The organism is Pseudomonas fluorescens (genome assembly GCF_000967965.1).
GTDB lineage: Bacteria > Pseudomonadota > Gammaproteobacteria > Pseudomonadales > Pseudomonadaceae > Aquipseudomonas > Aquipseudomonas grandcourensis.
Genome location: NZ_LACC01000013.1, coordinates 112,348 through 169,220 on the forward strand (window position 1 = coordinate 112,348; position 56,873 = coordinate 169,220).

At 60.6% G+C, this 56,873-nt stretch carries 54 protein-coding genes (2 of these 54 only partly in view); 37 read left to right on the top strand and 17 right to left on the bottom strand.

Annotated features, from left to right (window positions below; genetic code table 11):
• Positions 1–167, bottom strand: the 5' portion of a protein-coding gene (norR, locus tag VC35_RS11745) for a nitric oxide reductase transcriptional regulator NorR (protein ID WP_046040163.1). Its footprint begins 1,384 nt before the window's first position; the window shows 167 of its 1,551 coding nt (coding positions 1–167); it begins with the start codon at positions 165–167; its stop codon lies off the left edge, out of view.
• A gap of 156 nt (positions 168–323) precedes the next feature.
• Here norR and hmpA point away from each other — a divergent pair, with 156 nt between their 5' ends.
• Both hmpA and VC35_RS11755 read left to right on the top strand, forming a co-directional pair.
• The gene (gene hmpA, locus VC35_RS11750) at positions 324–1,505 is read left to right on the top strand and encodes an NO-inducible flavohemoprotein (RefSeq protein ID WP_046040165.1); all 1,182 of its coding nucleotides are present in this window, start codon (positions 324–326) and stop codon (positions 1,503–1,505) included.
• A gap of 273 nt (positions 1,506–1,778) precedes the next feature.
• Positions 1,779–2,288, top strand: coding sequence for a disulfide bond formation protein B (locus VC35_RS11755; RefSeq protein ID WP_046040167.1), 510 nt, complete (start codon positions 1,779–1,781; stop codon positions 2,286–2,288).
• Between the two features lie 551 nt (positions 2,289–2,839).
• Here VC35_RS11755 and VC35_RS11760 read toward each other — a convergent pair.
• On the bottom strand, positions 2,840–3,100 hold the full coding sequence (locus VC35_RS11760; protein WP_046040168.1) for a hypothetical protein: 261 nt from the start codon (positions 3,098–3,100) through the stop codon (positions 2,840–2,842).
• 27 nt (positions 3,101–3,127) lie between these two features.
• Between VC35_RS11760 and cyoA the strand changes: the two genes are divergently transcribed.
• The 7 genes from cyoA (at position 3,128) to VC35_RS11795 (ending at position 9,563) form a co-directional block, all read left to right on the top strand.
• Positions 3,128–4,072: a ubiquinol oxidase subunit II gene (gene cyoA, locus VC35_RS11765; protein WP_046040169.1), complete on the top strand. Its 945-nt coding sequence runs from the start codon at positions 3,128–3,130 to the stop codon at positions 4,070–4,072.
• Positions 4,073–4,075: 3 nt separating this feature from the next.
• A complete protein-coding gene (gene cyoB / locus VC35_RS11770; protein ID WP_046040170.1) occupies positions 4,076–6,106 on the top strand; it encodes a cytochrome o ubiquinol oxidase subunit I in 2,031 nt (676 codons plus the stop codon).
• A gap of 3 nt (positions 6,107–6,109) precedes the next feature.
• Entirely contained in the window at positions 6,110–6,736 is a 627-nt protein-coding gene (locus VC35_RS11775) for a cytochrome o ubiquinol oxidase subunit III (RefSeq protein WP_046040171.1), read from the top strand.
• On the top strand, positions 6,737–7,072 hold the full coding sequence (cyoD, locus tag VC35_RS11780; RefSeq protein ID WP_008046747.1) for a cytochrome o ubiquinol oxidase subunit IV: 336 nt from the start codon (positions 6,737–6,739) through the stop codon (positions 7,070–7,072).
• 11 nt (positions 7,073–7,083) lie between these two features.
• Positions 7,084–7,971: a heme o synthase gene (cyoE, locus tag VC35_RS11785; protein WP_046040173.1), complete on the top strand. Its 888-nt coding sequence runs from the start codon at positions 7,084–7,086 to the stop codon at positions 7,969–7,971.
• Between the two features lie 517 nt (positions 7,972–8,488).
• Positions 8,489–9,127 carry a DUF6036 family nucleotidyltransferase gene (locus VC35_RS11790; protein WP_046040176.1) on the top strand — a complete coding sequence of 213 codons (639 nt, stop codon included), beginning with the start codon at positions 8,489–8,491 and terminating at the stop codon, positions 9,125–9,127.
• The gene (locus VC35_RS11795) at positions 9,111–9,563 is read left to right on the top strand and encodes a hypothetical protein (protein ID WP_046040178.1); all 453 of its coding nucleotides are present in this window, start codon (positions 9,111–9,113) and stop codon (positions 9,561–9,563) included. Before VC35_RS11790 ends, VC35_RS11795 begins: the two co-directional genes overlap by 17 nt.
• 100 nt (positions 9,564–9,663) lie before the next feature.
• Here VC35_RS11795 and VC35_RS11800 read toward each other — a convergent pair whose 3' ends face one another.
• Positions 9,664–9,942: a DUF3077 domain-containing protein gene (locus VC35_RS11800; protein WP_046040181.1), complete on the bottom strand. Its 279-nt coding sequence runs from the start codon at positions 9,940–9,942 to the stop codon at positions 9,664–9,666.
• Between the two features lie 499 nt (positions 9,943–10,441).
• The gene (locus VC35_RS11805; RefSeq protein ID WP_046040183.1) at positions 10,442–11,860 is read right to left on the bottom strand and encodes an aminotransferase-like domain-containing protein; all 1,419 of its coding nucleotides are present in this window, start codon (positions 11,858–11,860) and stop codon (positions 10,442–10,444) included.
• Between the two features lie 148 nt (positions 11,861–12,008).
• Here VC35_RS11805 and VC35_RS11810 point away from each other — a divergent pair, with 148 nt between their 5' ends.
• From VC35_RS11810 to VC35_RS11855, 10 genes are all read left to right on the top strand, one after another.
• Positions 12,009–13,109, top strand: coding sequence for an MFS transporter (locus VC35_RS11810; RefSeq protein WP_046040185.1), 1,101 nt, complete (start codon positions 12,009–12,011; stop codon positions 13,107–13,109).
• Positions 13,110–13,151: 42 nt separating this feature from the next.
• Entirely contained in the window at positions 13,152–14,432 is a 1,281-nt protein-coding gene (locus tag VC35_RS11815) for an ATP-grasp domain-containing protein (protein ID WP_046040188.1), read from the top strand.
• Positions 14,433–14,480: 48 nt separating this feature from the next.
• Positions 14,481–14,975 carry a RidA family protein gene (locus VC35_RS11820; protein ID WP_046040191.1) on the top strand — a complete coding sequence of 165 codons (495 nt, stop codon included), beginning with the start codon at positions 14,481–14,483 and terminating at the stop codon, positions 14,973–14,975.
• A gap of 84 nt (positions 14,976–15,059) precedes the next feature.
• Positions 15,060–15,545, top strand: coding sequence for a cupin domain-containing protein (locus VC35_RS11825; RefSeq protein ID WP_046040194.1), 486 nt, complete (start codon positions 15,060–15,062; stop codon positions 15,543–15,545).
• Between the two features lie 242 nt (positions 15,546–15,787).
• Positions 15,788–16,432: a glutathione transferase gene (yfcF, locus tag VC35_RS11830; RefSeq protein ID WP_046040196.1), complete on the top strand. Its 645-nt coding sequence runs from the start codon at positions 15,788–15,790 to the stop codon at positions 16,430–16,432.
• A 32-nt stretch (positions 16,433–16,464) separates the two neighbouring features.
• Positions 16,465–17,805, top strand: a complete 1,341-nt coding sequence (locus tag VC35_RS11835; protein WP_046040199.1) for a KamA family radical SAM protein — start codon at positions 16,465–16,467, stop codon at positions 17,803–17,805.
• A 31-nt stretch (positions 17,806–17,836) separates the two neighbouring features.
• Complete coding sequence (locus tag VC35_RS11840; protein WP_046040285.1) at positions 17,837–18,712, top strand: branched-chain amino acid aminotransferase; 876 nt, start codon at positions 17,837–17,839, stop codon at positions 18,710–18,712.
• 18 nt (positions 18,713–18,730) lie between these two features.
• Positions 18,731–19,489, top strand: a complete 759-nt coding sequence (locus tag VC35_RS11845) for a TauD/TfdA family dioxygenase (RefSeq protein ID WP_046040201.1) — start codon at positions 18,731–18,733, stop codon at positions 19,487–19,489.
• A 67-nt stretch (positions 19,490–19,556) separates the two neighbouring features.
• On the top strand, positions 19,557–20,516 hold the full coding sequence (locus VC35_RS11850; RefSeq protein WP_046040202.1) for a diiron oxygenase: 960 nt from the start codon (positions 19,557–19,559) through the stop codon (positions 20,514–20,516).
• A 14-nt stretch (positions 20,517–20,530) separates the two neighbouring features.
• Entirely contained in the window at positions 20,531–21,331 is an 801-nt protein-coding gene (locus VC35_RS11855; RefSeq protein WP_046040205.1) for an N-acyl homoserine lactonase family protein, read from the top strand.
• Between the two features lie 27 nt (positions 21,332–21,358).
• Here the strand turns inward: VC35_RS11855 and VC35_RS11860 are convergent, their stop codons facing one another.
• From VC35_RS11860 to VC35_RS11890, 7 genes are all read right to left on the bottom strand, one after another.
• Positions 21,359–22,786, bottom strand: a complete 1,428-nt coding sequence (locus VC35_RS11860) for an aminotransferase-like domain-containing protein (RefSeq protein WP_046040206.1) — start codon at positions 22,784–22,786, stop codon at positions 21,359–21,361.
• Positions 22,787–23,138: 352 nt separating this feature from the next.
• Positions 23,139–23,843 (bottom strand): hypothetical protein, encoded by a 705-nt coding sequence (locus VC35_RS11865; RefSeq protein ID WP_046040208.1) that lies wholly within the window; start codon positions 23,841–23,843, stop codon positions 23,139–23,141.
• Between the two features lie 236 nt (positions 23,844–24,079).
• On the bottom strand, positions 24,080–24,907 hold the full coding sequence (locus VC35_RS11870) for an ABC transporter permease (RefSeq protein WP_046040210.1): 828 nt from the start codon (positions 24,905–24,907) through the stop codon (positions 24,080–24,082).
• A 7-nt stretch (positions 24,908–24,914) separates the two neighbouring features.
• Positions 24,915–25,787 (bottom strand): ABC transporter permease, encoded by an 873-nt coding sequence (locus tag VC35_RS11875; protein WP_046040211.1) that lies wholly within the window; start codon positions 25,785–25,787, stop codon positions 24,915–24,917.
• A gap of 10 nt (positions 25,788–25,797) precedes the next feature.
• On the bottom strand, positions 25,798–26,910 hold the full coding sequence (locus tag VC35_RS11880) for an ABC transporter substrate-binding protein (protein ID WP_046040213.1): 1,113 nt from the start codon (positions 26,908–26,910) through the stop codon (positions 25,798–25,800).
• 89 nt (positions 26,911–26,999) lie between these two features.
• Complete coding sequence (locus VC35_RS11885; protein ID WP_080925300.1) at positions 27,000–28,091, bottom strand: ABC transporter ATP-binding protein; 1,092 nt, start codon at positions 28,089–28,091, stop codon at positions 27,000–27,002.
• Between the two features lie 265 nt (positions 28,092–28,356).
• The gene (locus VC35_RS11890; RefSeq protein ID WP_046040217.1) at positions 28,357–29,262 is read right to left on the bottom strand and encodes a LysR substrate-binding domain-containing protein; all 906 of its coding nucleotides are present in this window, start codon (positions 29,260–29,262) and stop codon (positions 28,357–28,359) included.
• Positions 29,263–29,664: 402 nt separating this feature from the next.
• On the opposite strand from VC35_RS11890, the gene VC35_RS11895 reads away from it, so the two are divergent.
• Genes VC35_RS11895 through VC35_RS11905 form a run of 3 tightly spaced genes read left to right on the top strand, consistent with a single transcriptional unit; the run spans position 29,665 to position 33,106 of the window.
• Entirely contained in the window at positions 29,665–31,413 is a 1,749-nt protein-coding gene (locus tag VC35_RS11895) for an amidohydrolase (protein ID WP_046040219.1), read from the top strand.
• Positions 31,410–32,354, top strand: coding sequence for a CobW family GTP-binding protein (locus VC35_RS11900; RefSeq protein WP_046040221.1), 945 nt, complete (start codon positions 31,410–31,412; stop codon positions 32,352–32,354). Before VC35_RS11895 ends, VC35_RS11900 begins: the two co-directional genes overlap by 4 nt.
• Positions 32,351–33,106, top strand: coding sequence for a class II aldolase/adducin family protein (locus VC35_RS11905; protein ID WP_046040222.1), 756 nt, complete (start codon positions 32,351–32,353; stop codon positions 33,104–33,106). Before VC35_RS11900 ends, VC35_RS11905 begins: the two co-directional genes overlap by 4 nt.
• Positions 33,107–33,259: 153 nt before the next feature.
• Here VC35_RS11905 and VC35_RS11910 read toward each other — a convergent pair whose 3' ends face one another.
• The gene (locus VC35_RS11910; protein WP_046040224.1) at positions 33,260–34,780 is read right to left on the bottom strand and encodes a sensor histidine kinase; all 1,521 of its coding nucleotides are present in this window, start codon (positions 34,778–34,780) and stop codon (positions 33,260–33,262) included.
• Positions 34,777–35,496, bottom strand: coding sequence for a response regulator transcription factor (locus VC35_RS11915; RefSeq protein ID WP_046040226.1), 720 nt, complete (start codon positions 35,494–35,496; stop codon positions 34,777–34,779). The genes VC35_RS11910 and VC35_RS11915 overlap by 4 nt, the downstream gene beginning before the upstream one ends.
• A 151-nt stretch (positions 35,497–35,647) precedes the next feature.
• On the opposite strand from VC35_RS11915, the gene msrB reads away from it, so the two are divergent.
• Genes msrB through msrA form a run of 3 tightly spaced genes read left to right on the top strand, consistent with a single transcriptional unit; the run spans position 35,648 to position 38,704 of the window.
• Positions 35,648–36,166 (top strand): peptide-methionine (R)-S-oxide reductase MsrB, encoded by a 519-nt coding sequence (gene msrB / locus VC35_RS11920; protein ID WP_046040228.1) that lies wholly within the window; start codon positions 35,648–35,650, stop codon positions 36,164–36,166.
• A gap of 33 nt (positions 36,167–36,199) precedes the next feature.
• Positions 36,200–37,966 (top strand): cytochrome c biogenesis protein DipZ, encoded by a 1,767-nt coding sequence (locus VC35_RS11925; protein WP_046040229.1) that lies wholly within the window; start codon positions 36,200–36,202, stop codon positions 37,964–37,966.
• 30 nt (positions 37,967–37,996) lie between these two features.
• A complete protein-coding gene (gene msrA, locus VC35_RS11930; RefSeq protein WP_046040230.1) occupies positions 37,997–38,704 on the top strand; it encodes a peptide-methionine (S)-S-oxide reductase MsrA in 708 nt (235 codons plus the stop codon).
• Between the two features lie 9 nt (positions 38,705–38,713).
• Here the strand turns inward: msrA and VC35_RS11935 are convergent, their stop codons facing one another.
• The gene (locus VC35_RS11935) at positions 38,714–39,631 is read right to left on the bottom strand and encodes a LysR family transcriptional regulator (protein WP_046040231.1); all 918 of its coding nucleotides are present in this window, start codon (positions 39,629–39,631) and stop codon (positions 38,714–38,716) included.
• 102 nt (positions 39,632–39,733) lie between these two features.
• Between VC35_RS11935 and VC35_RS11940 the strand changes: the two genes are divergently transcribed.
• Positions 39,734–40,909: an aspartate aminotransferase family protein gene (locus tag VC35_RS11940; protein WP_046040232.1), complete on the top strand. Its 1,176-nt coding sequence runs from the start codon at positions 39,734–39,736 to the stop codon at positions 40,907–40,909.
• A gap of 127 nt (positions 40,910–41,036) precedes the next feature.
• Here the strand turns inward: VC35_RS11940 and VC35_RS11945 are convergent, their stop codons facing one another.
• Entirely contained in the window at positions 41,037–41,537 is a 501-nt protein-coding gene (locus VC35_RS11945) for a P-loop NTPase family protein (protein WP_046040287.1), read from the bottom strand.
• A gap of 132 nt (positions 41,538–41,669) precedes the next feature.
• Between VC35_RS11945 and VC35_RS28365 the strand changes: the two genes are divergently transcribed.
• Positions 41,670–42,722, top strand: a complete 1,053-nt coding sequence (locus VC35_RS28365; protein ID WP_185754769.1) for a hypothetical protein — start codon at positions 41,670–41,672, stop codon at positions 42,720–42,722.
• 2 nt (positions 42,723–42,724) lie between these two features.
• Here the strand turns inward: VC35_RS28365 and VC35_RS11955 are convergent, their stop codons facing one another.
• A complete protein-coding gene (locus VC35_RS11955; protein WP_046040233.1) occupies positions 42,725–44,647 on the bottom strand; it encodes an alkaline phosphatase D family protein in 1,923 nt (640 codons plus the stop codon).
• A gap of 204 nt (positions 44,648–44,851) precedes the next feature.
• Between VC35_RS11955 and VC35_RS11960 the strand changes: the two genes are divergently transcribed.
• The 7 genes from VC35_RS11960 (at position 44,852) to VC35_RS11990 (ending at position 51,259) form a co-directional block, all read left to right on the top strand.
• Positions 44,852–45,832 carry a quinone oxidoreductase family protein gene (locus tag VC35_RS11960; protein ID WP_046040234.1) on the top strand — a complete coding sequence of 327 codons (981 nt, stop codon included), beginning with the start codon at positions 44,852–44,854 and terminating at the stop codon, positions 45,830–45,832.
• A 13-nt stretch (positions 45,833–45,845) separates the two neighbouring features.
• Positions 45,846–46,694, top strand: a complete 849-nt coding sequence (locus tag VC35_RS11965; RefSeq protein WP_007979208.1) for a TauD/TfdA dioxygenase family protein — start codon at positions 45,846–45,848, stop codon at positions 46,692–46,694.
• Positions 46,695–46,793: 99 nt separating this feature from the next.
• Positions 46,794–47,846, top strand: a complete 1,053-nt coding sequence (locus tag VC35_RS11970; protein WP_046040235.1) for a beta-keto acid cleavage family enzyme — start codon at positions 46,794–46,796, stop codon at positions 47,844–47,846.
• A gap of 92 nt (positions 47,847–47,938) precedes the next feature.
• Positions 47,939–49,270 carry an MFS transporter gene (locus VC35_RS11975; RefSeq protein ID WP_046040237.1) on the top strand — a complete coding sequence of 444 codons (1,332 nt, stop codon included), beginning with the start codon at positions 47,939–47,941 and terminating at the stop codon, positions 49,268–49,270.
• Positions 49,267–49,929, top strand: coding sequence for a DsbA family oxidoreductase (locus VC35_RS11980; RefSeq protein ID WP_046040238.1), 663 nt, complete (start codon positions 49,267–49,269; stop codon positions 49,927–49,929). The genes VC35_RS11975 and VC35_RS11980 overlap by 4 nt, the downstream gene beginning before the upstream one ends.
• The gene (locus VC35_RS11985; protein WP_046040240.1) at positions 49,926–50,252 is read left to right on the top strand and encodes a Rieske (2Fe-2S) protein; all 327 of its coding nucleotides are present in this window, start codon (positions 49,926–49,928) and stop codon (positions 50,250–50,252) included. Before VC35_RS11980 ends, VC35_RS11985 begins: the two co-directional genes overlap by 4 nt.
• Positions 50,249–51,259 carry a YeiH family protein gene (locus tag VC35_RS11990; protein ID WP_046040242.1) on the top strand — a complete coding sequence of 337 codons (1,011 nt, stop codon included), beginning with the start codon at positions 50,249–50,251 and terminating at the stop codon, positions 51,257–51,259. The genes VC35_RS11985 and VC35_RS11990 overlap by 4 nt, the downstream gene beginning before the upstream one ends.
• 139 nt (positions 51,260–51,398) lie before the next feature.
• On the opposite strand, the gene VC35_RS11995 is transcribed toward VC35_RS11990, so the two are convergent.
• Positions 51,399–52,433 carry an AraC family transcriptional regulator gene (locus VC35_RS11995; protein WP_046040243.1) on the bottom strand — a complete coding sequence of 345 codons (1,035 nt, stop codon included), beginning with the start codon at positions 52,431–52,433 and terminating at the stop codon, positions 51,399–51,401.
• A gap of 355 nt (positions 52,434–52,788) precedes the next feature.
• Here VC35_RS11995 and VC35_RS12000 point away from each other — a divergent pair, with 355 nt between their 5' ends.
• The 3 genes from VC35_RS12000 to VC35_RS12010 form a co-directional block, all read left to right on the top strand.
• Positions 52,789–53,355: an RBBP9/YdeN family alpha/beta hydrolase gene (locus tag VC35_RS12000; protein ID WP_046040290.1), complete on the top strand. Its 567-nt coding sequence runs from the start codon at positions 52,789–52,791 to the stop codon at positions 53,353–53,355.
• Between the two features lie 124 nt (positions 53,356–53,479).
• Complete coding sequence (locus VC35_RS12005) at positions 53,480–55,483, top strand: DUF1302 domain-containing protein (protein WP_046040245.1); 2,004 nt, start codon at positions 53,480–53,482, stop codon at positions 55,481–55,483.
• 41 nt (positions 55,484–55,524) lie between these two features.
• Positions 55,525–56,873 carry the 5' portion of a DUF1329 domain-containing protein gene (locus VC35_RS12010; protein ID WP_046040247.1) on the top strand. It continues 10 nt past the right edge of the window, so only the first 1,349 of its 1,359 coding nucleotides appear in the window; it begins with the start codon at positions 55,525–55,527; the stop codon falls past the right edge of the window.

The following is a 56,873-nucleotide window of genomic DNA, read 5'->3' on the forward strand; positions in this document are numbered from 1 at the left end:
AGCGGCACCAGCCATTCACCATCAAGGCGCAGCAGGGCGGCGGCGTCGCACGGGAGCAGGGCGCGCATGGCTTCCAGCAGGCGGCGATAACGTTCGCCCTCGGGCAATTCGCGGGACAGGTCGGAGACCAGGGGCAGCAGGGCAGTGAGCAGGGATTTTGCAGTCATAGTGACTCCGTGTAGTCGGTATGACTATAAGGTAGGTCGTGTCGAAATGACTATTAAGTTGTTAACTTGTTGATTTACAACGATTAAATAGTTGGCACGAAAGCTGATAAGCATAGGGTAATCCGTTAGCAATCCAAGAAGACCAGGAGTCACCTTATGCTGAGCGCTCAAGACCGTGCCATCGTCAAATCCACCGTGCCGCTGCTCGAAAGCGGTGGTGAGGCGCTGATCACGCACTTCTACCGCATGATGCTCTCCGAATACCCGGAAGTCCGCCCGCTGTTCAACCAGGCCCACCAGGCTAGTGGTGATCAGCCGCGTGCGTTGGCCAACGGCGTATTGATGTATGCGCGCCATATCGACCAGCTCGACCAGTTGGGCGACCTGGTGGCCAAAATCATCAACAAGCATGTGGCCCTGCAGATTCTGCCGGAGCACTACCCGATTGTCGGCACCTGCCTGCTGCGGGCCATCGCCGAAGTATTGGGCGAAGAGATCGCCACCCCGGAAGTGATCGCAGCCTGGGGCGCGGCCTACGGCCAACTGGCGGACATCCTGATCGGTGCCGAAACCAGCATCTACGACCAGAAGGAACAGGCACCGGGCGGCTGGCGCGGGGCGCGGGAATTCATCGTGACCGGCAAGGTCGAGGAGAGCGCCGAGATCACTTCGTTCTACTTCGAGCCCGCGGACAAAGGCCCGATCCTGGTGGCAGAACCCGGCCAGTACATCGGCATGAAACTGATCCTCGACGGTGAAGAGATCCGTCGTAACTACTCGCTGTCGGCGCTGGCAAACAAAGGCCAGTACCGTATCAGCGTCAAACGTGAGGACGGTGGCCGCGCTTCCAACTTCCTGCACGACCAGTTGCAGGTCGGCGCCAGCATCCAGTTGTTCCCGCCATCGGGCGAGTTCGTCCTGACCGCCAGCGACAAGCCACTGGTGCTGATCAGCGGTGGCGTCGGCATCACCCCGACCCTGGCGATGCTCGAAGCGGCGCTGGAGACCCAGCGGCCGGTGCATTTCATCCACTGCGCGCGCAACGGCAGCGTCCACGCTTTCCGCGACTGGATCGACGGCCTGGCCGAGCGTCACCCGCAACTCAAGCGTTTCTATTGCTACTCCGAAGACGACGGCGTGAGCCCGGCGGCGCACAAGGTCGGTTTGTTGAGCCAGCAGCAGTTGCATGCATGGCTGCCGGAGCAGCGTGACCTGGATGTTTACTTCCTGGGGCCGAAAGGTTTCATGGCGTCCATCAAGCGCCACCTCAAGGCACTGGGTGTGCCGGAGAAGCAAAGCCGTTATGAGTTCTTCGGGCCTGCTGCGGCGCTGGAGTAAGGGGGGCGCGGTGAGCCAGCCTCACCGCGTCGCCTTCATCGCGAGCAGGCTCGCTCCCACATTGGTCCGTGTCGTACGCAGATCAAATTGTGGGAGCGAGCCTGCTCGCGAATGCCACACCTCAGTCCTGAACTGAAAAAAGCCAGAAAGTTAATCCCTCCTTAACCGCCTTATCGTCTATTCCCCCCGAATCCCCCTCACATGCTCCAGACTCTCAAAGGTCCGGGCCAGCGTGTAGACTGGCGGGCAATCGAAATCTTGAAGGGAAACGCGATGAGCGATGAATCCATGCGGTTGGGGCGTGAACGGCGCTACCTGGTGTTGTTGGGCATCATTTGCCTGGCGCTGATCGGCGGTGCGCTGTACATGCAAATTGTTCTGGGCGAGGCCCCTTGCCCGCTGTGCATCCTGCAACGTTACGCGTTGCTGCTGATCGCGATCTTCGCCTTCATCGGCGCCGCCATGCGCACCCGCCGCAGCATCACAGTGTTTGAAACCCTGGTGGTGATCTGTGCAGTGGCAGGTGCAGGCGTTGCCGGGCATCACGTCTTTACGCAGTTCTATCCGGCGGTCAGCTGCGGCATCGATGTGCTGCAACCGATTGTCGATGACTTGCCGCTGGCGAAGATCTTCCCGCTGGGTTTCCAGGTCGATGGTTTCTGCTCCACGCCCTACCCGCCGATCCTCGGTCTGTCGCTGGCGCAGTGGGCGCTGGTCGCCTTCGTGCTGATCGTGGTGCTGGTGCCGTTGCTGACCTCGCGTAACCGCAAAGCGCTGCGCTGAGGTCATCTGCCGCTACGCATTGTCGGACAAAAAAGCCCCGTTCCTCGAAGAGAGGACCGGGGCTTTTTTTGGCTTGCAGAGCACATTTCAGAGGCTGGGTAAAAAGACTGTGACGGGCGGCAATCAAGGGTGCGACACATGTGCGACATGTTGTCACAGAGCGAGTGTCGCAGGGCGTTCGAGGAAGCCGGATTGGTGCATGGAAACGTAACGAAATTGGGCTGTTTTGCAGGCTTGCGGTTTTTTCCGTTGCGAGCACGAACAGGCAGTTTTAACAGGCTCTGGCGAATGGCCAGAGCCCCCGTCATATCGGGCCTTGGGCAAGGTCAGGGGCAGAGAGGAGGGACAGGATACTGTCTGAACCGTGGGTGGAAGACCTACTTATTTTGGTGTTTTTGTTGAGAATGAATTTCGATAAGATGCGCCACTTTTGCGAAAACGGTTAATGATTGTTGCCGGTTCGGATAAAAATTATTTCGGGATGAGACATGGTTTATAAAACATTACATATCTACAATCGCCCGCACTGAATTCCCGGCACTGCTCAAATCTTAACCAGGGGTGAGCAGAAACAGGGTGTCGAGAGGTCTGGTGGCTTCATGCGATTCCCAGGTGTCGGAGCCTCCAACTACCCGCACCAAATGGAATTGGTCTGTAACAAGGCCTTTGACCACGTATTCGAATAAGAACTCACCGCAGGCCCGGGATTTGTCGTACAGCGTCTGACGCGCGACGGGCATGCCCTTATTCAATCCAAGAAAAATGCCAACCCTTGGCAGGGTGAAGTGTTGGCGATCAAAACCCAACTGCATTGCGCAAGCTGCTTTAGAGGTCGTGAGATGAGTAAAAACAGGTACCCCAGACTACTAGGCTTATTGCCGCTGATCGGCACGTTGTTGCTGTCAGGCTGCAACATGACCTTGCTCAATCCCAAGGGCCAGGTTGGTCTGGACGAGCGAAACCTGATCATCACCGCAACGCTGCTGATGCTGTTGGTCGTGGTTCCGGTCATCGTGATGACCTTCCTGTTCGCCTGGAAATACCGCGCGTCCAACACCAACGCCACCTACACCCCGAAATGGAACCACTCCACCAAGATCGAGATCGCGGTGTGGGCTGTTCCGGTGCTGATCATCATTGCCCTGGGTTACGTCACCTACAAGTCGACCCACGCCCTTGACCCGTACAAGCCGCTGGAATCCGACGTCAAGCCTGTGACCATCGAAGTGGTCGCGCTGGACTGGAAGTGGCTGTTCATCTACCCGGAACAAGGCATCGCCACGGTCAACAAGATCGTGTTCCCGGCGCACACCCCGATCAACTTCAAGATCACTTCCGACGCCGTGATGAACTCGTTCTTCATCCCTGCGCTGGGTGGCCAGATCTACGCGATGGCGGGCATGCAGACCAAGCTGCACCTGATCGCCAACGAGAACGCTGAAATGGACGGTATCTCCGCCAACTACAGCGGCGCGGGTTTCACCGGTATGAAATTCAAAGCGATCGCAACTTCCCAGGAAGATTTCGACGCCTGGGTAAGTGAAGTCAAAAAGGCACCTAAACAGCTTGAACAAGCTGAATACGCAGCCCTTTCCAAGCAGAGCCAGAACAACCCAGTCGAGCTCTACTCCTCGGTGACGCCGAACCTGTTCCAGACCATCGTCGACAAGTACGAAGGCATGAAACCAGGCCCTAAGGTCAAGCACGAGAAAGAAGAGAAAGAAGTGGCCCAGATGGAAGGGATGGACTCGAGTTCGCATTCAGCTGCCGGGGCAGAGGAGTAAACGATGTTTGGTAAATTAAGTTGGGAAGCGATCCCGTTCCACGAACCGATCGTGATGATAACCATCTCCATGATCGCGCTCGGTGGTCTGTCGCTGTTCGCTGCAATCACCTACTTCAAGAAGTGGACCTACCTGTGGACCGAGTGGCTGACGTCGGTCGACCACAAGAAAATCGGCGTGATGTACATCATCGTCGCCATGGTCATGCTGCTGCGCGGTTTTGCCGACGCCATCATGATGCGTACCCAGCTGGCCATGGCCACCGAGGGTTCGCCTGGCTACCTGCCACCTGAACACTATGACCAGATCTTCACCGCCCACGGTGTGATCATGATCATCTTCATGGCGATGCCATTCTTCACCGGCCTGATGAACCTTGCAGTGCCGCTGCAGATCGGCGCGCGTGACGTTGCCTACCCGTTCCTGAACTCCCTGAGCTTCTGGCTGCTGGTTTCCGGCGTGGTGCTGATCAACCTGTCCCTGGGCGTCGGCGAATTCGCCAAGACCGGCTGGGTTGCCTATCCGCCGCTGTCGGGCCTGCAATACAGCCCTGGCGTGGGGATGGACTACTACATCTGGGCGCTACAGCTATCGGGTCTGGGGACAACGCTGACGGGGGTCAACTTCCTGGCCACCGTGCTGAAAATGCGTACCCCTGGCATGAAACTGATGGACATGCCGATCTTCACCTGGACTTGCACCTGGGCCAACGTCCTGATCGTGGCTTCGTTCCCGATCCTGACCGCTACCCTGGCACTGCTGACGCTTGACCGTTACATGGATTTCCACATTTTCACCAATGAACTTGGTGGTAATCCGATGATGTACGTGAACCTGTTCTGGGCATGGGGTCACCCTGAGGTGTACATCCTGATCCTGCCAGCGTTCGGTATCTTCTCCGAAGTCATCTCGACCTTCACCGGCAAGAAACTGTTCGGCCACCACTCGATGGTCTACGCATCGGGCGCGATCTCGATCCTGGGCTTCATGGTTTGGCTGCACCACTTCTTCACCATGGGTTCGGGTGCCAGCGTCAACGCCTTCTTCGGTCTGGCGACGATGCTGATTTCCATCCCGACGGGTGTGAAGCTGTTCAACTGGCTGTTCACCATCTACCAGGGCCGTCTGCGCTTCACCAGCCAGGTGATGTGGACCCTGGGCTTCATGGTGACCTTCGCCATCGGCGGCATGACCGGCGTACTGTTGGCCATTCCGGGTGCCGACTTCGTTCTGCACAACAGCCTGTTCGTGATCGCGCACTTCCATAACGTGATCATCGGCGGTGCGGTATTCGGTTACATCGCCGGTTTCGGTTTCTACTTCCCTAAAGCGTTCGGCTTCAAGCTGCACGAAGGCTGGGGCAAGGCAGCATTCTGGTTCTGGATCAGCGGCTTCTTCGTCGCGTTCATGCCGCTCTACGCTCTGGGCTTCATGGGCATGACCCGTCGCCTGAACGCCACCACCAACCCTGAGTGGGTGCCGTACCTGTACGTCGCCATGTTCGGTGCGGTGATGATCGCCGTGGGTATCGCTTGCCAGTTGATCCAGCTGTACGTCAGCGTGCGTGACCGCAACAAGCCGGAAAACATCTGCGAACACGGCGACCCGTGGAATGCACACACCCTGGAATGGTCGACCTCGTCGCCACCACCGTTCTACAACTTCGCCGTGCTGCCGAAAGCCGATGGCGTCGACCCGTTCAGCGAAGCCAAGGAAAACGGTACCGCATACAAGGCTCCGGCCAGGTACGAACCGATCCACATGCCAAACAACACCGCGACCGGTGTGGTCATGGGTGCTCTGTTGACCGTGTTCGGCTTCGCGATGATCTGGCACATCTGGTGGCTGGCAATCGCTGGTCTGGCCGGCACCGTGATCTACTTCGTGATCCACGCGGCCCGTGATGATCAAGGCTATATGGTGCCGGTCGACGTGATCGAGCGCATCGAAGCCGAGCAGCACAAGCGTCTGGTAGCGGCAGGGAAGATCCCGGCCACCGCCACCCGTGTTGAAACCTCGTTGGAACAGGCTTAAACCATGTCGAACTTAGTGACCAATGCTGGACACACCCATGTCGATGGACATGGGCATGATGACCATCACCACGACTCGGGCGAGATGACCGTATTCGGTTTCTGGCTCTACCTGATGACCGACTGCATTCTGTTTGCGTCGATCTTCGCGGCGTACGCGGTACTGGTTAACAACGTAGCGGGTGGCCCGTCGGGCCACGACATCTTCGAACTGCCATACGTACTGGGCGAAACCGCTCTGCTGCTGTTCAGTTCGATCACCTACGGCTTCGCCATGCTGGCGTTCTTCCGTGGCAACAAGAAGCAGGTCCTGGGCTGGCTGGCCATGACCTTCGTGTTCGGTGCCGGCTTCATCGGCATGGAGATCAACGAGTTCCACATGTTGATCTCCGAGGGCTACGGCCCTAGCCGTTCCGGCTTCCTGTCCGGGTTCTTCACCTTGGTCGGCACCCACGGTCTGCACGTGACCAGCGGTCTGATCTGGATGGCGATCATGATGTATCAGGTGCAGAAAAACGGCCTGACGGCGACCAACAAGACCCGTCTGAGCTGCCTGAGCCTGTTCTGGCACTTCCTGGACGTCGTGTGGATCTGCGTATTCACCGTTGTTTACCTGATGGGGACTATGTAAATGGCTAACACACACTCCCATGACAGCCACGACGCCGGTCACGGCAGCGTCAAGTCCTACGGCATCGGTTTCATCCTGTCGGTGATCCTGACCCTGATCCCGTTCGGTCTGGTGATGTACCCGACGCTGCCGAAGTCGATCACCCTGATGATCGTCGTCGCGTTCGCCGTCATCCAGGTGCTGGTGCACCTGGTGTACTTCCTGCACCTGGACCGTTCGGCCGCGCAGCGTAACAACGTGATTGCGTTTGTCTTCGCCGCGATCGTGATCGTCCTGCTGGTTGGCCTGTCGCTGTGGATCATGTTCAGCATCCACACGTTCATGATGGCGAAGTGAGGTAAGTCCGCATGTCCCTCAAGCACTTTATCCAAATCACCAAACCGGGGATCATTTTCGGTAACGTGCTTTCTGTGGCAGGCGGATTTTTCCTGGCCTCCAAAGGGCATGTCGATCTGGCCATCTTCCTGGCCGCCATGATCGGCACGTCCCTGGTGGTTGCCTCCGGTTGCGTGTTCAACAACTGCATCGACCGCGACATCGACCTGAAGATGGAACGCACCAAGAACCGGGTGCTGGTCCAGGGCTTGATCTCCCTGAAACTGGCCCTGATCTATGCGACCGTCCTGGGTGTCGCCGGCGTTGCGCTGTTGTACAAGGTGGCCAACCCGTTGGCCGCGTTGTTCGCGGTGATCGGCTTCGTGATCTACGTCGGCTTCTACAGCCTGTACCTCAAGCGCAAGTCGGTTCACGGCACGCTGGTGGGCAGTCTGTCGGGCGCCATGCCGCCGGTGATTGGCTACGTCGCAGTCAGCAACACCTTCGACATGGCCGCGCTGACCCTGCTGGTGATGTTCAGCCTGTGGCAGATGCCGCATTCCTATGCCATCGCGATCTTCCGCTTCAACGATTACCTGGCCGCATCGATTCCGGTGCTGCCAGTGAAGCGCGGCATCCAGGTGGCCAAGAAGCACATCCTGATCTACATTCTGGCCTTCCTCGTGGCGACCTTGATGCTGACCTTCAGCGGCTACGCTGGCATGAGCTACCTCGCCGTCGCCTCGGCCATGGGCATGTACTGGCTGTACATGGCCTGGACCGGCTACAAGGCAGTGGATGACACGGTCTGGGCACGCAAGCTGTTCGTGTTCTCGATCTTCACCATTACCGCGTTGAGCGTGATGATGTCCCTGGACTTCAAAGTGCCGAGCGAGTTGCTGCTGACGTACGCGCCTTAAACGTCGGATGCTGAATCGAAAAGCCCCGCCTTCGAGAGAAGCGCGGGGCTTTTTGTTGGTGGAATTCTGACGAACCGTGGTGCCGCCATCGCGAGCAGGCTCACTCCTACATTGGATTGAGTGCACACCGATCCCTGTAGGAGTGAGCCTGCTCGCGATGGCCGCGACGCGGACTAACAGGCGAATTCGATATCTGTCCGCTTAAGAAAAAATTGAGAAAATCCCAAATTATTAAGATTTTCTTGGCCCACTTAAGAAAAAATGCGCGGTCAGACCCAATAAATGGGGTAAGGCGGATGGTTCCGAGGTCTTGGGGGGATTTGTCATTGGGTTTCCATCTCCTGTGTTTCGTCCGTTGCCGCCATCGCGACCAAGCTCGCTTACGATAGGGAGACCTGACCGGCAAAACTGCCTACGGATTTGCCTGAACTTTCCCACGAGTTTTTCAGGTTGAGGGTCGGAAGTTGCCTATCTAGCCTCGGGATGTCGTTATTACAAGCATCCCAGAGGATCTACGATGGAACTGCCAGAGGTAATCACCCCGCGTGTTAATACGAATACAGCGTTGGGGCAGGCTTTGATTTCGATGTTCAAATCTGTCGAAGCGGAACTGGAGCTTGAGAACGCAGTACCAGGGGCGGTCAAAATTATCCTGTTCGGTGGCTGCGCGGTTCACCTTTATACCCATCATCGCGTTTCCACCGACGTCGATGCAGAAATTTATGAGGCTAATGTTCCCAAAGGTCTTCACTTACAAACAATGCTCGCAGAGATACCCGAACAGTTTGTTGATGAGCGATCCGGTCGCTTGATGGAGCTGAACTACGACCTGCAATACAACACCAGTTTTGGCCCAATTCATGAGGACTATTGGGAACGGAGCCTTCCCTTTACAGAGTTCCCGGTTGAGTCCCCGCTGCACGTTCATATCGCGGCACCTGTCGACATTGCCATTTCCAAGCTGGGCAGAGCGACCGATCAGGACATTGGTGATATCAAGGCACTTCTCAGGGCTGGTTTCATCCTGACTACCGAGTTTCGTCGACTGGCATTGCAGGCGATTGATGTATATGTTGGCAACAAGGAGTCACCAATCTCCGTCCTCACGAATATTTTGCATGATTATCTGGAGAGCACAGATGACGAAGCCCCATAGCGGCCACGTCCTCTCATCCGCCTTGGACACGCTGGTAAAAAGACCTTTGAATCAAGCGGATGACGCTGCCTTGGTGAGCGCCGCCAAGGCTGTCTGGTACTCGGACTCAAATCTTGAAAGCGAGATAAGCGTTTTTTTGAATCGTCATTCTGACGAAGTGGAGGTTCGGCGTGCTGGCTATCTGCTCGAGCGATTCACTCGATTTACTTGCTTATCCGATCTCCGGGTGTCGGAAACTCTCAATGTCCTCGAGCTTTTTGCTCATTCGACTTGCGTGCAAGCCGTGACGCTACAAACCGTCACGCCATTGCGTCGACGCCGTGATGAACTCGCTGTCTCTTGGGGGTTAAGTGAGGGCCTCGGCCTGAAAGCCCAAGCCCTCATGCCTTTCCAGACCCGGCATTACGAAGCTGAGCAACGCGCCATGTTTTCCTGAACGCTGGTTGCCGCGAAGAGGTCGCATCGTATGGTCCAAACGCTGTAACGGCCTGCATCGTAAAAGCCCCGCATTCAAAAGAATCGCGGGGCTTTTTCATTTACGCGCGGTTGTTACACGGTGCGTCGAGCACTTTCACCACGTCATCGATGATTGCCTTGCTCATGTCCTGCAAAAAGTGCGAGGCCCAGGCGTGTCGGTCGGAGTCGCGGACCATGGCGGCGTCTGAGGCGAGCAGTTTGGCGAGGTGGAGCAGGTCGGAGGCGTGGGAGAGGGCCTGAATGATCGAGACTCCACGGTTGATGCGGAACAGTGGTTCGTTAGCGTGGTAGGAGAAGGGGGTGAGGCCGATGGTTTTCAGGTCTTGGGGAATGGTCATTGGACTTCACCTCCTGTTGGTTGGTAGGTGGTGAATGACGTTTGAAGCAGACAGACCAATAGCATTCATGAGTAAAGCTCCCGAATCAAATTGAGAGCTACCACGTTCGTTCTCAGGCGAATGGGTGGCAGCTATGCGCGGGCTGAGAAACCGGAGATACAGGAATCCGGCAGACCCGAAGGTCTCCCACGCACAGCCGCCATTGCACGAATGTACTGGCATAAAAAAAGCGCCGGCAATCGTGATTGGTGGCGCTTGTGCGCCCGTATCTTACCCGGGTTCTCAGGCCCGGTCGCTGAATTGGCAGCGACCGGGCGAAGTTAGCCGGCAAGGATGAGGTCGGCAATCGTAGCGATCTGGTGGCCGGGGATGGCCGGGACACCGCAGACCCTGTGGGAGCGGGCTTGCCCGCGATGGCAGTGTGTTAGGCGACATTGATGCTGGATGTGACGGCCCCATCGCGGGCAAGCCCGCTCCCACAGGATTTGAGGCGTGTCGGTTATTTTTGGGCAGTGTCGAGCAACCGGAAAAACCGCTCGCGCACCTGCAAGCTGTCGCTGTGAGCCACGTTGAATCGCAGGAACTGGCTGGCATCCGGCCCTTTGCTCAGCAAGGTGCCCGGCGCCAATACCATATTGTTCTCCAGCCCCTGGCGAGCCAGGTTCTCGGCGTGTAAACCCTCCGGCAACCGCGCCCAGATAAACACGCCTTCGCCGGGCAACGAGGAAAGCGAGCACCCAGCCTCCGCCAACCAACTCGCCACACGACTATTGGATTCATACAGCCGATCCACCGTGCGCCGCGCATGCTTGGCATAGCTGCCGTCGCTGAGCATGGTGCAGGTGATCTGCTCCGCCAGCTCCGACGTCACCCCGCCGCAGGCCATTTTCAGGGCGACCATGCGTGCCGCCAATTGTGGCGAGAGCACGGTGTAGCTGACGCGGCTGTTGGCGGTCAGGGTCTTGGAGAAGCCCGACACATAACTCACGTTGTCCAGCCCGCTGGCGGCCAGGCGCGGGGTGCGACGTTGCTGGATGTCGCAGTACAGATCGTCTTCGACGATGTGGAAGCCATAACGGTGGCTCAGTTCCAGCAAACGGTAGACTTGGGCCGGGGTGAACGAGTGTCCGGTAGGGTTATGCAGCGTGCTGTTGGTCATGTACAGCACGGGTTTGTGGGCGATCAACAGTTGCTCGAACGCGTCGAGGTCCATGCCGTCGCAATCCCGGGCGATGGTGATGACCTTGGCCCCGTGCAGCGCCAGGTTGGCGTGCATGTTGAAGTAGCAGGGGTCGTCGAGCAGCACGGTGTCGCCGGGTTTGACCAGCAGGCGCATCAGCAGGTCGATGGCCTGCATGGTGTTGGCTGTGGTGATGATCTGGTCCACCGGCGCTTCGATGCCGAAGGTCGCCAGTTTCACCCGCAGGGCCTGGCGCAACGGCAAGTAACCGCCGGCCACGCCGTACTCGCCCATGCGCAACGACGTAGCTCGCAAGGTGCTGCGCACGGCTTTCTGCAATTCTTCGGCGGGTAGCCACGAGGTTGGCAGAAAACCGCAGCCGGGGCGCAGCGTGCCGTTGTCCAGTAGCAAGGCGCGACGAATTACGCTCAGGGTGTCCTGGGGTTGCAGGTCCGGGCCGGTGCCGCTTTTCAGCGCCGCTTCTGAGCGATGCACGTAATGCCCGGAGCCCTGGCGAGACACCACCAGCCCCTTGGCCCGCATGCGGTCCAGGGCATCGACCACCGTGGACTTGCCCACGTTCATCAAGTCGGAGAGTTCGCGAATCGGCGGCAGCTTGACGCCGTGGGGCAGGCCACCGGTGCTGATGGCTTGCGTCAGCTGATCGACGATCTGTTGCACCAGCGGCACGCCGGGCTGGAATTCAATGGCGGCGATGACTGCGCGTTGAACCTGCATTTTACTGGTCTCTCCGGCAGTAAAGTTCGTTGGATTCTATACGAACTTGCCCTGATCAGGACAAGCCTCTCTCTCTACCATGCCCTTACAGACTTTTCTGGATGTCGGCCTTTGTCGGCGGGCATTCACCCGGTTCCTGAGGTGCTGCATGAGTGTCGAAACAACGGTCGCGGTAGCCAAACCGGTCATTAACCTGCGGTTATTCACGATCCGGATCATCACTGCTGTCTCGCTGTTCGCGGTGCTGGGCAAGGCCAACGTCTGGCTCGACACGGCCACCAACAGCATCCTGGCCCTTGGATATCGCGCCTTGTTGCTGTTGTTGCCCCTGACTTTACTGGTGCTTGGCCGCCGTTCCCTGAGCGTCACGCTGCTGTGTGCCGGCCTTGGCCTGGTGCTGCTGGCGCTGACCAGCCATCAAGGCATGGTGATGTTTGCAGCCGCGTTGTTTGCCTACGGCATTGCCATTGCCGGTTACCTGATCAAGAGCGAAGCGGCCCAGACCAAGGAAGGCGCGGCCTACAACCGCGTGGCCATGAACATGGGCAGCCTGGTGGCCGGTTTGATCCTGCTGTCGCCGCTGCTCACGCCGACGATGTTTTTCCTCGGCGCGGCAGCGTTCGTGTTGCTGTGCCTGCCGATCGCCCTCGGCGCGACCTTCACCACCGAGCCGGGTGTAGCCCGCCCGGCCACCCAGGCCGGCAGCAACTGGGGCAGCAAACTGCCGTGGGTGATCGCCGGCATCATTATGGGCATCAAGCTGTTCGGGGTGTTCTCGATCCTGCCACAGGCGATCCTGCTCAAGACCGGCGAGTTGCCGGCCTGGTACGGCTTGATGCTGATCCTCAACAGCGCCGTGGTGGTTTTCGCCCAAGTGCCGGTGATGAAGCTGATCGAGCGCACCGGGCGCTTCAAGGTCGTGGCGGTGATCGGGATCATCGTCGGCGGTTTTGCGGTGCTGTCTTCGCCTGCCGCGTTCCACGTCGAAACCCTCGCCGGGGCGCTGGTCTGGGTGGCGCTGCTGTCCATTGCCGAATGCGCCTTCAGCTACCTCGATTACTTCTCGGTCAAGCAAAACAACATGTTCGTCAAGGAAGTGTCCCTGGGAGTGGGGGCCGGGCTGACCGTGTTGATCATGCGGGTGGTGCCGGCGCCGTACAACGCGCTGGTGCTGGCCGCCATCGGTGCCGCAGGGATCCTGGCCTGGTATTGGCTCAACCGTAAATCCAATGCGTCGTTGCATGACTGAGTCATCGCCGTTGCGGTTTTCACTTTGCAGGTCGGGGGCAATATGAATACGACTTCATGCGTAATAGTGGTCGGTTACAACGGCAATCGGGTTCACGACATCCAGAAGCTGCGCGAGTTGTGCAAGTCGCTCTACAACGCCAGGCTTATCCTGCTGGTCGAGAAAGTTCAGCCCCATGACGACCAGGTGGCCGATCACGTCTGCAGCACTTCACTGGCCGAAGACGATGTGGCGACGTCCCTTGAACTGGTGGTGGGGTGCTTGAATGCCGACAGCTGGAAGCTGATCGGCGTACTGCCGTTCTCCGATCGCGGCGTACTGCTCGGTGCAGCGCTGGCCAGTCATTTCGGCCTGCCGGGCATTACCCCGGGCGAAGCGCGGGCGGGCCTGGACAAGCAGATCTTCCGCCAGCTCGAAGCTGCGGCCAGCACCGCTCCCGGAGAATACCGACCGGTGTTTTCCGCGCGGGTCGAAAGCCTGTCGGAACTGCGCCAGCGCGTCGTCGAACTGGGCGGAAAAGCCTTCATCAAGCCGGCCTGCGAAGGCGCGAGCCGGGGCTGTCGCGTCATCCATCACCCTTCGGAATGCGATGACGCCTGGCTCGCCCTGAAGCCTTACCGCGAAGGCGGTATCGTCCTTGAAGCGCTGGTGCAGAACGCCCGCGAATACAGCTGGGACTACGTGGCCGGAAGCACCTGGGTGACTGAAAAAACCACCACCGAAGGCGCCTACCGCGCAGAGATCCAACAAGTCGTCCCCGCGCCGCTTGCGGCTGAGGTACAGGCACGTTTGATGGCAGCCGGTCGGCATATGTCGGGCTTGGTATCCCAGGCCAATGGTGCCTGGCACAACGAAGTGTTCCTGCGCAGCGACAACCTGACCTCCGCCGTGGAAACCAACATGCGCCCCGGCGGTATGCACATCTGGGACCTGGCGAAACGCGCCTTCGTCAATTTCGATCCGTGGGAACGCTGGGTGCGCTGGGCGGTGGAGGGCAAGACCGAACAGCATGAGCCAGTGGCCCGCGGCTACTGCGGCATTCGCCTGCTCCGGGCGCCGGCCGGCGGCATCCTGCGCGCGACGCCTGACATCGAGGCCCTGGCCAGCGCCCTGCGTATCGACCTGGTGGAGGGCCAGTACGCCAAGCGTATCGGCGACTCGGTCAGCGCACTGGTCAAAGACAATTTTTCATTCATCGGCCACATCGTGTTGTTCAACGAACACTACGGACAACTGCGCAACGACCTGTTGCGTCTGGCCGAGGTGATTGAGTCACGCATCGAGGTGACTTGCCTGGCACCGGCCACCCGCGCCGTGTGCTGAGCCCGCAAGCACCCGTTTTTTGCATTACCGATCAAGAGGGTTCGATCAATGATCCAGCACATGACCTGCGATGAACGCTTCATCGCCCTGGCCAAAGAGTTTGGTTATGACATCTACGGCGAAAACACCGCAGGCGGGCATTACGCGCCGCTGATCCGTCATCACGATGAGCTGTACATCAGCGGCCTGGTGCCGCGCATGAACGGCAAGATCCATTACCCCGGCCGCGTCGGGCTGGACCTCAGCATGGCCGATGCGCAAGCGGCCGCCAGCATCAGCGCGATGCGCGGGCTGGCGTTGATCGTCGATGCCATTGGTTCGCTGGACAAGATCAAGTCATTGATCCGGGTAACGGTCTATGTGAAGTCCACGGCGGACTTTGTCGATTTGAGTGAAGTAGCCAACGGTGCCTCGGATGTGTTCAGCCATGTGCTGGGCGATGCCGGTAAGCATACGCGCACTACAGTGGGTGTTTATCAGCTACCCAAGAACGCCGCGATAGAAGTGGACATGATCGCCGCCTTGCGTCCATCGGTTTTGTAAGTTGTTTCCCGACTTTACAGCGCTGAACCCTTAACTTAAGGTTTAGCGCTAAAGTATGGGGAATAATAAGAAAAGGACGTGCGAATGGATAACTTTCAAGGTGCGTTTTTTTCATATAAGGACTTCCGTCAGAGCCTGCATCATCGAACGCCAGGTCCCAAGGTATGGAAAGGCACTGAACTGGCGGGTATGCGTCAGACCCTTGAAGCCAGCGACGTTGATATTGTCGCGTTGGCTCACGACAAGAGCATTGAAGGTTGTGAGGTGACGCCTGGCATGGCGATCGCCATGCAATGGCTGAACCCCGGCGTGACGCTCAACGGTCATGCCCATTCCTGGTGGCATCTGTTTGTCATCCAGTGCGGCAGCGGCGTGTTGACCCTCGGCGATGCCGATGGGGTCAACGTCAGCAGCGGCGACGTGCTGCTGGTGCCGGCGTGGACCAGACACGGCTTCGTCAACGCCAGCAGACACGAGCCTTTAGCGATGCTGAATATGAGCAACATGCCGCAAATGGCACTGCTTTCGAACTTCGCCGACAGCCATGGCCTGATCACCACCCAGCCGTAATTTCCCACTGCAACAGCCCAGGGAGCCAACTTTCGTCGGCTCCCTTTTTTTGTTTTTCAGACCTGCTCCGTAGCTCTTTTTGCAGCAGTTTTGCCGAGATTCTGGCTGCGTGTCTGCCGGTGAAAAACAACTTTCTGTATCGATAGAAACGGACAAATTCTGTATCTATTCAGCCTTCATTCAACTAACTACGATCACTTCCAATGCATGTCAATTCCTGCAGTTGGTCAATGGAGTGTTCTATGGAAAACAGGAAGCTAAAACTGTATGTCGGCGCCGACCATGTCAGCGCTTTTGCGATGTCGGCTTTTGTGGCGCTCAAGGAAAAGCAACTTTCATTTGAACTTGTTACGGTTGATCTAAAAGCACGCGAAAATTATCTGGTGAGTTATCGCGAGCTTTCGCTGAGCTGCAAGATTCCAACGTTAGTTCACGACGATTTTGCCTTGTCGGAATCATCGGCGATTGCCGAATACCTCGATGAACTCGCCCCGGGGGATAAAAAACTCTACCCGCAGGACCTCCAGCTGCGCGCCCGTGCCCGTCAATTGCAGGCCTGGTTGCGCAGTGACTTGCTGGTGGTGCGCAAGGAGCGCCCGTTTGACCTGGTGTACTTCGGCAAGAAAAACACCGCGCTGTCCGACGATGCCCAAACCGCCGTCGAGCGCTTGTTCTTCGTCGCCGACCATTTGCTGGAGGAGGGCGCCGAGCATCTGTTCGGTGACTGGAGCATTGCCGACACCGACCTGGCAATCATGCTCAACCGATTGGTTGCCAACGACGATCCGGTGCCGGCGCGGCTCGCGGCGTATGTGCACCGCCAGTGGGGTCGCGACAGCGTCCGGGCGTGGATGGACATAGAGCGCAAAGCGCCGGCCATCGCGTAACAACACTCAGGGCAATCACCAGGAGCGCGGCCATGCAAGGACTGTCGGAGCACGAACGCTACAAACCCTATAACTCACGCACCATCCGCGACTCACCCTACTGGCACAAGCTGACGCCGGCGTTGCAGGAGGCCATGACCGTGGTGGCCCGGGTCATGCCGTTTCGCACCAACGAATACGTGCTGGGCACGCTGATCGACTGGAACAACATTCCGGACGACCCGATTTTCCGCATGACCTTCCCCCACAAGGACATGTTGTTTCCGGAGGAGTATGCCTCGCTCAAACAATTGATCGAACTGGAGGACAGCGCGGCGATCAAGCGTCGGATCGAGGCGATCTGGCGGCGCATGAACCCGCATCCGGCCGGGCAGTTGACCCACAACGGAGTCACCCTCAACGGCAAAGTCCTGCCAGGCATCCAGCACAAGTACCGCGAGACCGTGCTGTTTTTCCCCGGTGCCGGTCAGACCTGTCACGCGTACTGCACCTTCTGTTTCCGCTGGGCGCAGTTCATCGGCGAGGAAGAACTCAAGTTCAACGCCCGCGAGTCCCAGGAGCTGGTCAGCTATCTGAGGGTGCACAGCGAAGTGACCGACGTGCTGATTACCGGCGGCGACCCGATGATCATGAACACCCGCTCACTGGCCGGTTACATCGAGCCGCTGCTGGCGTTGCCACACCTGAAGAACATCCGCATCGGCACCAAATCCGTGGCGTACTGGCCCCAGCGTTTTGTCAGCGACAAGGATGCGCCTGAGCTGCTGGAACTGTTCCGACGCATCGTCGCGGCGGGGAAAAACCTGTCGATCATGGGCCACTACAACCACCCAGTGGAGATCCGCCAGGCCATCGCCCACCAGGCCATCGAGCGCATTCGCTCGACGGGCGCGACGGTGCGCATGCAGGCGCCGCTGATCCGCCATATCAACGAAAACCCCGCCGATTGGGCCGCACTGTGGACCGAAGGTGTACGGCTCGGGGCCGTGCCTTATTACATGTTCGTCGAGCGCGATACCGGCCCCAGTCACTACTTCGCGATGCCGCTGGCCCGGGCCTTCGAGATCTTCCAGGCGGCGTACCGCACGGTGTCGGGGCTGGCGCGCACGGTGCGCGGGCCGTCCATGAGCACCTTCTACGGCAAGGTGTTGATCAACGGCATCGAGACCGTCGCCGGGGAAAAGGTCTTCGTCCTGCAGTTCCTCCAGGCACGCGATCCGCAATGGGTGTTGCGCACGTTCTACGCGCGCTTCGACCCGCAAGTGACCTGGTTCGATGACCTGCAACCGGCCTTCGGCGAGCGAGCGTTTTTCTTTCAGACCGAGCTCACCGCCGTGCCGGAATTGATACCCGTGTTGCTGGAAACGGCGTAGGAAAATTCATGAACAATGGGGAGATATGGATATGAGCAGTATCCCGTTTGATCAGCGCGAGGGCGTTATCTGGCTCGACGGCGAGCTCGTCGAGTGGTCCCGGGCGCAGTTGCATGTGTTGACCCATGGCCTGCATTACGCGAGCACCGTGTATGAAGGCGAGCGGGTCTACAACGGCAGGATCTTCAAGCTGCGCGAACACAGCGAGCGCTTGTATCGCTCGGCGCAACTGATGGACTTTGCCATCCCCTTTGAGCTGACTGACCTGGAGGCGGCCAGCCACGAACTGCTGCAACGCAACAAGGTCGTCGATGGCTACCTGCGCCCGGTGGCCTGGCGCGGCAGCGAGATGATTTCCACCTCGGCGCGTTTCAACCGTGTGCACGTGGCCATCGCGTGCTGGCAGTGGCCGAGCTATTTCGACCCGGCGGCGCGCATGGCCGGCATCCGCTTGAAAACCGCGACCTGGCGTCGCCCGCCTCCCAGCAGTAGCCCGTTCGAAGCCAAGGCCTCCGGGCATTACCAGATCGCCACGCTGAGCAAGCATGATGCCGAGAACACGGGCTACCACGATGCGCTGATGCTCGACTGGCGCGGCCACGTGGCCGAAGCCACCAGTGCCAATGTGTTCTTCGTCAAAGGCCGAATGCTGCACACCCCGGCACCGGATTGCTTCCTCAACGGCATCACCCGCCAGACGGTGATCGAACTGGCCAAGGCACTGGACTACCAGGTGGTCGAACGCACGATTTTGCCTACGGAACTTGGCGACTTCGACGAGTGTTTTCTCACTGGCACCGCCGCCGAAATCACCCCGGTGCAGAGCATCGACGAGCAGCGTTACCGACCGGGCGACGCCTGCCGCGACTTCATTGCCGCGTACACCTCAACCGTCAACGCCGGATAACCCGCCAGGAATGTCGCCATGTCAGATCAAGGGATAGTTGCGTCTCAACCTTACATTTCTCTCGGCCATCGTCATGAAGAACTGTCGACGTTGGGCTGGACAGTGCTGACCCCGGACGAATTTTCCGATGATGTCGTAGGCACCTTGTGCGAATTCGGCCCGATCATTCCGCAGTTCAACGGCCAGATGGCCTTTCCCATTACCCGCAAGCCGGGTTACGAAGACTTGCCGTATTCCCAGAGCATGAACGGCATCGGCCCGCACACTGAAGCGCCGGTGTACGGACCGCCGCCGCGCTACCTGGCGTTGCATTGCCATAAACAAGCCACGTGCGGTGGCGGGCATACCGGGCTGGTGGATGGGTACGAGTTTCTCAAGTCTCTGGAGCGTAGCGAACCGCAACTGCGTGAGTGGCTGGATGACACGCCGGTAGAGTTTGTCGCCACCGCCAAACCCGGCGAACCGGCGCAACGGCGGGTCAAGGAATACATCCTCACGCCTACAGAGGACGGGGATATTTTCCGCTTCAGCTACAACCAGTTTCACTACGGCGACGTGAACCCGTCCAAGGAAGCGTTGCAGCAATCGCTGGTGACCAACAGCACCTCACCGCTGGCCAGGTTTGCCGTGCTTGGCGAAGCGTACTTCGTCGAGCACAACGTTCCGGTGCTGATTCCCGACGGATGCCTGCTGATTTGGGACAACTGGCGAATGATCCACGCCCGCAGTCGTTACACTGACCCGGCGCGCAACCTGACCCGCTATTGGCTGGCCTGAATTTTCCGGCGCCCTTCATTCTTTTGGCGTACCCCTTGGCGGGTACGCGTCTTACAGGTATCGCGTCATGCAAACAGCAATCGAGATCGCCCAGGTCGATCATCAACTGATCGTGCGGCTCAACCAGGCCTGGACCAAGCGCGCCACGGTGTGTTCGCCGGACAGGGGCCAGGTCAACGAAGCATACGACCCGGCGCGCCCGGATTACCCGGAGTGCATGGTGCCGTTCTTCCATCATCCGAAATTCCAGGCCTTGAGCGACGAGCTCAAGAGCCGCGTGGTGACCTGGGGCTGGATCGGCTACAACCTGCGCACCGTCACAGCCGAAGAACATGTGGTCAATCCGGCGCTGAGCGTCATCGCCAATCAGTACCTGGGCAAGGACGACTGGCATTTTCGCGAGGCCATGCAACAGACCCTGATCGACGAGCACTACCACACGCTGATGCACTTGCGCGCCATCGAGCGGACCAAGCTGGACCGGGCGCTGGATCAGGACCTGGACTTGCCGCCCTCCGTCACTTACCTGCGCCTGAAAGCCCAGCGTGAAGCACTGCCCGAGCAATGGCAGCGGGATCTGGCGGCGATCACTTTTGCGGTGGTGGCCGAGATCAGCGTCAACGCCTATCTGGACCTGCTGGCAGACGACCAGACCATCCAGCCGCAGAACCGCCGGGTGGCCGAACTGCACAACCGCGACGAATATGCTCACAGCAAGGTGCTGGCCGAAGTGTCCAAGGTCATGTACGCGAACATGCAGCCCATCCAGCGGGAATTTTTCGCACGCAATCTGTCGGTGGCGCTGAGTGCTTTTATCGCCCAGGACTACTCGATGTGGGAGGCGATTCTGACGCAGCTCGGGGTCGAGGATGCGGCGCTGATCATTGCCGACACCCGCGAGAGCAACAAGAACGCGACCATCATGCGCGACTACAGCGGCCTGCATAAGCTGGCTCAGGACCTGGGCATCAGCGACCAGATCGATTTCGATTTCCGCCCGACCCTCAAAACCACGACGGTCGCCTGAACCCGGAGGTGTCCATGTCTGCTCCTGTGTACGAAGTGTTCGCTATTCGTGTCGGCGCAAATGCCCAGCGCACCGCCAGGGAGAACTTTCTCTACGACGCCTGCTGCGGTGATCCGAATGCGCCGATGCCGCTGGACTACTATTTCTGGGTTATCCGCAACGAGCAGCAGGTGATCGTGGTCGACACCTGTTTCCAACCGGCCACGGCGGACCGGCGCAATCGCCAGATGTACCGCCTGCCGGAAGAATCCCTGCGGCAACTGGACATCGATCCGGCGCAAGTCGAGCACCTGATCCTCACCCATTTGCACTGGGATCATGCCGGCAACCTCGGGCTGTTCCCGAAGGCGACCGTGCATTTGCAGGAAGCGGAACTGCGTTTCTGCACCGGGCCGAAAATGGCCCATCGCACGGTGAACAAAACCTACGAGGTCGAGGACGTGATGTCGGCGCTGCCGCCGCTGTTCGAAGGGCGGATGCGTTTGCACAATGGTGTTGTCGAGGTCGTTCCCGGCGTGACCCTGCACCCGGTGGGCGGGCATACGCCGGGCAGCCAGGTAGTGCGGGTGAATACCGGACGCGGCTGGATTGTGCTGGCCTCGGATGCCGCGCATTTGTGGATCAATATTCGCGAGCGCAGTCCGTTTCCGATTCTCGATGACCTGGCGCAAACCCTCGAAGCCTTCACCGAGATCGACCGCCTGGCCGACAGCGAAGACCACGTCATCCCCGGCCACGACCCGCTGATCGCCGAGCGCTTCCCGCACTGGAATGACGACCCGCATATCATTTGCCTGCACCAGAATCCGCTCTGATGATCACCCCAAAACCTGTGGGAGCGGTCAACCCTGATGTAGCAAGCGGCCCAAGGTCTGCAAGGCCTCATCAATCCGCGGCGAATATGGCGCGCCACAGCCAATGCGCACAAAGTGATCGAAACGCCTGGCATTGGAAAAGATATCCCCAGGTGAAATCTGGATACCGACGTTCAACGCATCATGAAAAAACGCCATGGACGAATGCCGGCGAGGCAGTTCCACCCATAACAGCGTGCCGCCCTGGGGGTTGGTCACATGGGTGCCGAGGGGGAAGTAGCGGGTAATCGCTTCGCTCATCTGTTGACGTTGTTGGGTCAGGGTTTTCCTCAACCGCCGCAGGTAACGCTCGTAGGACGGTGTACGCATGAATTCGCTGGCCGCCAATTGCGATAACGCCTCGCACCCCCGTGACTGCGCATGCTTGAGCATCTCCACGCGGTCGTGCCATTTGCCGGCGCTGATCCAGCCCAGGCGCATGCCCGGTGCCAGGGTTTTGTTCAGCGAGGCGCAATAGATCACGTTGTCGGTGCTATCCCAATGTTTGAGGGTAGACAGCGGCTGCTCGGTGTCCACCAGGTCGCCATAGGTGTCGTCCTCGATCAGTACGGTTTCGTGCTCGGCACACAGTTTCACCAGCCGTGCCTTGTTGGCGTCGGGCATGATGCTGCCCAACGGGTTTTGCAGGTTGGGGATGACGATCAGCGCCTTGACCCGTTCGGGGCCTTGCAGCAGTAGTTGCAAGGCCGCCAGATTGAGCCCGGTGTGGGCCGAGGCCGGGACTTCCAGCACCCGCAGGTTCAGGCTTTCGAGAATTTGCAGCAGACCGTAGAAGGTCGGCGATTCCACCGCCACGGTGTCGCCGTGGCGGGTGACCGCACGCAAGGCCAGGTTGATCGCTTCGGTGGCGCCGTTGGTGATCACGATCCGCTCGGGGGGCAGGTGGGTCTTGCTGGCCAGTGCCCGCCGGGCCAGGATGTTGCGCAGTGCGCTGTTGCCACAGGCGCTGCCTGCGGTGCCGAACAGGCAGGCGTCGTAGCGCAGCGCCTTGATCATGTGGTCTTGCAAGGTCTTGAGTGGATAAAGCTCCGGCGCGCAGTAGGCGCTGGCGAAGTTGACCTTGATCGTCGCGCGCTGACTGGCCTTGAGCACCGCGCAGACCTGTTCATGAATGCCAATATACGCGCGGGTATCCAGCGCTGGCGCCAAGGCAATCGGGGCGGGCCTGGGCAGGGTGTCGGGCTGGCGAATGTAGTTGCCGGAGCGTGGCCGGGCTTCCAGCACACCGCAGTCTTCCAGTTCCCGGCACACCTGCACGGCGGTCGACAGGCTGACGGCGTGTTTTTCCATCATCAACCGGATCGAGGGCAGGCGCTCTCCGGTTTTCAGGGTGCCGCTGCGGATAGCGTCCAGGTAGTGGTTGGCCAACTGGCGATACAAGGGGGGCGTGTTCATGATGACCTCGGCAGTTGCACCACTGAGGTCTGGGCTGGAAAGTGAGTTGGCGCTCCCCGCAGGCGGACCCGTGGTGCTCATGGGTGAAGGGAAGTGGTGTTCTGCGTCGATACTGGAAGAGTAATCGCGGTTTTGCCCGAATCACGGACAATAAAAAGCCCCGCTCTGATGGCGGGGCTCTTGAGTGGGGCTGTGAAGTATCTGTGGCGAGGGAGCTTGCTCCCGCTTGAGTGCGGAGCACTCACAAAATGTCGGCAAGTGTTGTCAGATTTTTGGGGCCGCTACGCAGCCCAGCGCGAGCAAGCTCGCTCGCCACAGGCAGCCCACTCACCACGGATCAGGGTGGGTCGCCTTATTGCGCGGCGATGTTGTACCCGTCGAACGCAGTCTGCTGCTGCAAGGCGGTGATGATGTTCTTGCGGTTGACCGCTTGCTCGGCGCCGCTGTTGTCCAGGAATGTCTCGCTTTCCAGTTCCGCCTCTTCGCCTTCGCCAACGAAGGTGAAACCGAGGAATTCCAGGGCTTCACGGTCGACATTCAGGCGCGAGCGCGGAGTGCGCAACGGCAAGGTGACGCTCATGCCGTCCTTGGTGATGGTGAACACTTCGACTTCTTTCTTGGCCTTGGCGGCTTTGCTCTTGCCGCCGCTCGGGTTGCTGATGGCCAGGTGGGTCTGGTTCAGCACCTTCAGGGCCAGGCCGTAGACGATTTCCTGGAACGCCGGGTCGTCCTTGAAGCTGGACAGGATGCGGCTGATCGGGAATTTGCTGCTCAGGTCTTCGAGGGCGGCGATGTCCGCGGCCTCGGCGTCCTTGAGCTGCTTGAGCTGGCCCATCAGCTCGTAGGCTTTGTCATCGTCGAAGCTGTCGTGGGCCTGGCGGATCGCGGCACGCAGTTCGCGGATCTGGTCGCTTTCGCGGGTGGACTGGAAGGCGTCCAGCACCATCTCGCTGATGTTTTTTGCCTGAGGCACGTGTTGTGAAAGATTGATGGAGTTTTCGTATTCCGCTTTGGACGACAAGGTGACTAGGGTTTCAGCGGTATTGGAATCGGACATTGAAATTTCACTACTTCTATAACTTGAATAGGGGCGAGAAAGCCCGGGGGCTTTTTCAGGTCGCCTAATCTATTGGACCGGGGCGGCGTTGTCACGGATCAACGGGCGGCTGGTCATTTATTTGCTCCCTGTAGGAGCGAGCCTGCTCGCGATGGACGTTAACGATAACGCATTCATTCTGTATGAACGCGTTGCCCTTGAGACCATCGCGAGCAGGCTCGCTCCTACAGGGTGTGTCAGGAATGCTGCAGCTTTTGCGCCCGTTTATCCGCCAGATGCTGAACCACCAGCCTGCCGATCAGCACCAGCAAGGTCAGGCTGATCAGCAACACCGAAATCGCCGCGACGCTCGGGTCGACGTTATCGCGCAAGCCGCTCCAGATGCGTTTGGGCAAGGTGTCGACATTGACGCTGGTGATGAACAGCGTCACCGCGACCTCTTCCCAGGACAGGGCGAAACCCAGCAGGGCGGTGGAGGCCAGGCCCAGTTTCAGGTTTGGCAAAATCACCATGAACGTGGTCTGCATCAGGCTGGCGCCGAGGTTGCGCGAGGCCAGTTCGATGCGCCGGTCGATCTGGCTGAGGGCAACCAGCATGGTCACCACGCCGTACGGCACCACCATGATCACGTGGGCAATCACCACGCCGGTCAGGGTGTCGTAGCCCATGCCCGGTGCGAAGCGGCCGAGCTTGGTCTCCATGAAGTACAGCACCAGTGCCGAAATCACCGGCGGAATTGCCATCGGCAATAGCACCAGGCCCATCAGCGCCGTGGCCCATTTGGAGCGCATGTACCAGATGCCGAGGCTGAAACTGGCCGCCAGCAACGTGGCGATAATGCTGGTGGCGAAGGCGATGGTCAGGCTCTGGCTGATGGCGTGGAACCAGTCAGGGTTGCTCACCAGCGCCTCGTAGTGGCGCAGCGACCAGTTGCCTTCGGGCATCGACAGGAAGCGTTTGCTGGTGAACGACACCGGAATGACCGTCAGCAGCGGGAACAGCATGAAGGCCATGGCGACCACGGCCAGCAGCCGGGTACTCAGGCTTGTGCGATGGGTATTCATAGTGATCTCAGCCTACCAGTCGGTTCACGCGGGTCATTTTCAACAGCACCCAGATCAGCGCGCTGACCAGGGCCAGCAACACCACGCTGAGCGCAGCCCCCAGGCCCCAGTTGCTGGTCTGGAACATTTGCAGGAACACGTATTCGGCGATCATCACCGTTTGCCCGCCACCCAACAGCACCGGGGTGATGAAGAAGCCCAGGCAGAACACGAAGACCATGATGAACGCGCCAAGAATGCCCGGCAGGGTCTGCGGCAGCAGCACTTGCCAGAAGGTGCGCAAGGCACCGGCACCCAGGCCCCGTGACGCCATGAGCACACGCTGATCCAGTTGACGCATGGTCGACAGCAGCGGGAATACCGCGTACGGAATCATCACGTGGAGCATGCCGATGACCACGCCGATTTCATTGCGGCTCAATTGCAGCGGTTGATCGATCAACCCCATGCCCATCAGCCCATTGTTGAGCACGCCGTTGCTGCGCAGGGCGATCAACCAGCCGAAGGCCCGCACCAGTACGGAAATCCAGAACGGGATGAAGATGCAGATCTCCACCACGCGCTGCCAGAACGGCGGGCTGAACACCCAGCAGTAGGCCAGCAGATAACCGATCACCAACGCCAGGCAGCTGACGGTCAGGCACAGGCGCATGGTGCGCCAGAGCATTTCGTGGATCGCCGGGTCCGTGGCGATGCGCTGGTACTGCTCGATGCCCGGTGTCGGCAGCGAGAAGCTCCAGCCGACCACGCCGAGAAACGGCAGCACGTAGAAGACCAGCAGCAACACCGGCAGCGGAAACAGCAGCAGGCCGCGCTCCAGGCCCGGCGAGCTGAACCGGGGCTTGGGGTGGGTCAGGGTTGAGGCCAGGGTGGTAGTCATGGTCACAGGCTCACTTGGACAACCGCGTCAGGTACTCTTCCAGGGCTTTTGAGTAGTTGTCGGCGTACCACTGGGCGTTGAGGGCGATCTGCTTTTTCAGGTTTTCTTCGGAGGCGCAGTTGGCTTCCAGTTGCTTGGCCGACATCAGTTTTTGCGTGGCGCTGTTGGAAGGCCCGTTGCCCAGCAGTTCGAACAGCTTGAGCTGGCCTTCGGGTTGCAACGCTTGCTGAATGAACTGCATGGTCGGTTGCGTGCCGCCGGGGTTGCCGTTCAACACCGCCCAACTGCTGGAGTTGATGAAACCGTTGTCGAAGCTCCAGCGCACGCGGTTGTCGGTGTCTTCGCTGAGCAGCTTGGCGCGGGTGTGCCAGATCGCGCCGATCGACACTTCGCCTTCGACCATCAGTTGCTGGCTCTCGGCACCCGAGCTCCAGAACGACAGGACGTGAGGCTTGATCTCGTCGATCTTCTTCATCGCCCGTGGCACGTCCAGCGGGTACAGCTGATCAGGCGGAACGCCGTCGGCCAGCAGTGCGGCTTCGAGCATGCCGTTCATCCACTTGTACAGCGTGCGTTTGCCGGGGAATTTCTTCACGTCCCAGAAATCGGCCCAGGTCTTGGGTCCGTTTTCGCCGAACTTTTCGCTGTCCCAGGCCATGACGTAGCTGAACTGATAGCTGGCGATACCGAAATCGGAGGACAGCGCCGGGGCCACCTGATCGCGCTTGATGGTGTTGTAGTCCAGCGGTTGCAGGATCTTTTCCCGGCCCAGCACGAGGGCGCTGTAGCTCTCGACATCGACCACGTCCCAGCTCGGTTGCCCGCTGGCCAGTTGCGAGCGGATCGCGCCTTCGGTCGGGCCGGCGCCATCGATGCGCACCTGGATGCCGGTGTTTTTGGTGAAGGTGTCAGTCCACGCCGAACGGAACGCGTTCAGGGCATCGCCGCCCCAGTTGACCACCACCAGCGGCTTGTCCGCCGACCAGCTGATGCCGCTGCGCAGCGCCAATGGCACCGCGGCCAGCAGGCCCATGGCCTGGATAAAGGTGCGGCGGTTGATCTGACCGTCACGGGTCTTTTCGATAAGCACTTCGATGCAGTCTTGTTGGTGATCCTGGCGCATGGGCAAGTCCTCAAGCGGCGGGTGTGGCAGCGCACACCGACCTTTTTTGTTGTCGTTGGAAGAGAGCTTTGTGACGCAGTTTTTTGGGGTCAGGCCTGCAGCAGGAAGCTTTGCTGCACCGGCCAGCTCAGCCACACCGGCGCGCCGCTGGACATCAGCGCGCCCGGGTGATTGCCGGGCACGGACAGGTTGATCGGCAGCGTATCGCCGCCGACCTTGAGCGCCAGATGGGTACTGGAGCCCTGGTAGACCTTGTCGGTAAGTTGCGCGGGCATCACGTTGTAGCCCTCCGTGGTCGGGCACTCGCTGTGCAGTTCCATGTGCTCCGGGCGCACGGCCAGCACGATCGGTGCCGCGCTCAGTGCGTTCGGGGCCTGGGCGTGCAATACGTTGGTGCCGCAGCGGCCGCTGGCGGTCTGGCCGTTGCGGGTCAGGTTGTCCAGCGGGAACAGGTTCATCTTGCCCAGGAACTCGGCGACGAAACGGCTCTCGGGGCGGTTGTAGATGTTTTCCGGGGTGTCGACCTGGGTCAGCTTGCCGTGGTTGAAAATCGCGATGCGCGAGGACAGGGCCAGGGCTTCGTTCTGGTCGTGGGTGACGAACACGAAACTGGTGCCGACCTGACGGTGGATGCGTTGCAACTCGGTTTGCAGTTGTTCGCGCAGGTTCTTGTCCAGCGCCGACAGCGGCTCGTCGAGCAACAGCAGTTCGGGTTCGAACACCAGCGCCCGGGCAATCGCCACACGCTGCTGCTGGCCGCCGGACATCTCGGCGGGCTTCTTGTGCATGTGCGCACCGAGGCCGACCACTTCAAGAATGTGCTTGACCCGGCGATTGCGTTCTTCGGCCGGGACTTTACGGATGCGCAGCGGATAGGCCACGTTGTCGGCCACGCTCATGTGCGGGAACAGCGCATAACCCTGGAACACCATGCCGTAGTTCCGCTTCTCGGCGGAGCGCCGGATAATGTCGACGCCTTGCTCCATCAGCTTGCCCGAAGTCGGGCTGAGGAAGCCGGCCAGTATCATCAGCAAGGTGGTCTTGCCCGAGCCGGACGGACCCAGCAGGGTCAGAAACTCGCCTTGGCGAACGTCGAGGTCGACGTTATCCAGCGCCGCGAAACGGCCGTAATACTGGCTGATACCTTGAGCGCTGAGCTGGATCGCTGAACGGCTGGACACAATGAGGTTCCTCTTTTTATTGCCCATAGACGTGCGAGGACGGATGTGAATCCGAAATGGGCTTTGGGTTCATTATTGTTAAAAGTATCGCTACATCAATGGAATTATTTTGCCCGTATTGGTTAGTTTAATTACCCAATTAACACAGCCTCTGTAGGAGCGAGCTTGCTCGCGATGGTCGATAACGATGATGCGAAAAACCTGACACACAAAGGTGCTCTCTGGTTTTTCGCGAGCAAGCTCGCTCCTACAGGGGGATGTGTTGTTACAGGGTGTCCTGCCAGGTCTGGCGGGACGATTGCAGCTGTGTCTTGACCCAGTTGCTGAAGGCCTGGACCACCGCGCGGTCAGCTTTCTGCGGGTCGGTGGCCAGGTAATAACCACGGTGCAGATCGATGCCGATGTCGAACGGCCGCACCAGCAAACCCTTGGACAAGGCATCGCCGCTGATCAGGTTGTCGCCGATGGCGATGCCCTGGCCGGCAATGCAGGCGGACTGTGCGCAGTGGGCATCGGAGAACAGGATGCCGCTCAACGCATTGACCCCCGAAGCGCCGGCGGCGGTCAGCCAGATGCGCCAGTCCGAGTAGTCGGTCATGTGCAGCAAGGGGTAAGTGCTGAGCTCCTGCGGGTTTTTCAGTCCGCCCAGGGCGTTGATCAGGCGAGGGCTGCATACCGGGAAGAAGCGCAGAGCCACAATCTCTTCAACATTCATTTCCGGCCAGTCGCCAATCCCATAGGCGATGAACAGGTCGACGTTGGGGTTGTTGGTGTCGTCCGGTGTGCGTGGGGAAATCAGCTGCAACTGCACTTGCGGGTACTGCCGCAAAAATGCACCGATGTGGTGGCACAGCCAATAGGTGGCGAACCCCGGCGCACAACTGACGCACAGCCGGCCGGAGATTTCCTGATCGTCGATCAACTGCCCGGCATCGAGCAGGTTCAGCAGAATCCCGTGCACCTCCCGCGCATAGCGCTCGCCTTGGTACGTCAGGCCAATGCCACGGCCAATCCGTTCGGTCAGGGCGAAGCCGACGCATTCCTCCAGCTTGCTGATCTGGTGGCTGATGGCGCTGCGGGTCAGGTTCAGTTCACGGGCCGCGACCGACACGCTGCCTGTGCGGGCAACCGCATCCAGCGCACGAAGGGCTGTCATCGAAGGAAATCGCATAAATCATCCCGTTCAAAGGTTAAAGGAACACGAAAGCACGACGCTGCCCCTGTGGCGAGGGAGCTTGCTCCCGTTGGGTCGCGTAGCGGCCCCAATTACATCGGTTGTCGAGCTTTGCGCCTGCTGCGCAGTCGAGCGGGAGCAAGCTCCCTCGCCTCAAGGTCAGTGTTTGTTCTCATATATGGTGACTTAAATCGAACAGTCAGGCCAAAAAAAATCGATTGTTGTATCGGTTGATTCAACAATACTAGCGCTAATTGTCATCGAAATGCTCCGGCCCACAATCAAAAGGTGCTGCCTGCGACATTGCCGGTTGACTAGAACAACAACAGTTATTTCAGGTTCCCGACCCGCCTGGCGCCCGGTGGACCTTTCAATCTCCTGAACTCAAAGGTGGCTTACATGGCTGAGTCCGATAACTTTTCCTCTACCCATTCCGTGCAGGGGACCTACGCCGACCTGATCCTCGCCAACGGGCGTATCTACACCCAGGACCCCGCTAATCCATGGGCCGAGGCCGTGGCCATCCGCGACGGCAAGTTGATCGGTGTCGCCAGACTCGGCCAGATCGAGATGTTCAAGGGCCCGAACACCCGCGTGCATGACCTGCAAGGCGCGTTCTGCATGCCCGGCCTGCACGATATGCACACGCATCCCGACCTCGCGTTGGCGCCGCGCTACAGCGACGACCTTGACGTCGGCATCGAAGACCCGACCCCGGAACAACTGCGCGAAAGCATCCTCGCTTATGCCGACAGCCATCCCGGCGACGGCTGGATCTACGGTCAGTACTGGGTGCGCTACACCTTCCGCGAAGCCGGTTTGACCCCGGGCCGCGCCTGGCTCGACAGCGTGATGCCGGACCGCCCGGTAGCGCTGCTCGACCGCATGTGGGGCACCATGATGGTCAACTCCAAAGCACTGGAACTGGCCGGGATCGATGGCAACACCTCCGACCCGCGCAACGGCTATTTCGAGCGTGATGAACTGACCGGCGAACCCACCGGCCTGATGATCGACGGCGCCTACGCGATGATTCACGCCGCGATGCCACCGACCCCGGTCAGCGTGCTGCGCCGCGCCTATCGCGATGGCGTGCACTTCCAGAGCTCGCGCGGCGTTACTGCGAGCAAGTATGTGCACGTCTGCGAACAGCGCTTGCAGGCCCTCAAGGAACTGGACGACAGCGGCGAACTGACGGTGCGCATCGAAGCGGCGATCAGTTGGCAGGACGACATTTTCCCGGTGCGTCGTCGCTGGGAACTGCTGGCCGGTGAGCGTCACTACTACCGCAGCGCGCGCCTGAGCGCCAACGCGGTGAAGTTCCACTTCGACGGTACCGTTGAGCCGAAGTCTTCGTACCTGCTGACCCCATGGCCGCAGGAAAAAAGCTGGCGCGGCAAGCTCAACCTGACCCCGGAACACATCACCGACATGGTGGTGGACATGGACCGCAAGGGCATCCGCGTGATTGCCCACTGCACCGGCGACGGCGCGTCGGACGTGTTCCTCGATGCCGTGGCCGAGGCCCGTCGTCGCAACGGTTTCAGCGGCGTACGCCACCAGTGCGCCCACAGCACCTTGCTGCATCCGGGCAACCTGCCGCGCTTCAAGGAGCTCAACGTCATCGCCGAATTCTCCCCGGCTGCCTGGTACCCGACACCGTTCGCCAGCGGTGCGCGTTCCGGCTATGGTCAGGAACGTCTCAAGCGCATCTACGATTTCAAAGGCGTGCTCGCCGCCGGTGGCACCGCGGTGATGGGCACCGACTGGCCGGTGGCGTCCATCGACCCGTGGCTGGCGCTGGAAACCATGATCACCCGGCAGAACCCGTGGAACGATGACCCGGCCTGCTTCGGCGACCCGATCAGCCTTGAACAGGCGCTGACCGTGATCACCAGCAACGGCGCCGTTGCCATGGGCCTGGAACACAGCACCGGCAGCCTGCAAGTGGGCAAGGCGGCGGACCTGATCGTCATCGACCGCGACCTGTTCGCCAAGCCTGCGCGCAACTACATCCACAAGACCCAGGTGCTGCTGACCTTTGTTGAAGGGCAACTGGTCTACGACCGCCATTCGACGCTCGAAGCAGTCGGCCTCAAGGCCGTGTGGCAGGGCGAGCCACCGGTGCTGGAGGGCAAGGCAGAATGACGTCCCCACGCATCGCCGTGACCGTCGTCTCGGGGTTTCTCGGCGCCGGCAAAACCACGCTACTCAACCGCATGGTGCGCCGTGCCGAAGGCAGTCGACTGGCGGTGATCGTCAACGATTTCGGCGAGCTGAACATCGATGCAGCCATCGTTTCCGAAGTCACCGACGCGGTGTACAGCCTGCAGAACGGCTGCATCTGCTGCACCGTACAGGAAGACCTGCTGGCGCAACTGGGCAGCCTGGCGCAATTGGAGCCACGGCTGGAGCGCATCGTCATCGAGTGCAGCGGCGTGTCCGACCCGCAGCGCATCGTGCAGACCCTGGCTTATCCACAGCTGCGCAGCCAGATGCAACTGGACATGGTCATCACCGTGGTCGACGCCACCCGTCATCTGCAACTCGACGGCGAATACGCGCGGCTGGCCAGGGCGCAGGTGGCGGCTGCCGATTTGCTGTTGTTGAACAAGACCGATCTAGTCGACGAGACGCAATTGCGGGCGTTGCGCGAAGCTCTGGGACTGCGGACACGAATCCACGAAAGCGTGCAGGCGCAGTTGCCGGATGCGCTGTGGCTCGACACCGATCTGGACCTTGAGCCGCGCACAGTGAAACCGCTGACACGGGTGTCCGATGGCGATCACGGCGAGATGTTCAGCAGTTGGCTGTGGCAGAGCGACGTGGCGCTTGATGCCGAGGGATTGCGTGGCTGGTTGCAGGCGCTGCCCGGCGATGTGTTCCGGGTCAAGGGGCTGGTGAAGCTGGCGCAGGGCAACAAGGCGCATTGGCTGCAACACGTCGGCACCCGCAGTCAGTTTCTGCCGGCCACGGATGAAGCCCAAGCAAAGACCACACGCCTGGTGTTTATCGCCCGCCGTGGTTTCGACGGCTGGGAAGCGTTGGGGCAGGGGCTTGAGGCCTGCACCGTGAAGGTGAGCGCATGACTGCGACCGAACAACGTTTGCGTGAAGAACTCGCTGCCTGCTATCGGCTGGTGGCGCACTTTCGCATGACCGATCTGATCTTCACTCACATTTCGGTGCGCATCCCGGGGCCGGAGCATCACTTTCTGATCAACCCTTACGGGCTGATGTTCGATGAGATCACTGCGTCCAACCTGGTGAAGATCAACCTCGATGGTCACGCCGTGGAGCCTTCGGCGTACCCGGTCAACCCGGCCGGTTTCGTGATCCACAGCGCCATCCACGGCGCCCGTGAAGATGCGCAATGCGTGCTGCACACCCACACCAAATCCGGTTGTGCGGTGGCGGCGTTGAAGTGCGGGTTGTTGCCAGTGAACCAGATTTCCATGGAGTTCTATGGTCGGGTCGCTTACCACGACTACGAAGGTGTCGCGCTGGACCTGAGCGAGCAAAAAAGGTTGGTGGCGGACCTGGGCGACAAGTCGGTACTGATGCTGCGCAACCATGGTTTGCTGACGGTGGGCGAGACCGTGAGCCAGGCATTCCTGCGCATGTACTACCTGGAAAAAGCCTGTGAAATCCAGTTGGCCGCCCAAGCCGCCGGTGAAGTTGTTCTGCCGTCGCACGAGGTCTGCGCGCATACCGAACGGCAGTTCAATGATCTGGGGCGGCCGTTGGAGGAGGGGGAGCTGAGTGATCCGGATGCCATGCAACTGGCCTGGGCGGCGTTGTTGAGGATGCTGGATCGGGTGGCGCCGGGTTACCGCGACTGATCTGAGTCCTGTGTTGTTTCGGCTGGCCCCTTCGCGGGCAAGTCGGATCGCCGCACCGCCGCTCCCACAGGGTCAGTGGGTGGATGAAAAATCCGCGAACAACCGAGAACCTGTGGGAGCGTGGCTTGCCCGCGATGCAGGCGCCTCGGACTGTCAGGCCTGTCGCGGTGTATTCAAGTTCATCGACCGCACCGCCAACGCAGACGCTGTCTCTTCATCAATCGGCAACGAAAAACGAAAGGTCGCACCCCGCCCCGGCACATCGATCAACTGAATCTCGCGCCCATGCAATTGCAGGATGCGATGCACGATCCGCAGCCCCAACCCGCCATCACGCCGTGCGCCGCCGATATTGAACGGACGCAGGAACAACCCTTCGCGCAGTTCCGGGGCGATGCCGGGGCCGGTATCGCTGACCGTGACTTCGATGAATGAACCTTGCGGGCGCAGGCCTAGCTCGACTTCGCCACCGACCGGGGTATGGCGCAGGGCGTTGTCGAACAGGTTGGTCAGCACCCGCTCGATCAACCCGAGGTCCGCGCAGGCCGCCGAGGCATTCGGCGCAAAGGTGGCCTTGAGTTCGACTTTGCGCGCCTCGGCGGTGAGTTCGAATTTCTGGAAGATGTCCTGGGCCAGGTCGGTCAGGGAAAAGCGTTCCAGCACCGGTTGCACAAAACCATGTTCCAGCCGCACCAGTTCCAGCAGCGACTGCGCCAGACCGCCGACCTTGCGGCTCTGGTCCAGGGCGATGCCGAGGTAGCGACGGCGGTCGGCAGGGGACAGCGTGGCGTCCTTGAGCGACAGGGTTTCCAGATAACCGTGCAACGAGGCCAGCGGCGTGCGCAAGTCGTGGGAGATGTTCGCCACCAGTTCGCGGCGTTCCTGATCCTGGCGGGTCAATGAGCGCCATTGTTCGCCCAGGCGTGCCTGCATCTGCCGGAACGCCGCATCGAGCACAGCGATTTCATCGTGGCTGGCGGCTTTTTCCACCGCGACGGGCAGGGCTGGTGTGACCGGGACGCCATCGATGTCGAACTGGCTGACGGTTTCGGTCAGGCGACGCAACGGCCGGGTAATCAAGGCAAACGCCGTGAGACCGGCGATCAGGCACAGCAGCGCCACCAGGCCGATGGACAACAGCGCTGTGTTGAGCGCCGCGCTGGTCGCACCGCGTTCGGCCAGGCGGTCGTGATCCTCGCCGAGCAACACCACGTAGAGATATCCGGCCGGCTTGCCGTCGACCTTCAGCGGTGCCGCGCTGAACACCTTGCGTGTATCGACGCTGCGCGGGTCGTCGCCGAGAATCGGCAGGGCATCGCCCCGCAACAGGCGCTGGATCGGTGCCAGGTCGATCCGCTCACGACGGATCCGGCCCTCGGGCGCGGCGCTGCCGACAATCTTGCCTGCGGAATCGAGCAGGTACACCTCGACGCTCGGATTAACCTGCATCAGTTTGCTGAACAGGTCACGCACGGCATTGGGCATCAGGCCCTGGGTGTCCATCAGCACCGTGTCGCTGGCGATGTGCTGCGCCAGGTCCCGGGACAAGCCTTGCACCACTTCCTGCTCATGCATCTGGTTGGAGCGCACTTGCAACCACGCCGAGGTGCCGCAGCACACCAGCAGCAGCACGGCGAACACCAGGGACAGGCGTTGCGTCAGGGTCAGCCTCATGGCTGCGGCTCCTCGCCTGTGGCGAATTTGTAGCCTCGCCCCCAGACCGTGAGGATGCGCACCGGTTGCGCCGGGTCGGCCTCGATCTTGGCGCGCAGGCGGTTGATGTGGGTGTTGACCGTGTGCTCGTAGCCTTCGTGGCTGTAGCCCCACACGGCATTGAGCAGGTCCATGCGCGAAAACACCTTGCCGGGCTGGCGGGCGAAGAAGTACAGCAAGTCGAATTCCCGTGGCGTGAGGTCCAGGCGTCGTCCGTCGAGGGCCACTTCGCGGGTGATCGGGTCGATGGCCAGGCCGTCAAGGAGCAGGCTGCCGGCGTCCATCTTCAGGTTGCGCGCCATGGCATCGACCCGGCGCAGCAACGCTTTGACCCGGGCCACCAGCTCAAGCATGGAAAAGGGCTTGGCCAGATAGTCGTCGGCACCCAGTTCCAGGCCGAGAATCCGGTGCACTTCGCTGGAGCGCGCGCTGGTGATGATGATCGGCGTGTAGCGGGCCATGGCCCGGGCGCGGCGGCAGATTTCCAGGCCGTCGACACCGGGCAGCATCAGGTCGAGGACCAGTGCGTCCCAGTTGCCCTGTTGCAGCAGGCGCATGCCCTCATCGCCATCGGCGCTGTGCACCACCTCGAACTGCTCATCGCGAAGATGCAGGCAGATCAGGTCGGCGATGTGCTGGTCATCCTCGACCACGAGGACGCGTTTGGTCTGTTCCATACAGCTCAATCCTTCGGCGCAATGGGCGCATTGTGCGGGTTTTTCGGCGCCCGAGTTATCACGAATTGTTTAACTTCCCGTGAGGATTTGGCGATCACCCAAAGCCTAGGCTGTGTTCCATGAAACACCCCTGGATTTTTTGGAGACGAGCATGTTTTCACGACGGCAATTTCTTCTAGTGAGCGGCGGACTGGGGGTGGCAACCCTGGCGATCGGCCTGTTGCCGAAGTTTTCCACAGGCAGCGCATTAATCAGCGAGGCCAGCGCAGCGGAGGCATTCGAAGTGACCCACAGTGACAAAGAATGGCACGCCATCCTCAGCGATGAGCAGTACGACATCCTGCGCGAAGAGGGCACCGAACGGGCCTACAGCAGCCCGCTGAACAACGAGCACCGCGATGGCACCTTCGCCTGCGCCGGTTGCGACCTGCCGCTGTTTTCCTCGGCGACCAAATTCGACAGCCGCACCGGTTGGCCGAGTTTCTGGGCACCCCTGGACAAGGCCGTGGCCACCCGCCAGGACCGTGCGTTCGGCATGGTCCGCGAAGAGGTTCATTGCCGGCGCTGCGGCGGGCATCTGGGGCATGTCTTCGACGACGGCCCGAAACCCACCGGCCTGCGTTACTGCATGAACGGCCTGGCGATGAAATTCGTGCCCAAGACGGTGTGATTCCCTACCACTCACTTTTTGCAGGTAATCGCCATGTGGCTGCTGGTCCTCGCTTATCTCGGTGGTGTGCTGACGATTGTCAGCCCGTGCATTCTGCCGGTGTTGCCGTTTGTCTTCGCCCGCACCGGGCAACCCTTCGTCAAAAGCGGATTGCCGCTGCTGGTGGGCATGGCGCTGACGTTCGCGTTGGTCGCCACATTGGCGGCGGTGGGCGGTGGCTGGGTGGTGCAACTCAATCAGTACGGGCGCTGGCTGGCGCTGGTGTTCGTGGCGTTGTTCGGACTGACGTTGTTGCTGCCGCAATTGGCCGAGCGCCTGACCCGGCCGCTGGTGGCGGCGGGCAGTCGTTTGTCGGAAGCGGCGGGTGCCGATGCGCGGCCACGTCCTGGTGCTTCGTTCCTCATTGGCGTGGCCACCGGCCTGTTGTGGGCGCCCTGCGCCGGGCCGATCCTCGGTTTGCTGCTGACCGGTGCGGCGCTGCAAGGCGCCAGCATTCAAACCACCTTTTTGCTGCTGGCGTATGCCGCCGGCGCTGCCACGTCCCTCGCGCTGGCCTTGTTGTTGGGCGGTAAAGTCTTTGCGGCGATGAAGCGTTCGATTGGTGCCGGCGAATGGGTACGTCGCGGTCTCGGTGCGGCGATGCTGGCCGGAGTGGCGGCGATTGCCTTGGGGCTGGATACCGGCGTTCTGGCTCGGTTTTCCACGGCGTCGACCGGCGGAATCGAGCAAACGTTGGTGGAGAAACTGAGCGGCAAGTCGCCGCGTAACAGTGCGGCGCCGAATTCGATCGCCGAGGGTGCGGTGCAAGTGGCTGACAAAACCCCGAGTACCTTGCCGGTCGAAGGCAACCTGCCGCCGCTGGACGGCGCCGTGCAGTGGCTCAACTCGCCACCCCTCGATGCCCAGGCCTTGAAAGGCAAGGTCGTGCTGGTGGATTTCTGGACCTACTCCTGCATCAACTGCCTGCGTTCGCTGCCCTATGTGAAGGCCTGGGCCGAGAAGTATCGCGATCAGGGCCTGGTGGTGATCGGCGTGCATGCGCCGGAGTTTGCCTTCGAGCGCGACGTCAGCAACGTCACCAAGGCCATGAAAGACTTGGGCATCACCTACCCGGTGGCCATCGATAACGAGTTCAAGATCTGGCGCGCCTTCAACAACGAGTACTGGCCGGCGCATTACTTTGCCGACGCCCAGGGGCGCATTCGTTATCACCACTTCGGCGAAGGTGCGTACGCCGAATCGGAGCGAGTCATCCAGCAATTGCTGCGCGAGGCCGGTGCGGCCAAGGTCGCCGACGGGCTGATCAGTGCCCAGACCGACGGCGTGCAAATGGCCCCGGACAACGACGCCGTGCAGTCGCCGGAAACCTATGTCGGTTACCAGCGCGCGGAACATTTCGTACCGGAAACCGCGCTGGTGCCGGACAAGGTCGCGGCCTACAACCCGCCGGCGCAACTGGCCCTCAACGACTGGAGCCTGGGCGGCCAGTGGCATGTCGGCCCGGAGCGGGCCACCGCCAGTGCACCGGCCAGTCGCATCGTCTATCGCTTCCACGCCCGTGATTTGCATTTGGTGCTCGGCCCTGGCGCCGATGGCAAACCGGTGCGCTTCAAGGTGCTGATCGACGGCAAGGCCCCCGGCGATGCCCACGGCATGGACGTGGCACCCGATGGCAGCGGCACCGTGACCGACCAGCGTTTGTATCAACTGGTGCGCCAGAGCGACGGCGTGACGGACCGGACTTTCAGTATCGAGTTTCTTGATCCGGGTGCGTCGGCTTACGCCTTCACCTTCGGCTGATTACTTTCCAACGCTTCAGGAGTTCGCCCCATGAAAACACTCTTTACCTGGCGCCGTACCCTGCTGGGGCTGGCAGCTGCCGGCATCATCAGCCAATGCTCGGCCTTCTCCTTCGGTGGCGCCGAAGAGGCGGTAGTCCTCCCACCGCCGGCCCTTGACGAAACCACCCAGGCCCACAGCGAAACCGCGGTGTTCGCCGGCGGCTGCTTCTGGGGCGTCCAAGGGGTGTTCCAGCATGTCAAAGGCGTGAAGAACGCCGTCTCCGGCTACGCGGGCGGGGCGGCCAATACCGCGCAATACGAGCGCGTCAGCAACGGCAATACCGGCCATGCGGAATCGGTCGAAGTCACTTTCGATCCAGCCCAGGTCAGCTACGGCACCTTGCTGCAGATCTACTTTTCGGTGGCACACAACCCGACCGAACTCAACCGTCAGGGGCCGGACAGCGGCACCCAGTATCGCTCGGCGGTCTTTATCAAAAGTGCCGAGCAGCAGCGGGTCGCACAGGCCTACATCACCCAGCTCGACGCCGCCCATGCCTTCGACAAGCCGATCGTGACCAAGCTGGAAACCTTCAACGGTTTCTACCCGGCGGAGGAGGAACATCAGGATTTCCTGACCGAGCATCCGACCTATCCGTACATCGTGATCAATGACTTGCCGAAAGTGGCGCAGTTGAAGCAGCTGTACCCCAATCGTTATCAGGAACAGCCGGTGTTGGTGAAGGCGGGGATGTAAATGCATGGCCTATTCGGCCGACGGGTGCTTGCCCCACCTCTGGACAGCGAATTCGACGAAGCGCCGCAGCTTCGGCAAACGGTGGCGATCCTGGGCATAGACCAGGTGCATCGGCCGGCTGGGCGGGCAGTAGTCGGGCATCAGGGCGAGCAGCTTTCCGTCTTTGAGATCTTGTTCGACCAAGGCGTCGGGCATCATCACGATGCCCATGCCGGTGCGCGCCGCTTGATGCAACCCCGCCGAACTGTTGATCAACATTGGTCCGCTGACTCCGACGCTGACTTCGCCGTTGGGACCGGCCAGGCGCCATTCCTTTTGCACCGATTGCCAGTCATCCCCGGCCGGATAGGCAAAGGACAGGCAGTCGTGGTGTCGCAGGTCTTCAGGAGTCTGCGGTGTGCCGCGCCGGGCCAGGTACTCCGGTGACGCGCACATGGTCAGGGTGTAGTCGATCAGCGGGCGGGCGATCAGGTTGGAGGGCTCAAGCGCGCCGAGGCGAAACGCTACGTCCAGACCGTTTTCCAGCAGATCCGGGCGTCGGTTGGTCAGGACCACGTCGAGTTTCACCCGCGGGTTTTGCAGGCTGAACTCACTCAGTGCCGGCGCCAGGCGTTCGGTACCGAAGGTCAGGGGCGCGGTGATGCGCAAGATGCCGCTCGGTTCGTCCAGCGCCTGCTCGGCCAGCCGCTCGGAATCGGCCACCAACCCCAGCACTTCCAAACAGCGTTGGTAATACGCGGTGCCGAACTCGGTCAGCCGCTGGCGCCGCGTCGTGCGGTTGAGCAGGCGCACACCCAGCCGTTGCTCCAGGGCCTTGAGGTGGTTGCCGACCATGGTCGTGGACATATCACACTGCAAGGCGGCGGCGGTCATGCTGCCGGTCTCCACCACTTTCACGTAGACGGTCATTGCCTGGAACAGATCCATTATCAAGCTCGGCTTTTAAATGATTGAAGTTTTACGGTGTTTATCCAGCTCGGGTGGCTAACCATACTGCAAAAACACCGACCCTTGCTGGAGCTTGATGTCATGACCGCCGCCTGCCTGATGAGCACTTACCAACCCTTGGCCTTGAGTTTCAACAAGGGCCTGGGCACTCGCCTGTGGGATCAGGCTGGTCGCGAATACCTGGATGCGGTCGCCGGAGTGGCTGTGACCAATGTCGGCCACTCCCACCCGAAAATCGTCGCCGCCATCACTGAACAGGCCGGGTTGCTGCTGCACACCTCGAACCTCTACAGCATCGACTGGCAACAGCGGCTGGCGCAGAAACTGACACGGCTGGCGGGCATGGACCGGGCGTTCTTCAACAACTCCGGGGCCGAAGCCAACGAAACCGCACTGAAAATCGCCCGGCTGCATGGCTGGCACAAGGGCATCGAGCAGCCGCTGGTGGTGGTCATGGAGAACGCGTTCCATGGCCGCACCCTCGGCACCTTGTCGGCCAGCGATGGCCCGGCGGTACGCCTGGGTTTCAACAAGCTGCCGGGGGACTTCGTCAAAGTGCCGTTCGGCGACCTCGACGCGCTAGACAAGGTGCAACAGGTTCACGGTTCGCGGATCGTGGCGATCCTGATGGAGCCGATCCAGGGCGAAAGCGGCGTGCAACTGGCGCCACCGGGCTATCTCAAGGCCGTGCGCGAACTGTGCAACCGGCGCTCATGGTTGTTGATGCTCGATGAAATCCAGACCGGCATCGGCCGCACCGGCCAGTGGTTCGCGTTCCAGCACGAAGGCATCGTCCCGGACGTCATGACCCTGGCCAAGGGCCTGGGCAACGGCGTGCCGATTGGCGCGTGCCTGGCCCGTGGCAAGGCGGCCGAACTCTTCACGCCGGGCAGCCACGGCAGCACCTTCGGCGGTAATCCGTTGGCCTGCCGGGTCGGATGCACCGTGCTGGATATCGTTGAAGAACAAGGCCTGCTGGAAAACGCCCGGCTTCAGGGGGAACGCCTGCTCGATAGATTGCGCACAGAACTGGCGGGCAACCCGAACGTCTCGCAAATCCGCGGCCAGGGTCTGATGATCGGCATCGAACTCAAGCAACCGATCCGCGACCTGAGCCTGATCGCGGCCCGGGATCACGGCTTGTTGATCAACGTCACGCGAGGCAAGACCATTCGCCTGCTACCGCCGCTGACCATTGATGAGCGGGAGGTGGAGATGATTGTCAGAGGGGTGAGTGGGGTGGTGAAAGAGGCTTGAAATACGCTCCTTGGGCACCGCAATACCTGTGGGAGCGAGCTTGCTCGCGATGGCGATTACACAGTCAATATCGTCGTTGACAGACACTCCGCTATCGCGAGCAAGCTCGCTCCCACAGGTTTGCGTCTTAACTGATCGGTATCACTCCGACTTGCGAGGCGAAGTCGGTGATTTCTTTCCGATCCATCAGTTGAATCCTGGAATCGGCAAATTCTTCGAACAACCGCTGATGCGCAGCAAATCCACTTGAGTCATCACGCGTGCGATAGCTGCCCGCCCACTCCAGCAATGCCTCCAACCGTTCACCATCCTGTGTTTCCCGTTGGTGAATGTTGGCGACGCAATCCTCGTCATCGATATACAGCCAGATCAACGCTGTGGCGCGGTGGAGGATTTCGCTGGCGATCCAGCCGTAAACCCCTTCGATCACCCAGCGCTCCTCTTCGGCCGCGATCCGCGCCAGGCACAGTGCCTGTGAGCGGGGGCGGGCGAGGCTATGTTCGTCCGACAGCCAGTGAATCGAATCCAGATCGATCCATGGCGCCTGCAACTGTCTGGCCATTCGCTCGGCCAGCCAGCTCTTGCCAGAACCGGAGTTGCCGATGATCAAAGTCCGAGTCAGATCCACTTCATGTGCATTGAGAAATTTCATCTTCATTCGCTGGCGTCCCACCGAGAGAACCCACAGAATCGACCCTCACTCAAGGGGAAGGAGCTCCATCAGGTGTGGGTTCGAATTGCGTTATTCATGACGTTGGGCATGGTTTCAGGCGTAAATGCTGCAACGCAGACACCGGGCATTGCCGGGCATTACACGCTGCAGGCCAGGGAAATCGTTTCCAGGCTATTGCTCAAGCCTGACAACACCTTTGAAGCCATGATCGAGTATGCCGGTGCCGAAGGCTCCGCCAAAGGGCAGTGGAAGCTGGTCGACAACACCCTGACCTTGAGCAGTGACGCGGTCGAGCCGCCCGCTGAAAACCTGCTGTTCAATTTAAGTCGTACCCACAGTCTGGCAGACCTGCAGGACGCGCATCAGCCCGACGGCGGCGACAGGTTCAAGCAGGCGCAAAACAATTATGTGCTGAACCTGCGTTATGCCCGCTCCAGCCCCGTGCCGAGCATCGCACCGGTGATGGTGTCGTTCGAGTTCAACCAGGGGCCAGCCGCCCAATTGTTGTGGAATAACGCGGTGGGCCGGCAGCTTTACCTGCCATATTCCGACCAGCGAACCCTGACCCGGGTTGGCCTGCAAAGCAGTGCCGAGCAACCGCCGCAATGGTTTGCCGTCGCCCCCCAGACACGCACTCTTTCCTTGAGCTGGAAGGTTGATCGCACGACCGGGCAAATGACGTATGACAAGCCGGATGAGCTTGGCCTGAAGCAGTCGCAACAGTTCTTTCGCAACGCCCCCAAAGCGCTGGCGCAGATTGATCACAACTACATCTTGACCCTGCTCTACGGAGTAACTGCCGAACCGCCGGCGATCAAGCCTGTGGATATCTATTGGTCGTTCGATGACGGTTCACAAACGTCGCAACGCTGGACGGATTCTCGGCAACAGCAACTGCTCATGCCGGCACCCGCGGGCAAGACCCTGAAAAGACTCGGTGTGAAGTTGAGCAACGAACAGAGCCCGCAATGGTTCGAGGTCGCGGCAGACAGCCGGGCAATCGACCTGATGTGGGATGAACGCGTCAACCCCGCACAGATGCGCGACTTGTCCGGGGTCTTCAAAACCCTGGAGCTGGACGTCAAGGGTGATTGCCTGGCGGTGGACCTGGGCAATGGCATGGCGTGTTATCGCCAGTAGGTTCAGTCGCTGTGCTCGGGGGCAATCATCCGGGTCTTCGGTGCGCCGTTCGAGTTGTGCTGATAGATGGTCTGCGGCTGCCCCAGGTCATTGAAATACACCTGGCCGATCCCCGCCGAGTTCCATAGCCGCTCACCGGCTTCGGCGTGCTCGGGCACGTGGGGCACGATGCGCATGCGTCGCCGCTTGGTCAGCCAGTTCAGCGGTGAACGTGGCGAGTACAGCCAGCGGTTGAGGCGGTCGAACCACTCGAGCAGGGTGGCGGGGAATTCGTTCTTGATGCCGCTGCTGGTGATCTGCCAGATGCGCGGCCCGGCCTTGCGGTGGCGGATCAGCACTTCGTAGACGAAGGAATAGTGCACATCGCCCGACAGCACCACGTAGTTACCCGGTGTGCGCGAGTGCCGGAAAATGTTCAGGATCACCTGTGCCGCGCCGCGATGGGCCATCCAGTTTTCCGCGTCCACCAGCAGTGGATAACCGCACCAGCTGAATACCCGCTGCACGGTTTCAATCAGCTTGACGCCGAAGATCGGCGCCGGCGAAACGATGATCGCACTCGGGTGGTCCAGCAGTTCCTGTTGCAGCTCGCTCAGGGCTTCCCAGTCGAGCAAACCGGAAGGCTGCTTGAGGTTCATCTCGCTGCGCCAGCGTCGGGTGCGGGTGTCGATCACCACCACGGCCGGGGTGGTCGGCAGCACGTAATGCCAGTGCTGAAACTTCAGCAGATCACCGATCAAGTCATCCTGAGCCGTGCTGTCGAGGTGACGGTCGCGTGCGCTGTCGCTCAATGCGCCGGCCTTATCCAGCACAGCGGCGAAAGCATCCGGATTGTTGCCCCAGCCCTGGCACAACATGTACGCCAGCAGCGCGTTGCCGATGATGCGCCGGGAGAACGGATGGCCGTAGGCCGTTTCCTCCCACTGCGCGCTAAGGTTCCAGTCATCGGTGATGTCGTGGTCGTCGAAAATCATCAGCGTCGGCAGATGCGCCAGTGCCCGCGCGACGTTGCCAAGGCCTGCCTTGAAAGCATCGATGCGCGTCTGTTCAAGGGCGTAGCGCTTGAGCCTTTCCGGCGTCAGCGTCGGTGCCTGGGGCGCGATCAGGGTCCAGGGCACTGGCGACCAGACCAACAAGTACATGGCCATGACTTCGGCGAAGGTCACCAGGTGATTGTCGGCACTGCTGCTGGTGAAAATCGGCTTGCGCGCGCCACCGAAAAATCGCTCGCGCAGGGTTTCATTGCTTTGCAGTGCCGGCAGCAGATCCGCGCGGTGGTAGTAACTGGCCGGATGCTCGTAGAGCCTGGCGCTGTCACTGACCACGGCGCCTTCGAGGTGTTCTCCGAACAGGCCCAAGCGCTCGATCAAGGCGTGAATCGCCCGCAACATCGGCCCCGCGACATCGTCGGCGTAGACCTGATCGCCCGTCATCATCAGCAGTGCCGGGCGGTCCTTTGCCACGTGTTCCTGCGCCAGCAACTGGTCGACGCACAGCAAGCCGTCTGTCGCCGGGTGATGCGGCTTGCGGCAAGAGCCATGCAGCAACTGATCGACCCGTGCGCGCAGGACGAAGTTCGGGCAACGGGCAGCGCCATACAGCAGGTGCGGCGCCCAGTCGGCGATGCCTTGTTCTGTGCCATCGATCAGCAGGTCATAGTCGATCGACTCATCCCAGGGCAGGGCGCCATCGAGTTGCACATCGATCAAGTGCACAAAGGCATGAGCCCCCACTGCAATCACCGTGCATTGCCCGGCATCGAGACGGATATCGCCGACGCCCTGCACGCGCAAGGTCAGCGCCAGCGCCCGGGATCCCACCAGCCACAGCACCAGCCGCGTGGGCTCCAGACGCCGCAACAGCGGGCCGGCCAGGACCGGCGGCAGGGCTGGGTGATCGTCGGGCAGTGGCAGCGTGTCGGGCATCCGGGTTCAAGACTCTTGGGGCGTGGAAGCGGGCGATGATAGCGCAGGTGACGGCGGGACCGGCTAGACGATCCCGTTTCTGCCTGTCACCAAATGAAAAGCCATTGTCGTCTGATGAGAAGCGTCTCAACAGGCCTCGTCCTACAGTCCAATCAGCGCAATTCGATGCAACACGCCCATATTGCAGATTGGAGAATAAGAAAAATGGCCAAAGCCGTACGCTTCTACGAAACCGGTGGTCCCGAAGTTCTACGTTATGAGGACGTCGAAGTCGGCGAACCCGGTCCGGGTCAGGTTCGCCTTCGTCATGTGGCGGTTGGCCTGAACTATGCCGACACCTATTTCCGTAACGGTACCTACCCGATTCCGATGCCCAACGGCATGGGCGTCGAGGCCTCTGGCGTAGTCCAGGCCGTTGGTGAAGGGGTCACCAACGTCGAAGTCGGTGATCGCGTCACCTACACCGGTTTCCTCAACACCCTCGGCGCCTACAGCACCGAGCGCCTGATCCCGGCCGCGCCGCTGATCAAGCTGCCGGAAACCATCAGTTTCGAAACGGCCGCCGCGATGACCATGCGTGGCCTGACGTCTTCGTACCTGATGCGCCGCATCTACGACTTCAAGCCGGGCGACAGCATCCTGTTGCATGCCGCCGCTGGCGGTGTCGGCCTGATCGTTTCGCAGTGGGCCAAACTGTTGGGCTTGAACGTGATCGGCACGGTGTCGACCGAGCAAAAGGCGGAAATCGCCCGGGCTCACGGTTGCGACCATACGATCAATTACAGCCATGAAGACGTCGCCGCTCGCGTTCGCGAATTGACCGACGGTGTGGGCGTCAACGTGGTGTTCGACAGCGTTGGCAAGAACACCTTCATGGGTTCGCTGGATTCGTTGAAACCCCGTGGCCTGATGGTCTGCGTGGGTACTGCATCCGGTCCGATCCCGGCGTTCGACCCGGTGATGCTGGCGATGAAAGGTTCGCTGTTCCTGACCCGTCCGGCCCTGGCCAACTACATCAGCGACCCGGCCGAAAAAGCCGCCCTGGCCGGTGAGTTGTTCGACCATGTCGGCAGCGGCCGGATCAAGATCGAGATCAACCAGCACTACGCCTTGCAGGATGCCGTGCAGGCCCATCGCGACCTTGAATCTCGCAAGACTACCGGCTCGTCGATTTTCGTCGTTTAAGGAGCGGCCAGCCATGAAAGTCGAACAATTGACCTGCAGCATTGGCGCCGAACTGATCGGCGTCAACCTGGCCGACGCGGTGCATGACGACGGTCTGTTTGCCGAGATTCGTGCCCAGTTGCTCAAGCACCGCGTGGTGTTCCTGCGTGACCAGGACATCACCCGCGCCGAGCACGTGGCCTTCGCCCGGCGCTTCGGCGAGCTGGAAGATCATCCGGTGGCCGGCAGTGATCCGGATCATCCGGGGCTGGTGCGGATCTACAAGAATCCGGACCAGCCGATGGACCGCTACGAAAACGCCTGGCACACCGATGCTACCTGGCGTGAAGCACCGCCGATGGGCTGCGTGCTGCGTTGCGTGGAATGCCCGCCAGTGGGCGGCGACACCATGTGGACCAACATGGTCCAGGCCTATGCGAACTTGCCGGAAGACGTAAAGGTCAAGATCGCCGACCTGCGTGCCCGCCACAGCATCGAAGCGAGCTTCGGTGCCGCCATGCCGATTGAAAAACGCCTGGCGCTCAAGGCGATGTACCCGGACGCCGAACACCCGGTGGTGCGCACCCATCCGGAAACCGGCGAGAAGGTGCTGTTCGTCAACGCCTTCACCACCCACTTCAGCAACTACCACACCCCCGAGCGGGTGCGTTTCGGCCAGGACGCCAACCCCGGCGCCGGCGAGTTGCTGCGTTACCTGATCAGCCAGGCGTACATCCCTGAGTATCAGGTGCGCTGGCGCTGGAAGCCCAACAGCATCGCCATCTGGGACAACCGCAGTACCCAGCATTACGCCGTCATGGATTACCCGCCGTGCCATCGCAAGATGGAGCGTGCCGGGATTATCGGCGACAAGACGTTCTGATCGAACGCCACCTGCATTCGCACTCGTAAACACGTCTGCCCGGCACGACCCCGGGTGGGCGAGACAATCATAAGAACTGGCATAAGAACTGGAGTAACCATGCAATTTTTCGACGATTCTCTGCACCCGGAAAACATGGAAAAGGTAGTCATTACCGTGGCCCCGTACGGCCCGGAGTGGATGCCTGAAGACTTCCCGGAAGACATCCCGTTGACCATGGATGAGCAAGTCCAGAAAGCGGTCGAATGCTACGAAGCCGGCGCCACCGTGCTGCACCTGCATGTGCGTGAACTGGACGGCAAGGGCTCCAAGCGCCTGTCGAAGTTCAACGAGCTGATCGCCGGTGTGCGTGAAGCCGTGCCAGACATGATCATCCAGGTCGGCGGCTCGATTTCCTTCGCCCCCGAAAGCGATGGTGAAGCGGCCAAGTGGCTGTCCGACGACACTCGCCACATGCTGGCCGAGCTGACGCCGAAACCGGATCAGGTCACGGTCGCGATCAACACCACCCAGATGAACATCATGGAGCTGTTGTATCCGGAGTACCTGAAAGGCACCTCTCTGGACAACCCGTTGATCCACGCCGCCTACAGCGAAATGACCGTACCGGCAGGTCCGGGCTGGGTTGCCGAGCACCTCAAGCGCCTGATGGACAACGGCATCCAGCCACACTTCCAGTTGACCGGCATGCATGCCATGGAAACCCTCGAGCGCCTGGTGCGCCGTGGCGTTTACAAAGGCCCGCTGAACCTGACCTGGATCGGCATCGGCGGCGGTTTCGACGGCCCGAACCCGTTCAACTTCTTCAACTTCATCCACCGCGCGCCGGACGGTTGCACCCTGACATCCGAGTCGCTGCTCAAGAACGTCATGCCGTTCAACACCATGTCGATGGCCATGGGCATGCACCCGCGTGTGGGCAATGAAGACACTATCATTGACCACAAGGGCGACCGTTTCGGCTCGGTTGCACAGATCCAGCAAACCGTGCGAATTGCCCATGAACTGGGCCGTGAAATCGCCACCGGCAAAGAAGCCCGCGAGATCTACCGCATCGGCGTGCAGTACGAAACCATCGAAGAAACCCTGTTGGCCAATGGCATGGCCCCCAACCGCAAGGCTGGGCAGAAAGGTACTCCGCAACGCGGTTGACCGAGGGTCGGGACGAGAGGCCGTGACCTCTCGTCCGCCTGACCGTTACACGCTTGATAACAAAAATAAAACAAAGCTCTTGAGGAGGCTGCATGGCCTTTCACCCAATAGCCGCTGACGATGACGACTCCAGCGGAGTCGGCGTTGCGCGCCAATATGCCTGGATCGTCTTTGCCTTGACGTTCGGCCTGTTGATTTCCGATTACATGTCGCGTCAGGTACTGAACGCGGTATTCCCCCTGCTCAAGACTGAGTGGTCGTTGAGCGACGGACAGCTCGGTTTGCTCAGCGGCATCGTTGCCCTGATGGTCGGCCTGCTGACGTTTCCCCTGTCGTTGATGGCCGACCGTTTCGGCCGGGTCAAGAGCCTGGCACTGATGGCGTTCCTGTGGAGCGTGGCGACCCTGGGTTGCGCGCTGGCCCAGGACTACCAGCAGATGTTCATCGCGCGATTCATGGTCGGCGTCGGCGAAGCCGCCTACGGCAGCGTGGGCATCGCGGTGGTGATTTCGGTGTTCCCCAAACACATGCGCGCCACCCTGGCCAGTGCCTTCATGGCTGGCGGGATGTTCGGTTCGGTGTTGGGCATGGCTTTGGGCGGTGCGATTGCCGCCAAGCTGGGCTGGCGCTGGTCGTTCGCCGGCATGTCGCTGTTTGGCCTGTTTCTGGCGGTGCTCTATCCGCTCATCGTCAAGGAAGCGCGCATTGCGCCACAACGTGCCGCGCAGATTGCGAACAAGACGGCCGCGGCGGTCAAGCGCCCACTGCGCACGCTGTGGTCCAGCCGTTCGGTGGTGGCGACCTACATCGGCAGCGGCTTGCAGTTGTTCGTCGGCGGTACGGTGATGGTGTGGATTCCCAGCTACCTCAATCGCTACTACGACATGCCTACCGACAAGGCCGGTGGCATGGCGGCGATCATCGTGTTGTGCAGCGGCGCGGGGATGATCCTGTGCGGCATGCTCAGCGATCGGCTGTGCCGCAACTCGCCGGAGCGCAAGGTCAGCCTGGCCATCGGCTTTTGCCTGGGCAGTTGCCTGTTGCTGTCGGCGGCCTTTGCCTTGCAGGCAGGGCCAGTGCAACTGCTGCTGATCTGCCTGGGCATGCTGATTGCCACCGGTACCACTGGCCCCGCCGGTGCGATGGTCGCCAACCTGACCCATTACTCGGTGCACGGTACGGCGTTCGCCACGCTGACCCTGGCCAACAACATGCTGGGGCTGGCGCCGGGGCCGTTCATCACCGGCCGGGTGTCGGACCTCATCGGTCTGCATGCCGCGTTTCAACTGGTGCCACTGGTCAGCCTCGCGGCGGCAGCGGTGTTCTTTTATGCCAAGTGTCATTACCACAAAGATATTGCCCGCCTTCAGGGTCAGAGCGTGCCTGACCCTGTCAGTGAAGCCGGGATAGAGGTGAAGTTGTGAGTCGTCGTTTACGTATTGATGTGTTTTTCGATTTTATCTGCCCCTGGTGCCTGATCGGCAAACGCCAACTGGAGCATGCGCAGGTGCAGTTTCGCAGTCGCCACCCGGATGTGCAGATCACCACGGTGTGGCATGGCGTGCAGTTGCTGCCCCAGATACCGGTAGAAGGTGAACCTTTCGCCGATTTCTACCGCAAGCGTCTGGGCAATGCTGACGCCGTGGCCATACGTCAGGCCCAGGTCCAGCAGGCGGCTTCGGCAGTCGGGCTGGCCATCGACTTGACCCGCATCGCGACGATGCCCAACACCGCCGACGCCCATCGTTTGCTCGAGCGTGCCAGCACGCTAGGCAATGTTGTCCAGCGTGACGTCTTGCTCGAGCGCCTGTTCGCCGCTTACTTCCAGAAGGGCGAAGACCTCGGCTGCCGTGAGACCTTGCTCGCCATCGCTCGCTCCTGCGGCTTTGATGCAGAGACCATGGCCGATTGCCTGATGGGCGACACCACGCCGTTTGAAGGCTTGCCTGGGGCGAGCAGTGGCGTGCCTAGTTTTCAGTTCGACCGCCGCATGACGGTCGTGGGCGCGCAACCTGCCGAGGCATTGCTCGGGGCCATGAGCCAGGCACTGAAAGAAAGTGATCGCGAGCGGCAGCCAGCATGACCCGGCGCATTCCCGTGCCAGCCGGCAAGCACCCGCAGGCCGGTGGCCGGGCGCTGTTCGAGTTCGAAGACAAAAGCCTGGCGCTGTTCAACGTCGACGGGCAGTTGTTTGCCATTGACGACAGCTGCCCGCACCAAGGCTCCTCGCTTTGCGGAGGGCGTCTTGAAGGCCGGGTGATTCAATGCCTCGCCCATGGTTTGCGCTTCGATTTGCACAGCGGTTACCTGCTCAATTCCAGGCAGGTCAAAGTCACCAACTACCCGGTCGAGATCATCGACGGCCAGGCGTTTATCATCATCGCATCCGAGGAGTCCGCGCCATGAGCGCCATTGCTCTCACCCGTATCCACAGTCGCACGCGCGAACTGGCACCGGGGTTTATCGTCAGTCTGATTGTCGCGGCCGCCGCGTCGTTTCTGTCCGAGCACTACGGTGCGCCGGTCATGCTGTTTGCCTTGCTGCTGGGCATGGCCCTGAATTTTCTCGCCGATGACGGCCCCTGCAAGGCCGGTATCGAGTTCACCGCCCGCACGGTGCTGCGCATCGGCGTGGCACTGCTGGGCATGCGCATTACCCTGGAGCAAATGGCGGCGCTAGGCTGGAAGCCGATAGCGCTGGTGGTGATCCTGGTGGTAGTGACCATCAGCGTGTCTGTGATCGCCGCCAAGGCCCTGGGCTTTCAGCGGCTGTTCGGCATGCTCACCGGTGGCGCGACGGCCATCTGTGGCGCCTCAGCGGCCCTGGCATTGGCAGCGGCGCTGCCGAACCATCCGCAGAAAGAGCGCGCCACACTGTTCACGGTCATTGGCGTATCGGCGTTGTCGACGATGGCGATGATCGTCTATCCGATGATCGCCAACTGGCTGGAGTTGTCACCGCAGGTAGCGGGCGTGTTCCTCGGCGCCACGATCCACGACGTGGCTCAGGTGGTCGGCGCCGGCTACAGCATGTCGACCGAGACCGGCGACACGGCCACGGTGGTCAAGCTGATGCGCGTTGCGATGCTGCTGCCGGTGATCGTCACCGCGGCAATGATCACCCGCATGCAAGGCGCCGACCCGACCGGCAAACGCCCGCCACTGTTGCCGTGGTTCGCCGTCGGCTTTCTGATCCTGGCCTGCATCAACAGCACCGGCTGGATAGCGCCTGCGGTGCAAGGATCGGTCAACGAACTGTCGCGCTGGTGCCTGGTGATTTCCATCAGTGCCCTGGGCATGAAGACCCGGCTCAGGGAGCTGGCGGCGGTCGGGATCAAGCCGATTCTGCTGATGGTCGGGGAGACGGTGTTCCTGGTCGTGCTGGTGCTGTTGTTACTGCACTGGGGCCTCTGAGCGCGTCACCACTCGTTCGCTTTATGGCAGGGCTGCACGGCGTTGACTCCTCATGCCGTGGGGCTCCAGACCGGTGCTACAAGCACCGGTCTTTCGCGGCGACTGTACCAGCAGTCGCCGTTTTTTTTGCCCGGTCGATTCAGGGTTCTTTCGGGCCGGCGAGGGGTTTGCCAGTGGTTTGTTTCTGCGCGCGCCACGTCGCCGGCGGCATGCCGAACTGGCTGATGAACCAGCGGGTAAACGAACTCGCCATCGAGTAGCCGAGCATGTCGGCAATGCGGCTGAGGGGGTAGTTCGGGTTGTCCAGGTAACGCAGCACCAGGTCGCGGCGTACGTCGTTGATCACGTCGTTGAAGGCGCAACTGTCGTCCTTGAGGCGGCGTTGCAGGGTGCGCACGTTCATGCCCTGGCTCTGGGCGACCTGCTCGATGGTGGCGCGGCCCATGGGCAACAGCAGGTAGATGGCCTTGCGCACCTCGAACAGCATCGAGGCGCCCTCGTGGTTCTGCAGCGAGTCGAGGTAGCCCTGGGCATAGCGGGCCATGGCCGGGTCGGCGTTGGGGTTGGTCATGTCGAGGCTGATGTCAGGGCAGACGATGCCGTTGAACTCGCTGCCGAACTCCAGGTTGCAGCCGAACAGGCGGCGGTGCAGGTGCAGGTTGTCCGGTGGCTGGTGCATGAAGTTGACGCTGTAGGGATGCCAATGCGAGCCCAGCAGGGCCGAGCACAGCCGGAACATCACGCCGATGGCCAGCTCCGTGGCCTGACGGCTGGGCATCGGCGTTTCGGTGACCACCTCTTCGCGAATGATCACCATCTTGCCGGCCTCCTCGATGAAGATGGCCAGCGAGTCATTCATCAAGTGTCGGTAATCCACCACGACCTGCAAGGCATCGCGCAGGGTGCGCTGGTGACTGAGCAGCAGGCTGACCACGCCGAAGTCCGAGAGCTGACGCGACTCGGCCATGCTCAGGCCGAAGGTCTGGCAGCCGCTGGCGGTGGCCGAGTCTTCCAGCAAGCGCACGGCGGCATCGATCTGGATACGGTGTTCAGGGGCTTGCAGTTGGGCCCTGCTCAAGCCGACAGCGGCCAGCACGTCGCGCGGGTTGAAACCCAGGTATTGGGTGACCTCCAGGTAGTTGGTCAAGACGGCGGCGCGAACAAGCTTGGTCATGCAAAGTCTTCCCTGGGCCGATGGCGATTGGCGTGAGCGTGGCGACTATATCCAGCGTATCAACAGTTGAACAGTTGTCATGTCGTTGATGGATTTCATGCTGTCCGGTCACCAATCTTCTACGCTGCATGGAACCATCGGCGCTCATCCGTTGATTACAGTGACCTTGCGCCAACCTGCGGGGTTTTTCGACCAGTGGTCGCGCTGTCCTAGTGTCCGACAATTTGTCATCAAAAGAAAAGTGCATGACGTCCAATGTAAAGCGCTTTGGGTGGGCGCTCTTTAATGTCGACCCTACAAAAAGCCCCTGGCGAAAACTGCCAGTCGAGTTATCGAGAAAGCGAAGGTGTTGACCGTGGACAAACTGCAAACAGCCGCCACCATTCTGATCGTTCCGGGTCTGCGCGAGCACGTGGCCGAACATTGGCAAACATTGCTTGCCGCCAGGCTGAGCAACGTGCGCAGTGTTGCGCCGCTGGAGACCGACAAACTCGATTGCATGGCCCGTGTGCGGGCGATTCAACACGAACTCGAACAAATCGACGGCCCTGTGATTCTGGTGGCCCACAGCGCCGGCGTGCTGATGGTCGCGCACTGGGCCGCGCACTACAGCCGTCCGATCAAGGGCGCCTTGCTGGCCGCGCCACCGGACCTCGATGCGGTCTGGCCGTCAAACTATCCATCTTCCGAAACCCTGCGTAGCCAGGGCTGGAATCCTCTGCCACAAGGCCCGCTGCCATTTCGCAGCATCGTGGCCGGCAGCACCAATGATCACCTTGCCAGTCTTGCTGCGGTCACCCGCATGGCAGAAGGCTGGGGCGCCGAATTGCTCAATCTGGGCGATGTCGGCCATCTCAATCCGGCCGCAGGATTTGGCCACTGGCAGCAAGCTGAAGCACTCATCCTGGAGCTGGATCGCTAGTACAAGGAGCTGGACTGGCAGTACGCCAACCGGCATTTGCCCTCATTCCTTAAACGCAAACCCGAAGAGGTTTGTGCGAGGGCGGCTGCGCTTAAAACAAAGACAAAAAGGCGGAGACAACGCAATGCACAACAATAAGAGTCACGGCTTCACCGCTCCACGCTGCACCTTGCTGGCCTCAGCCATTCTTGCGGCAACCGTACCGGTGGCCCATGCGGCCGAGATCGAGATGGGGAATCCGGACTGGAACGTACGCGTGGATAACACCATCAAGTACAACTACGGCGTGCGCACCGAAAGCGCCGACAAGCGCATGTTGGGAACGCCGAACAACAACGACGGCGACTACAACTTCCGCAAGGCCGGTACCAACATCACCAACCGTATCGACCTGTTGACCGAGATGGACGTGGTCTACAAGAACGCCATGGGCTTTCGCGTCAGCGCCGCCAGCTGGTATGACAAGGCCTATGACAACACCGGTTCCAACTCCAACCCGTTCGTCAACGGCAATGGATCGACCTCGGGCCTGATCGCCAACGACCCGCGCCTGGCAGGGGTCACCCATGACAACGTCGGCAACGGCAGCCCGCACCTGAGCAATTATGCCCAGCGCTACTACAGCGGCCCTTCGGGCGAAATCCTCGATGCCTTCGTGTTCTACAGCACCGAAGTGGGCGAGGAGTCGATGTTCAGCGTCAAGGCCGGTCAGCACAACGTGTTCTGGGGCGAGACCATTCTCAACCCGGTGCACTCGGTCAGCTATGGCCAGTCCGGCCTCGACCTGGCCAAGCTTGCCGCGTCGCCGGGCACCGAAGCCAAGGAACTGTTCGTTCCGCGTAACCAATTGTCGATGTCGTTCACCGTCAATCCCGAGCTGACCGTGGGTGCCCAGTACTTCCTCGATTGGGACGCCGCGCGTCTGCCGGAAGCCGGTACCTACTACGGTGGTTCCGATCTGATCGGCTTTGGTGCGCAATCGTTCCTGCTCGGCAACACCAACGCCGTGGTGCCTGGCAGTCCGCTGGGTTGTGGCCTGGCGCCGTGCAACGCGTTGACCAACGTGCGTCGCGGACATGACCTGACACCGGGCAGCAGCGGCGACTGGGGCATCATGGCCAAATGGTCGCCGGCCTGGCTGGATGGCACCCTCGGCGTTTACTACCGCGAAACCTCGGAAATCCTGCCGCAAGCCTTTCTGGACGCCAGGGGCATTACCTCGGCCAACCCGAACGGCACCCGTCCGGCGGGGCAAGTGCCTGCGGTGATCAACACCCTCAATTCTCTGGACACCGCCACCTATCAACTGGCCTATGCCGATAACATCAAGATCCTTGGCCTGAGCTTGTCCAAGGACGTGGGTGGAATCAGCGTGGGTTCGGACCTGAACGTTCGTCACAACATGCCGCTGGCCAGTATCCCGGCGATCGTCAGTACCCGCAGCCCGCTGGGCCTGGGTCAAGGGCTTGGTCTGCTGCCTGCACGTACGGACGCTACCGGTGTGGTCTATGACACCCCGAGCCGTGGCGACAGCATGAGCGCCACCGGTGACACCCTGCACTGGACTCTCAACGGTCTGATGACCCTGCCGAAAACGCCGGTGTTCGATCAGGCCACCGTGCTTGCCGAGCTGTACTACAGCAACCTGCTCAAGCTCGATAGCAAGAACGAAGCGCTCTACAAGGGCAAGGACAGCTATCGCGGTATCGACGCGCCGACCCGTGACAACTGGGGTCTGGCAGTCAACTTCACACCGACCTGGTACCAGGTATTCCCGGGTGTCGACCTCAACGCACCAATGTCCGTCAACGTCGGTCTCGACGGTGTGTCGCCGGTCTCCGGTGGCGGTGCCAAGGACACCGGCAACTATGCCGTCGGCGTGGGCGCCATTGTTTACAACAAATACTTTGTCGACCTGAAGTACGTGGACTCCTTTGGCCAAACCGACAAGTGCAACACCAGCGGTGTGAGTACCGGCCCAAACGGCGGCGACGGCTCCACCCCGAACGCCTTTAGCGGCAACGAAAACTACGCCTGTTTCGCCGGCGGCTACTCGTCCTTCTCCGGAGGTGGTGCCACGACGGAGGACCGTGGCGCCGTGTACCTGACGATGAAAACTACATTCTGATTCACCACTGATTTGCTCAATGCAAGCAGGAGAATAACAACATGAAATTTGTAAAAACCGTGTTGGCCGCTTCGCTGGCCATGGTCCTTGCCGCTCAGGCACAGGCTGCTGTTTCACCTCAGGAAGCTGCCAAGCTCGGCACCAGCCTGACCATGGTAGGGGCTGAAAAAGCCGGGAACGCTGATGGTTCCATTCCTGCCTACAACGGTGGCTTGACCACTGCGCCGGCCAGCTTCAAAGCCGGCGACAGCATGCGCCCGGACCCGTTTGCCAGTGAAAAGCCGGTACTGGTGATCGACGGCAAGAACGTCGATCAATACAAGGGCCTGCTCACGGCGACCACGGTAGAACTGGCCAAGCGTTTCCCGACGTTCCGTGTCGACGTGTTCCCAACGCACCGCACCGTGTCGTTGCCTCAAGCGATTCTGGACAACGGCGTGAAAAACGCCAGCGGCGCCAAGTCCCTGGAAGGTGGCCTGGCCATCGACAACGTCCTGCCAGGCATTCCGTTCCCGATTCCGCAGTCGGGCAACGAAGCGATGTGGAACTTCCTGTTGCGCTACCAAGGCGTCAGCATCAGCTCCAAGTACGACTCCTGGAACGTTGACTCCGCGGGCGTTCCTAGCCTGGCGACCACCGGGCAAGCGAACATCTCCTACCCGATCTACGAAAACCTCTCGCAGCCGATCAGCAGTTCCGATGTGTACTACCAGATGAAGCTGGCATACACCGGCCCAGCGCGCCGCGCCGGTGAGGCGATCATGCTCAAGGATGCCGCCAACCCGTTGCAGCAACCGCGTCGCGCCTGGCAGTACTTGCCGGGGCAGCGTCGGGTAAAGCTGGCTCCGAGCCTGGCCTACGACACGCCTAACCCGGGTACCGCTGGCGCGGGCACCTACGATGACGTGTTCGTGTTCAACGGTGCACTGGATCGCTACGACTGGAAGCTGGTGGGCAAGCAGGAAATGATCGTGCCTTACAACACCTACAAGCTGACCTACGTGCAGGATCCGAAGTCGCTGACCACTGCCAATCACCTGTCACCGGACTTCGTACGCTGGGAAAAACACCGTGTATGGGTCGTCGAAGGCAACCTCAAGGCCGGTGCTCGTCACATCTACCAGAAGCGCCGCTTCTACCTCGACGAAGACAGCTGGACCGCTTTGGCCTCGGATCAATATGACGCCCGTGGTCAGCTCTATCGCGGTTCCTTCGCCTTCCTGAGCCAGAGCTACGACAAGCAGGTTCCGGACTCCACGCCGTTCATGATCTACGACCTGGTCGGCGGTTCCTACAACATCAACGGTGTAGTCGGCCCTTACGGCGGCATCAAGTACATCGAGCCGCTCTCCAAGGCCCAGTGGTCTTCGGAATCCCTGGCCGGCGCCGG

What these genes read in the sequence shown, in the direction of transcription:
- hmpA (WP_046040165.1), top strand. Translation starts at nt 324, where the DNA reads ATGCTGAGCGCTCAAGACCGTGCCATCGTCAAATCCACCGTGCCGCTG.
- VC35_RS11755 (WP_046040167.1), top strand. Translation starts at nt 1,779, where the DNA reads ATGAGCGATGAATCCATGCGGTTGGGGCGTGAACGGCGCTACCTGGTG.
- VC35_RS11760 (WP_046040168.1), bottom strand. Translation starts at nt 3,100, where the DNA reads ATGCAGTTGGGTTTTGATCGCCAACACTTCACCCTGCCAAGGGTTGGC.
- cyoA (WP_046040169.1), top strand. Translation starts at nt 3,128, where the DNA reads ATGAGTAAAAACAGGTACCCCAGACTACTAGGCTTATTGCCGCTGATC.
- cyoB (WP_046040170.1), top strand. Translation starts at nt 4,076, where the DNA reads ATGTTTGGTAAATTAAGTTGGGAAGCGATCCCGTTCCACGAACCGATC.
- VC35_RS11775 (WP_046040171.1), top strand. Translation starts at nt 6,110, where the DNA reads ATGTCGAACTTAGTGACCAATGCTGGACACACCCATGTCGATGGACAT.
- cyoD (WP_008046747.1), top strand. Translation starts at nt 6,737, where the DNA reads ATGGCTAACACACACTCCCATGACAGCCACGACGCCGGTCACGGCAGC.
- cyoE (WP_046040173.1), top strand. Translation starts at nt 7,084, where the DNA reads ATGTCCCTCAAGCACTTTATCCAAATCACCAAACCGGGGATCATTTTC.
- VC35_RS11790 (WP_046040176.1), top strand. Translation starts at nt 8,489, where the DNA reads ATGGAACTGCCAGAGGTAATCACCCCGCGTGTTAATACGAATACAGCG.
- VC35_RS11795 (WP_046040178.1), top strand. Translation starts at nt 9,111, where the DNA reads ATGACGAAGCCCCATAGCGGCCACGTCCTCTCATCCGCCTTGGACACG.
- VC35_RS11800 (WP_046040181.1), bottom strand. Translation starts at nt 9,942, where the DNA reads ATGACCATTCCCCAAGACCTGAAAACCATCGGCCTCACCCCCTTCTCC.
- VC35_RS11805 (WP_046040183.1), bottom strand. Translation starts at nt 11,860, where the DNA reads ATGCAGGTTCAACGCGCAGTCATCGCCGCCATTGAATTCCAGCCCGGC.
- VC35_RS11810 (WP_046040185.1), top strand. Translation starts at nt 12,009, where the DNA reads ATGAGTGTCGAAACAACGGTCGCGGTAGCCAAACCGGTCATTAACCTG.
- VC35_RS11815 (WP_046040188.1), top strand. Translation starts at nt 13,152, where the DNA reads ATGAATACGACTTCATGCGTAATAGTGGTCGGTTACAACGGCAATCGG.
- VC35_RS11820 (WP_046040191.1), top strand. Translation starts at nt 14,481, where the DNA reads ATGATCCAGCACATGACCTGCGATGAACGCTTCATCGCCCTGGCCAAA.
- VC35_RS11825 (WP_046040194.1), top strand. Translation starts at nt 15,060, where the DNA reads ATGGATAACTTTCAAGGTGCGTTTTTTTCATATAAGGACTTCCGTCAG.
- yfcF (WP_046040196.1), top strand. Translation starts at nt 15,788, where the DNA reads ATGGAAAACAGGAAGCTAAAACTGTATGTCGGCGCCGACCATGTCAGC.
- VC35_RS11835 (WP_046040199.1), top strand. Translation starts at nt 16,465, where the DNA reads ATGCAAGGACTGTCGGAGCACGAACGCTACAAACCCTATAACTCACGC.
- VC35_RS11840 (WP_046040285.1), top strand. Translation starts at nt 17,837, where the DNA reads ATGAGCAGTATCCCGTTTGATCAGCGCGAGGGCGTTATCTGGCTCGAC.
- VC35_RS11845 (WP_046040201.1), top strand. Translation starts at nt 18,731, where the DNA reads ATGTCAGATCAAGGGATAGTTGCGTCTCAACCTTACATTTCTCTCGGC.
- VC35_RS11850 (WP_046040202.1), top strand. Translation starts at nt 19,557, where the DNA reads ATGCAAACAGCAATCGAGATCGCCCAGGTCGATCATCAACTGATCGTG.
- VC35_RS11855 (WP_046040205.1), top strand. Translation starts at nt 20,531, where the DNA reads ATGTCTGCTCCTGTGTACGAAGTGTTCGCTATTCGTGTCGGCGCAAAT.
- VC35_RS11860 (WP_046040206.1), bottom strand. Translation starts at nt 22,786, where the DNA reads ATGAACACGCCCCCCTTGTATCGCCAGTTGGCCAACCACTACCTGGAC.
- VC35_RS11865 (WP_046040208.1), bottom strand. Translation starts at nt 23,843, where the DNA reads ATGTCCGATTCCAATACCGCTGAAACCCTAGTCACCTTGTCGTCCAAA.
- VC35_RS11870 (WP_046040210.1), bottom strand. Translation starts at nt 24,907, where the DNA reads ATGAATACCCATCGCACAAGCCTGAGTACCCGGCTGCTGGCCGTGGTC.
- VC35_RS11875 (WP_046040211.1), bottom strand. Translation starts at nt 25,787, where the DNA reads ATGACTACCACCCTGGCCTCAACCCTGACCCACCCCAAGCCCCGGTTC.
- VC35_RS11880 (WP_046040213.1), bottom strand. Translation starts at nt 26,910, where the DNA reads ATGCGCCAGGATCACCAACAAGACTGCATCGAAGTGCTTATCGAAAAG.
- VC35_RS11890 (WP_046040217.1), bottom strand. Translation starts at nt 29,262, where the DNA reads ATGCGATTTCCTTCGATGACAGCCCTTCGTGCGCTGGATGCGGTTGCC.
- VC35_RS11895 (WP_046040219.1), top strand. Translation starts at nt 29,665, where the DNA reads ATGGCTGAGTCCGATAACTTTTCCTCTACCCATTCCGTGCAGGGGACC.
- VC35_RS11900 (WP_046040221.1), top strand. Translation starts at nt 31,410, where the DNA reads ATGACGTCCCCACGCATCGCCGTGACCGTCGTCTCGGGGTTTCTCGGC.
- VC35_RS11905 (WP_046040222.1), top strand. Translation starts at nt 32,351, where the DNA reads ATGACTGCGACCGAACAACGTTTGCGTGAAGAACTCGCTGCCTGCTAT.
- VC35_RS11910 (WP_046040224.1), bottom strand. Translation starts at nt 34,780, where the DNA reads ATGAGGCTGACCCTGACGCAACGCCTGTCCCTGGTGTTCGCCGTGCTG.
- VC35_RS11915 (WP_046040226.1), bottom strand. Translation starts at nt 35,496, where the DNA reads ATGGAACAGACCAAACGCGTCCTCGTGGTCGAGGATGACCAGCACATC.
- msrB (WP_046040228.1), top strand. Translation starts at nt 35,648, where the DNA reads ATGTTTTCACGACGGCAATTTCTTCTAGTGAGCGGCGGACTGGGGGTG.
- VC35_RS11925 (WP_046040229.1), top strand. Translation starts at nt 36,200, where the DNA reads ATGTGGCTGCTGGTCCTCGCTTATCTCGGTGGTGTGCTGACGATTGTC.
- msrA (WP_046040230.1), top strand. Translation starts at nt 37,997, where the DNA reads ATGAAAACACTCTTTACCTGGCGCCGTACCCTGCTGGGGCTGGCAGCT.
- VC35_RS11935 (WP_046040231.1), bottom strand. Translation starts at nt 39,631, where the DNA reads ATGGATCTGTTCCAGGCAATGACCGTCTACGTGAAAGTGGTGGAGACC.
- VC35_RS11940 (WP_046040232.1), top strand. Translation starts at nt 39,734, where the DNA reads ATGACCGCCGCCTGCCTGATGAGCACTTACCAACCCTTGGCCTTGAGT.
- VC35_RS28365 (WP_185754769.1), top strand. Translation starts at nt 41,670, where the DNA reads ATGGTTTCAGGCGTAAATGCTGCAACGCAGACACCGGGCATTGCCGGG.
- VC35_RS11955 (WP_046040233.1), bottom strand. Translation starts at nt 44,647, where the DNA reads ATGCCCGACACGCTGCCACTGCCCGACGATCACCCAGCCCTGCCGCCG.
- VC35_RS11960 (WP_046040234.1), top strand. Translation starts at nt 44,852, where the DNA reads ATGGCCAAAGCCGTACGCTTCTACGAAACCGGTGGTCCCGAAGTTCTA.
- VC35_RS11965 (WP_007979208.1), top strand. Translation starts at nt 45,846, where the DNA reads ATGAAAGTCGAACAATTGACCTGCAGCATTGGCGCCGAACTGATCGGC.
- VC35_RS11970 (WP_046040235.1), top strand. Translation starts at nt 46,794, where the DNA reads ATGCAATTTTTCGACGATTCTCTGCACCCGGAAAACATGGAAAAGGTA.
- VC35_RS11975 (WP_046040237.1), top strand. Translation starts at nt 47,939, where the DNA reads ATGGCCTTTCACCCAATAGCCGCTGACGATGACGACTCCAGCGGAGTC.
- VC35_RS11985 (WP_046040240.1), top strand. Translation starts at nt 49,926, where the DNA reads ATGACCCGGCGCATTCCCGTGCCAGCCGGCAAGCACCCGCAGGCCGGT.
- VC35_RS11990 (WP_046040242.1), top strand. Translation starts at nt 50,249, where the DNA reads ATGAGCGCCATTGCTCTCACCCGTATCCACAGTCGCACGCGCGAACTG.
- VC35_RS11995 (WP_046040243.1), bottom strand. Translation starts at nt 52,433, where the DNA reads ATGACCAAGCTTGTTCGCGCCGCCGTCTTGACCAACTACCTGGAGGTC.
- VC35_RS12005 (WP_046040245.1), top strand. Translation starts at nt 53,480, where the DNA reads ATGCACAACAATAAGAGTCACGGCTTCACCGCTCCACGCTGCACCTTG.